A 57,671-nucleotide genomic window follows, 5' to 3' on the forward strand; every position below is an offset into this window, starting at 1 on the left:
GGACCGGCTGGCCCTCACCATCCTCGGCTTCGCCCTCGCCCAACTCCTGCTGGCCCGCTGGGCGCGCCACATCGGCTACCGCTTCGGGGAGCGGGCGCTGGCGCACGTGCGGGAGGAGTTCACCGACCGTGCATTGAACGCGCCCGCGTCCGTCGTCGAACGCGCCGGCACCGGGGACCTGACCACCCGCGGCACCACCGACGTCGCCGCCCTCGGCGTCACCTTGCGCGACGCCGCGCCCGACGTGTTCGTCAACGGCGTCCAGGCGCTGTTCATCCTCGGCGCGCTGGCCGTACTCGATCCGCTCCTCGGCCTCTTCGGGCTCCTCGTCGTCCTCGGCTGCTGGCTCGTGACGCGCTGGTACCTGCGGCACGCGCTCGGCGGCTACCTCGCCGAAGGGGAGGCCAACTCCCACCTGGCCGAACAACTCGCCGCCACCGCCACCGGCGCCCGCACCGTGGAGGCGCTCCGCCTCCAGCGCCAGCGGATCGACGGCGCCCAGGACGCCGTCGACACCTGCGTGCGCACCCGGCTGCGGACGCTCTTCCTGCGCTCGGTGCTCTATCCGGGCGTGGACGTCGCGCAGGTCGTCCCGCTCGCCGGGGTGCTCCTGGTGGGCGCCGTCCTGGTCGACCGCGGCACGGTCACCCTGGGCGCCGTGGTGGCTGCCGCGCTCTATCTGCGCCAACTCGCCCACCCCCTGGAAGCCGTCCTGGACCGGGTCGAACAGCTCCAGAGCAGCGGTGCCTCCTTCGCCCGCGTCGAAGGGCTCGCACTCGTCCCCCGCACGGACGCCACCGCCTCGCCGACCCCCGAAGGCGACCGCATCGAGGTCATCGGCGCCCGGTTCGCGTACGAGGGCGGCGAGGACGTGCTGCGCGGGGTCGACCTCACCGTCCGACCGGGCGAACACCTGGCCGTCGTCGGCCCGTCCGGTGCCGGCAAGTCCACCCTCGGCCGGCTGCTGGCCGGTCTGGACGCCCCGCACGGCGGCACGGTGAGCGTCGGCGGAGTGCCCGTGGCCGACCTCGACCCCGCACAGCTACGGCGGCACGTCGTCCTCGTCACCCAGGAGCACCACGTCTTCATCGGCACGGTCCGGGACAACGTGCGGATCGCCGCGCCCGACGCGACCGACGACGAGCTGACGGCGGCCCTCGTCGCCGTCGGCGCGCAGTGGGCCGTGGAACTGCCCGGCGGCCTCGACGCCGAACTCGGCGCGGGCGGTCACCACACCGACGGGGCCCAGGCGCAACAGCTCGCGCTGGCGCGCGTGGTGCTGGCGAACCCGCACACCCTCGTGCTCGACGAGGCGACCGCGCTGCTGGACCCGAGGAGCGCCCGGCACGCGGAACGCGCCCTCGCCGCCGTCCTCAAGGGCCGTACGGTCATCGCCGTCGCCCACCGCCTGACGACCGCGCACGACGCCGACCGGGTCGCGGTGATGGAGGACGGCCGCCTCACCGAACTCGGCACCCACGACGAACTGGTCGCGGCGGGCGGCGCGTACGCGGCGCTCTGGGACTCCTGGCACGGCAGCACACCGCGTTGAGCCCGCCCGAAAGAGTCAGGGCCGCCCCGCGCGCTGTCGGCGGGGCGGCCCGGTCGCGTCGGGAGGACCTCGGGGAGTTACGCCGGTTCTTCCTGCGCGGTCGGGGTACGGTCGCCCCCGTCGCGAGCCCGGGCGTCGTCCTTGGCGGGCTCGTCCAGCTCGTCCAGCTCGTCCAGAGTGTCGGGCTTGTCGAGCTGAACCGGTTGCTCGGCGCCTTCGGGGCGCTCGCTGCTCGCCTCGTCGGCCGCGTGCTGCGGCTTGCGCGCCTCGTACAACCGCGCCAAACACGGCTCGGCCCAGCGCGCCGCCAGCGGGCCGAGGATCACCAGGATCAGGACGTACGCCGTGGCGATCGGACCGATCCGCGGCTCCGACGCCACCGCGAGCCCCGCGATCACGATGGAGAACTCACCGCGCGCCACCAGCGCACCGCCCGCACGCAGCCGACCGCGCGGACCGATGCCGGCGCGGCCCGCCGCGTACCAACCCGTCGCGATCTTCGTGGCGGTGGTGACCAGCGCGAGCAGCAGCGCCGGCAGCAGCACCGGCGGGATGTCGGACGGATTCGTCGACAGTCCGAAGAAGACGAAGAACACCGCGGCGAACAGGTCCCGCAGCGGCGTCAGCAGCTTGCGCGCGCCCTCCGCGACCTCCCCTGACAGCGCGATGCCCACCAGGAAGGCGCCGACCGCCGCCGACACCTGAAGCTCCTGTGCGATGCCCGCGACCAGCAACGTCAGCCCGAGCACCACCAGGAGCAGCATCTCCGGGTTGTCCGAGGAGACCGCCCGGCTGATGAGCCGGCCGTGCCGCAGCGCCAGATAGAGCACGATGCCCACGGTGCCCAGCGCGATCATCAGCGTGATGCTGCCGCCGGCGAGCCCGACGCCCGCCAACAGGGCGGTGAGCAGCGGCAGGTACACCGCCATCGCCAGGTCTTCCATCACCAGGATGCCGAGGATCACCGGGGTCTCCCGGTTGCCCAGCCGTCCCAGGTCCGTCAGCACCTTCGCGATCACACCGGACGACGAGATCCAGGTGACGCCGGCCAGGGCGACCGCGGCCACCGGGCCCCAGCCGAGCAGCAGCGCCGCCGCCGCGCCCGGCAGCGCGTTGAGGACGAAGTCCACCGCGCCCGACGGGTACTGCGTCTTGAGGCTGCCGACCAGTTCGGACGCGCTGTACTCCAGACCGAGCAGGAGCAGCAGCAGGATGACGCCGATCTCCGCGCCGACGGCGATGAAGTCCTCGCTGGCGCTGAGCGGCAGCAGTCCGCCCGCTCCGAACGCCAGGCCCACCAGCAGGTAGAGCGGGATGGGGGAGAGCCCGATGCGGCCCGCGAAGCGGCCTATCAGCCCCAGCCCGAGGATGATCGCCCCGAGCTCGATGAGGAGGGTGGTGGTCTCGTGCACTGATCAGCCTTCCGCAACGATCTCGGCGAGCGCGTCCACGCCCTCACGGGTACCGACGGCGACGAGCGTGTCCCCGAGGGCGAAGCGGAAGTCCGGCCCCGGCGACGGGTGCGCACCGGTGCGCCGCAGCACGGCGACGATGGAGGCGCCGGTCCGGCTGCGCGCCTGGGTGTCACCGAGCAGCCGCCCCGCGTACGGGGACCGGTTCCCGATCTGGATGTGCTCCGTGACGAGGTCGATGCCGTCCGTCCGTACGGCGTCGATCGGCGCCGGGTCGATCAGGTGCGCCAGCGCGGTGGCCTCCTCGGACGACAACGGCACCTCCAACTGGCAGGCGTCGGGGTCGTCCGATTTGTAGAAGCCGAGGAAGCGGCGTCCGTCGTGGTGCACCACGACGGAGATGTGCCGTCCCGCCTCGGTCGTGAAGTCGTACTGCGTACCGACTCCCGGCAATGAGGTCCGACGGGTGCCCATGGTCGCCTCCCGGCGCGTGCCTGCCCCGCCCACGACGCGGACGCGAGGTGAGCAGGGCGATATCTGTGTTCGACGAACGCATATAGTACGGGGGCGTTCTGAGCGGGTCGTTGCGTTGCGGTGGCGGGCTCCTGTCGACAGTGGGCCTCGGTGGTCCTCAGCCGTCGTCAGCGGTCGTCGGTGACCGTCACCGCGTTGCCGTTCTCGATGACGACCTCGGCGGACACCCCGCCCTTCTTGGCGACGGACTCCAACTGGGCCTCGGTGCACAGCGTTGCCGACTGGCCCTGCTCGTCGCCGCAGATGTCACCCGCCCCCCAGATCTTGGTGTCGACGGCGATGTAGAACATCTGGCTCTCGTTCTTCGGGCCGCTGACGGCGTACTTGCCCGGTGCGACGAAGGTCACGTTGCCGAACCAGGTGCCGTTCACGCCCCCGCCGGTGTTGCCGCCCCCGCCGTTGCCGCCGTTGCCGCCGTTCGTGCCGGGGGTGCCGCTCGAACCCTTCCCCTTGTCCGTGCCCTTGGTCCCGCCGGTGCTCTTGTCCGTGCCCTTGCTCTGGTTCTGGCCCGGTGGCGTCGCCGCGTCGTCCTCGTCGGGCGCGCCCCCGTCGGGCGCGGCGCGCTCGGTGACCTTCACGGCGATGCCGTCCGCCATCACCACGTCGGCGGTGACGGAGCCCTTCTTGACGGCCTTCTCCAGGTCCTCCACGGTGCACTTGTTCGTCGCCCGTGGGTTGTACGCGCCGCACAGGGTGCCGGCGCCGAGCACCTGGGTGTCGGCGGCGACCAGGAACTGCTGGTCCTTCCCCTTGGCCGTGACGACGTGCTTGCCCGGCGCCAGATAGCTGATCGTCCCGCCGGCGAACGTGCCGCTGACCCCGTCCGCCTTCGCCGCGTCGCCCTCCGCTTGCGCCGTCGAGCCCGACTTGTCCGAACCCTTGGCGTCCGCGCCGTCCTTCGTGTCGGAGCCGCAGGCGGACAACAGCATCGTGCCGGCGAGGAAGGCGCTGGCGACGGCGGCCTTGGTGCGGAGGGCGGAATTCACGGAAAACACGGCAGGCATGGAGGGGTTCCCCGAATCGTGTGTGGGCCGCTCGGTCGGTCGGGCCCGGCTCGTCAGTTCGCGGGAACCACTCTGGTCCGAGGCGGCGGCGCCGCAAAAGGGGTGTCGTCAGGCCCGGACCGGGCCGTTACAGGAAGCAGACATGTCAACGATCGTGCTCGGGCGCGGGACAACGGCCCAGGTGGGGAACGGTTCGGGGTACGGCGGCACCTCCCGGGCACGCCGCGTCAGCCCGAGGGGGCGTCCGTGCAGCGCTCCAGGACCGAGGTGACGCGCTGCCAGGTCTCGACGTCGCGTTCCACCGCGGGCCACTCGGTCGTGCGCCCCGTCTTCGACTGCCAGCGGGTGGCGACGGCCACCGGGTCCTCGCCGGTCGCGGCAGCGGCGGCGAGCGCGGCGGCCCCGAGCGCGGTGAGGTCCGTGGCCTCGGGCACCAGCAGCGGACGGCCCGAGAGCCGACGGACCGTCTCCACCCAGTAACGCCCCCGGGCACCGCCCCCGACCAGACGCAGGGGACGCCCGGCGACGGAGGGGTCCGCCGGGTCGAGGCCGCTGGCGCGCAGCACCTCGTCGAGCGCCCGCAGCACCGACACCGTGGCGCCCTCGTACGCCGCGCCCAGCACCTGCTGACGGCTCGTGGTGTGGCGCAGCCCGGTGAGGAGCCCGGCGGCGTGCGGCAGGTTCGGCGTCCGCTCGCCGTCGAGGTACGGCAGCAGGACCAGCTCCCCGCCCGCCTCCGCGGTGTCCCGGCTCAGCCCGAGCAGGGCGGCGACCTTGTCCACGGCGAGCGTGCAGTTCAGGGTGCAGCCCAACGGGAGGAACGTGCCGTCCGTCGCGGCGAAGGAGTTGATCGCGGGGGAGTCGGGCCGGGTGCGCGTCGCGGTGAAGACCGTGCCCGAGGTGCCGAGGCTGAGCACCGGGTGGTCGAGCACGCCGGCCGCGCCGAGCCCCAGGCCCACCGCCGTGGCCATGTTGTCGCCCGTGCCCGCGGCGACCGCGATGCCCGCAGCCAGCCCCAGGTGCTGCGCCGCCGCTTCGGTGAGCGCCCCGACGCGGCTGCCGCCGCCGGGTGCGACCGCGGGCAACAGGGCCGCTTCGAGCCCGATGAGGTCGAGGACCTCCGCGTCGTACGCACCGGTCGCGGTCGAGTACCAGCAGGTGCCCGACGCGTCGCCGGGGTCGGTGGCGGCGACGCCGGCGAGTCGTTCCGTGAGGAAGTCGTGCGGCAGGCGCACCGCCGCCGTCCGCTCGGCCGCCCGGGGTTCGTGCTCGGACAGCCAGCGCCACTTGGCGGCGGTGACGGCGGCGACCGGGACGGAGCCGGTGCGCGCGGTCCACGCCGCCGGCCCGCCGAGCGCCTGGGCCAGGGCGGCGGCCTGGGGCGCGGAGCGGGTGTCGTTCCACAGCAGCGCCGGGCGCACCGGCCGGCCCGCGGAGTCCATGGCGACCAGGCCGTGCTGCTGCCCGGCGACCGCGATCCCGGTCACCGCGGAGGCAGGAAGCCCGCACTCCTTCAGCCCGGCCCCCACCGCATCCCGCAGCGCCTGCCACCACTCCTCGGGGTCGCTCTCGCGCGCGCCCCGCTCGCCGGTCACCTCGTGCGGGGCGCGGCCGACGGCGAGCGTCCGACCGGTGGCCGCGTCGACGAACGCCGCCTTCGTCGACTGCGTAGAGCTGTCCACGCCGATGACGACAGCCTGAGCCGGCATCGCTCCACCTCTCTGATCCATTTGGACTGGCGGCGAACAAATTACGCCAACCTGTCCTGGAACAACAGATGTTGTAGGTCTTCTGTGAACCGGGTGCCGTGTGCATCATTTATCAGGGCAGAAAACAAAACCCCGATGGACCACGGACGATGGACACGGATGACGAAGGCGGGCAGCGAAGTGGACGTCACCCCCACCCCCGAGGACAAGTTCAGCTTCGGCCTGTGGACGGTCGGCTGGCAGGGCAGGGACCCCTTCGGGGACGCGACCCGGCCGCCCCTCGACCCCGTCGACGCCGTGCACCGCCTCGCCGACCTCGGCGCGTACGGCGTCACCTTCCACGACGACGACCTGATCCCCTTCGGCGCCGACGACGCCGAACGCGCCCGCTGCGTACGGCGGTTCCGTGCCGCGCTGGACGCCACCGGGCTCGTGGTGCCGATGGCCACGACCAACCTCTTCACCCACCCCGTCTTCAAGGACGGCGCCTTCACCGCCAACGACCGGGACGTGCGCCGCTACGCCCTGCGCAAGACGATCCGCAACGTCGACCTCGCGGTGGAGCTGGGCGCCCGGACCTATGTGGCCTGGGGCGGGCGCGAGGGCGCCGAGTCCGGTGCCGCCAAGGACGTCCGCGTCGCGCTCGACCGGATGAAGGAGGCGTTCGACCTGCTCGGCGCGTACGTCACCGAGCAGGGCTACGACCTGCGCTTCGCCATCGAACCCAAGCCCAACGAGCCCCGCGGCGACATTCTGCTGCCCACCGTCGGCCACGCCCTCGCGTTCATCGAACGGCTGGAGCGGCCGGGGCTGTACGGGGTGAACCCGGAGGTGGGCCACGAGCAGATGGCCGGGCTGAACTTCCCGCACGGCATCGCCCAGGCCCTGTGGGCGGACAAGCTCTTCCACATCGACCTCAACGGCCAGAACGGCATCAAGTACGACCAGGACCTGCGATTCGGCGCCGGCGACCTGCGCTCCGCGTTCTGGCTGGTCGACCTCTTGGAGATGGCCGGCTACGCCGGGCCGCGGCACTTCGACTTCAAGCCGCCGCGGACCGAGGACGCCGACGGCGTGTGGGCGTCCGCCGCGGGGTGCATGCGCAACTACCTCGTCCTCAAGGCCCGCGCCGCCGCCTTCCGCGGCGACCCCCGGGTGAAGGAGGCGCTGCGCGCCGCCCGCCTGGACGAGTTGGCCCGGCCCACCGCCGAGGACGGGCTCGCGGGCCTGCTGGCCGACCCCACGGCGTACGAGACCTTCGACCCGGAAGCGGCGGCGGCCCGGGGCATGGGCTTCGAGGAACTGGACCAACTGGCCCTGGACCACCTGCTCGGCACCGCCTGAGCCGGTGCGCTCGACCTGACCCTTCCCGGTGGTCCGGCCCCGCTCCGCCGGGAAGGGTCAGCCCGCCGTGCGGCTGCTGAAGGTGAGCGGATCGGTGAGCACGTCCTGCACGACCAGGGCGGCGGCGCCGCGGGCGGCGTCCGCCGCGGGGGAGGAGGCCCGCAGCCGGGCCGCGCCCGGCGGCCACAGCCCGGACACCACCCGCGAGCCCAACTCCCGTGCGGCGGGCGGGGCGAGCCAGGGCACCAGCGGCCGGTAGATCCCGCCGAGGACGACGGCGTCGGGGTCGAACAGGTTCACCGCGCCGGACAGCACCCGCCCGAGCATCACCCCCGCCCGCGTCAGCGCGGTCAGCGCCCGCTCGTCCCCGGCCCGGGCGCGGTGGACGAGTTCGGCGACGGCGCTCGCCCCGGCGGTCTCGTCGAGCCCCGCGGCGCGCAACAGCGCGGACTGGCCGGCGTACTGCTCAAGACACCCCCGCGAGCCGCAGCGGCACTCGGGGCCGTCGGGGGCGACGACGGCGTGGCCTATCTCCCCGGCGAAGCCGTGCGCGCCCCGCAGCAGTTCGCCGTCGAGCACCAGGGCCCCGCCGACACCTATCTCCCCGGAGAGATAGAGGAACGTACGGGCCTCGCCCAGCCCGCCGAACCACAGCTCCGCGAGGGCGGCCAGGTTGGCCTCGTTCTCGGAGCGCACCGGCAGCGCGGGCAGCTTCGCGCGGTGCCCGGCGAGCGCGTCGGCGAACAGGTCCTCCGCGGGCACGCGGCTCCAACCGAGGTTGGGGGCGGCCCGGACCGTGCCCGAGGACACCAGTCCCGGCAGGGCGAGCGCGGCCCCCACCGGGCGGAGGTCCTGCTCCTCGGCCGAGCCGAGCGCGCGGGTCGCGATGCGGGCGGCGCGCGCCAGTACCCGGGCCGGCGCGGCCCCGCGGTTGTCGAGGTGTTCCACCAACCGGACCCGGTCGGTGCCCGCGAGGTCGACGACGCAGACGCAGACGTAATCGACGTTGATCTCCACGCCGAGGCCGGCGACGCCGGTGCGGGAGACCTTGAGGACCGTGCCGGGGCGACCGGCCTGGCCGCTGAAGCTCTTCCCCGACTCGGACAGGAAACCGCTCTCCAGGAGCTGTTCCACGAGGGAGGAGACCGCAGCCCGGGTCAGGCCCACCCGGGCCGACACCCCCGCCCGGGTGATCTCGCCGGCGTCCCGCACCGCCCGCAGCACCAGACTGAGGTTGTGCCGGCGCACGGTGTCCCGACCGGCCTTCGACTCCGAGGGGGCGCGGCTCCCGGTCGTCCCGGCGACGGGCGGTGCGGCGGTGCGGCCCGCCCGCGCCGTGCGCGTGGCTCTGTGCATGCGGGTCAGCCCTGGGGTCCGCGATATCCCAGGGACGCCTCGATGCGTCCGGCGAGGCCGTCGCGGCAGCGCGGCCCGCGCGCGGAGGAACCCGCCAGCCAGGAGCGGCACTTGCTGCCGAGCAGCAGGCCGAAGCTCTCCGCCTCGTTCTCCTCGGACTGGTCGAACCGGGTCCGGGCGGCGACCTTGAGGACGGTGTCCTGGAGGTCGGCCTCGTCGCTCAGCAGCCGGGCTGCGACGGCGGCGCCCTCGATGTGATGGCTGCAGTGACCGGCCTTCATGTGCCACAACTCATGGCCGAGAATGACGAGTTGGTGGTCGGGCGCGGTGCGCTCCTCGATGACGACGAGGTCCTGGTCGGTCATGTCGAGCCAGAGCCCGCTCGCGGTGCCCGGCGGGAAGACGGCCGTGCGGTAGCGCACCGGCCGGCCGCGGTGGCGGCTCATGCCGCTGCACAGGGCCGTGTAGAGATCGGCGGGGTCCGCGGGCGCGGGCAGGTCGATCCCCGCGACCAACTCGCCGCAGAGCCGACGCATCTCCTTGCCAATGCTCACCGTTCTCCTCTCCCCGTCAGCTTCCGCGGCCGTCGACCGTGTCCGGAAATCCTGTCGCGGACAGGCGCCCTTTCTGAAGTCAGGTTTCCGTCGGGTTGGCGCTGTCCTCATCCTGGGAATCGGCCGATTCTCGCGGCTCTGTCGGCTTGACGCTCTCCAGGAGCATGTCGAGCCATTCGGTCACCTTGTCGCGGTGCTTGTCGGTCGGGAGCTGCGCGGCGCGCCAGGCGATGCCGCGCACGCCGTGGTCCTGGAGCAGCCGCTCCAGCGGGTCGCCGTCCCCGGCGTAGTCCTGGAGCAGCCGCTGTTCCGTGCGCTGGAGCGCGCCGTGCAGGGCGTCCGTGTCGTCGGCGGTGAGGAATCCGGCGTGGACGCCGAAGAACCGTTGGATCGCGTCACAGTGTTCCATGGTGGGGCGGCGGTCGCCGTTGATCAGGGCGCCGGCCTGCTGCCGGGACATCCCGGCGCCGTCGGCGATCTCCTGCTGGGTGTAGCGGCGGCCGTTCCCCTTCAGCCGTGTGCGGCGCAGCATGTCGAGGCGTTGCAGGAAGCGCGCCTGGAGGTCGGGCTCGCCCGCGGAGCGCCCGTCGAGCAGTGCGGTGACCACCGGGGCGGGCACGCCGGACGCCTCAGAGAGTTGCTCCACGCCGAAGACCTCGTCGCGACTCAGACCGAGTCGGTCCGCGAGTTCGGCGACGCGGGCCACGGATGCCGTCAGAATGTCCGCGGCTGCCGGACCCGGAACCGAGAAGCCGTCTGTCACCAGTAGGTCTCCTAGATCACGCGAGAGGGCTCCGCACACAGTTGGCTCCGGGGAGATTAACCGTTTCGGGCTTCTGGAGCCACGTTTTGCCACAGCTGTGGCGGGATATAGGCCAACCCTGGCGGGGAATGCCACGATAGTTGACATGTGCTTGAGAAGAGGCGCAGGATCACCAAGGGCGGAGTAAAGATCGAATGACGCCGCCGCGGCAGGACTTCGGGAAGGGTGGCGTTCTCGATGACACATGAGGCGGAGATCAACCGTCCTGGTGTCCACGGGCGCAGGGGGTGCGCGGGTACAGGCCGCGGCACCCTCAGGACGAGGAGGTTCGCCGACCTTGTGCGGGGCCGGCGGGAAGAGCTCGGGCTGACCCCGGACGACATGGCGGCCCGTTTGGAGATCAGCGCCGGCACGTACGACGTGTGGGAGCGCACCCCCGCCCACGAGTGGACCGAGGACAGACTCGCCGCGCTCGTCAAGGCGTTGGAGATGACCGACCAGCAGGGCGGCTGGCTGTTCCGGCTCGCGGTCGACCGCGAGATGCCGCCGTCGCCGGTGTCCCCGGCGTCCACGACCGTCCCGCTGGGGCCCGCCCGTCCGTCCGGACCCGCGTTTCCGTACCGCACCCCGGTCGGACCGCTGTTCCCCTTCCCTTCGGTGGCCGCGCCGTCCGACTCGATCGACGACGCCCCCTCCCTGGACGCCGCCACCCGCGCGTACTTGAGCGACTACGCCACGATGATGGACGCGGTGCCGCTGCCGTCGGTGCTCTTCGACCGGCGCTGGGACGTGGCCCATGTGAACCCGGCGTTCCAGGCGCTGTTCCGGGGCATCGGCCCCCACCCCACCGCCATGCCGGACCAGAACTTCCTGCGGTTCGTGCTCTTCCACCCGGAAGCGGGCTCGGTGCTCGGCGACCGCGAGACGAGTTGGTGCCTGCCGCTGCTGGCCCAGCTCGAATCCGCCCTCGAACGGTGGGCGGACGACGGAGTGCTTCAGGCCATTCGCAAGGACATCGAGGACGACCCGATCATGGACGCCGCCTACCGCTTCGGGCTGCCGCACTGGGTCCGGGCGACCGGTGCGGCAGCCGTCCACCACGACGGCGCGGTCCGGACCGTGTACCACCCCGACCCGGGCTGGGGCCACGCCGAGTGCCGCATCGTGGACGAGACCCCGGGCACGCTCCAGGACGACGGGTACACCCGGATGACGTTGGTGCTCCGCGAGCCCCGGCACGCGGGCACGCCCGACGTCCGCCGCGGCAAGTCCCATCTGAGGGCCGTCTCCGGCACCTGACGCGGAACTGGACGTTCCACCCGGCTCGACCCTTGTCATGACCGGGCCGGACCAGGAACATGACTGCATGTCACAGCAGACCCCTGGACCAGCGGGCGGCTCCACCACGACGTCGCCGCACGGCGTCAGGCGTGTGACGCCCCCGCCGGGCAGGCTCCCCGGCCCATCCGGGCACCTTCGAAGGGTGATGTGCCCTTCGGCGTGCGGACGCTGAACCGCGCAGCCCCGTGGCGCTCGCCCCGCGCGCCGGCGGTGAGCCCGCGCCCGTCTTTCCTCGACCGTTCGATGCCCCCGCCCGCCGTCCGTCGGCCAGTTGCCCGCGGACCCGCTGAAAGACGCGCCGCATGGTTCCGTACCGACGAGGTCCAGGCCCCCGCCTTCCCCGTGCCGGGGCCTGGACCTCTCCCCCTTCCCCCATTCCCCCGTGGACCGTGGTTCCCCGTGGTACCACGGCCGCTCGTGGCTGCTCAGCGCAGCGACGCCACGGCCCACTCCGCGACGAGCACCAGAGCGACCCCGGCGCCGAGGACCGCGGTGGCCACGCGTGTGCGTCCCGCCTTGCTGAGCACCAGCGCGCTGCCCGAGAGGATCAGCGCGACGCCGTAGAAGCCCATCGTCAGTACCGAGTGCGTGCTGCCGAGCCGGAGGGTGAGGACCGCACCGACCGCGATCATGATCATCGCGGAGAGGGCGATCCGCACCCGGCGGGCCTGGCGTGGTGTGAGCCCCTGCCGTTCAGGGGCGGAGTTGGCTTCCGACATGCGCAAAAGCCTATCCGTCCCCGCCTCGCCCGGGTGCCCGGACGTCGGATCGACGGCCACGGCTGCGTCGTTGGTCACGACGGTCATGGCGGCCTAGGCCCGGCCGCCGACGCCGACCCGCCACAGGGGTGCGGTGCCGGTGAGTTGGCAGGCCATCAGATAGAGCGGGATGGGCGGGGTGTAGGGGCTGTCGTCGTCGGGCCAGTGGATGAGTCGCGGTCGGTCGGCCGGTACGTACGCCCCCTCGGCGTAGTGGGCGGGCAGCGGCCAGGTCAGCTCCTGGTCGGAGCCGGCGGGGACGATCCACCACCACCAGTCGGCGTCGGCGAACACGCAGCCGTTGCGCGGGAGCCGCGCCAGCAGGCGGAAGCCGTAGCGGGCGGGCACGCCCACCGCGTCACAGCCGAGGGTGGGCACGATCGTCGCCGGCAGGGCGAGCCGGACCAGGGGGGCGACGTCCCCGGTGCCGGCGGTGAGTCCGGTGCTCAGGGGGGTGCGGTGGCCCCGGGAGGTGCGGGACGCGCGCCCCGTACGGGGCGGGGTCGGGCGGGGCGTCGTGCCGGCCGACCCCCCCGGGTGCGGGCCCCCGGTGCGCAGGAAGGCCGCGAGGTGCCTCAGCACGGCCGCTCCGCCGGCCGCGGGAAGGTGGTTCCGTACGGCACGTGCAGATGGGCGAGGTCCGCCCAGACAGTGCGGCCGGTGCCGTGCTGGGAGGCGTGCGCGCCCCACGCGGCGGACACCGTCTCCACCAGCAGCAGCCCGCGGCCTCTCTCCTCGGCGGCCCGGGAATGGCAAACGTGCGGGCCCATGGGCGCACAGCCCTGGTCCCGCACGCTGATCCGCAGGTGCTTGACGTCGTTCAACAACTCACAGGAGATGAGATGGCTCCCGCTGTGCACGACCGCGTTCGTCACCAGCTCGGACATCACGAGCATCGCGGTGTCGTGGACGTCGCCGGCTATGCCCCAGCAGTCGAGCCGGTGCCGGGTGAGCTTGCGTGCACGTGACACGTACTCGACGCGCGCCGGGAGCTCGAAGCCGTACCGGTGGTGGTCGGCCTCCGAGCACGGGTCCAGGTGTGGGGCGTGGCGCGTGTCGTGGTTCACACGACCACTGTCGCCCTGCAATCGACATTTTGGCAAGGCCCACTGTGAATTTTTCAGAGTGGGCATATTCAGCGACACTGGGTGCGTGGCAGACTGCTCGCATCAGCACGTGGGGAGGTCTTCGAAGTGAGTGAACCGCGGTCCGCCCCCACGGTGGGGCAGGTCGTCCTCGGTAAGCGCCTGCAGGACCTGCGGGAACGCGCCGGACTCAAGCGCGAGGAGGCCGCGAAGGTCCTCCGCGTCGCCGCGGGCACCATTCGCCGCATGGAGACCGCCGAGGTCGCACTGAAGATCCCGTACGTCCAGCTGCTCCTGGACGCCTACGGGATCAGCGAGGAGGAGGCGCGCGGCTTCATCGAGCTGGCGGAGGAGGCGAACAAGCCCGGGTGGTGGCAGCGGTTCCACGACGTCCTGCCCGGCTGGTTCAGCATGTACGTCAGCCTGGAGGGCGCTGCGAGCCTGATCAGGGCGTACGAGCCGCACTTCGTGCCCGGTCTGCTGCAGACCGAGGACTACGCACGGGCGATCATGCTCAGCGGAGCCGTCGGTCAGACCGATCCCGAGGACATCGAGCGGCATGTGGCGCTGCGGATGGAGCGGCAGTCCCTGTTGCTGCAACCCGATGCACCCAGACTGTGGGTGATCATGGACGAGACGGTCTTCCGTAGACCCGTCGGCGGGTCCGGCGTCATGCGGGCGCAGGTCGACCGGCTGCTCGAAGGCGCCGAACTGCCCCATGTCACCCTGCAGATCGCGGAGTTCGCGTCCGGACACCACCCCGGCACCTACGGGCCGTTCGTGTTGTTCCGGTTCGCCGTCCCCGAGCTCCCGGACATGGTCTACAGCGAGTACCTCAGCGGCGCCGTGTACCTCGACGCACGTCCGGAGGTGGCCTCGCACCTGGAGGTCCTGGACCGCATGGCGGCTCAGGCCGCGACTGCACAACGCACGAAGGAGATCCTCAACGATCTCCGCAAGGAGCTGTGAATGGATCACATATACAACGGCATGCCGGCCCACGAGCTGGGCGATGTGGGCTGGCACAAGCCGTGGAGCGGCGGGAACGGCGGAAACTGCTTCGAGACGATGAAGCTGGCCGACGGCCGGGTGGCCGTGCGGCAGTCCGCCGACCCCGACGGTCCCGCGCTGATCTACACCCCGGGTGAGATCGCCGCGTTCATCCAGGGGGCCAAGTCGGGCAAGGCCGACTTCCTGCTGACCTGAGCCCGTTCACGGGCTCTCCCTCCGAGTCGCAGGGTTGTGATTTCCATCGACGCATCCACCGGCACCCGCACCACCACCAGCACCACCGACGGCCCGTTATCCGGCGGGCCCGACGGACACTTATCGCGTCCGTCCTCCCCCTTCCGGGGAAGAGCGCTCCTGGAGCGCAGCGTGAAGAAACGGCGTGCGGGACAGCAACCCGCACGCCGTTCGTCGTTTCCGCCCCGCTGACCTGCTACGTCGTACCGCCACCGGGCGGCACCAGGGTCACCAGGAAGCGCCCCGCCTTCGAGGTGTTGCCCGCCGCGTCCAGGGTTCGGTACTCGATCGTGTGCGTTCCGTAGTCGGGCGTCGCGTCGTCCCACGGGACCACGCGGACGCGGCCGAGCTTGCCGTACACCAGGCCGTCGACGTCCGTGCCGCCCGGAGTGAACAGATACGGAGCGTCGGCGCCGGTCGGCCAGCCGTAGTAGGTCTGCCAGCCGTCGCCGTTCACCCGGAACTGGCTCACGACGTGCCCGTCCCGGTCGTCGCGCGCGGTGAGCCGCATCGTGAAGGGCCTGTCGTAGACGTACTCGGCCGGGCGGCCCGGCCGGGTCGTGCGACGCAGCGGCTCGGACAGCTCGTACCGCGCGGTCGCCGGCGTCGCGTCCACCGTCCACCCGAGCACGGCGTCCGTGCCGGCGATCCGCGCCGTCAGCCGGTGCGTGCCCGGGCGCAGCCGCAGCGCGCCGAGGTCCAGGTCCCGGTCGTTGCCGGGGTTGGCCACCGGACGGCCGTCGAGGCTCCAGCGCACGGCCGGGGTCCGGTCCGAGGGGTGGGTGGTGTCCGCGTACACGATCGCGTCGGCGCCGACGGGGGCGGCGGTGTCCGTGTGCGTGGTGAAGGCGGCGGGGACCTGCTCGTGCGGGGTCCGTACGGCGGTGGTGGTGTCGACAGTCCAGGAGACCGTACGGGTCAGGGCGGCCGAGTTCCGGATCGCCGGGTCCCGGACGAACGGCGTCGGGTCGGTGACCCGGGCCGACACCGTGTGGGCGCCCTCCGCCAGGTCCAGGGCCCGCAGATCGAGGGTGCGGGCGTTCCCGGTGCCGCGCAGCGGCCGGCCGTCCACGCGCCACACCACCGTCAATTCGTCACGGCGGGGGTGCAGCGTGTCCACCCACAGGGTGCGGTCGGCGCCGACCGGTGCCGCGTTCGGCGCGTGCCCCTGGACGAGGTCCACCTTGCCGGCGATCTTCTGCACCAGCACCTCGCGCGAGACCTGGTCGAAGGCGTAGCCGAGGGTCTTCATCCCGGAGTGCCGACTGGGCCGCCAGACGCCCTTGGTGGCGTACAGACCGCCCTCGTACCGGCCGATGACGCCGCCGGACTCGCTCTCCTCGCCCAGCCAGCGCCACCACTTGGCACGCTGCTCACGCATCTCCCGCTCGGTGAGCACGGTGTGGTGCGCGGAGCGGGGCTCGCCGCCCTGGTGGGTGCCGCCGGGGACCGCGCGCTGGTAGTAGTCGTACTCGTCCTGGAGACCGCCGAGGGTGTGGCCGAGTTCATGCGGGGTGATCAGGGGCGAGAGGGCGTTGCTGCCGGACGCGGTGGCGTAGGTGCCGCCCGTGCCGCCGTACGTGGCGCTGTTGGCGAGCGCGAGGACCTGGCGGTTGGCGGCGGTCGCGCCGGGCACCAGGGCGGCGAGGGCGTCGGCGGCCCGCGGGTCGACCTGGAGCGCGCGCTGGGGTGCGTCCGCCCGGCACAGGCCCCAGAAGCCCATCCCGAGCACGGTGTCGCGGCGCGGGGAGTCCAGCCGGGGGTCGCAGTCCACCCCGGACTCCGCGGACGCCGCCTCCACCGCCCACACGTTCACGTACGAGCGGTACGAGGCGAACGGCTCCACCGACCACAGGACGTTCAGGTGACGGTCCACGTCCGCCCGGAAGGCCGGGAGTTCGGCCGCGGTGTAGCCGTCGCCCAGGACGACGAGGTTGAAGCGGTCTTCGGCGGGGCCGGTGACCTGGAGCGGGACGACGGTGGCCGCGGGCGCTGCCGGTGCGGCGACGGCCGGGGGAGCGGCGCCCAGCAGACAGCCGGCCAGCAGCGCACCCGCGGCGACGAGCAACGACGGGACGCGGCGGCGCGGCGCGCGGGCGGTGAACGGCAGGCCGCGGCGGCGACCCGTGCGGGCGGTGGACGACGGGCTGCGGTGGCGACCTGAGCTGGCAGTGAGCGACGGGGTGTGATGGCGACCTGCGCTGGCTGTGCTGGATCGGCCCATGGCGCCGGAGCGTAGGACGGTCCCAAGGGGGCGTAAAGAGCGGGAAGTTGCCATCGGGCCGCCCGGGCGCGCCCAGGTGGCGCCCCCGTGCGCCGTCTCGGCGCGCACCCGACCCGCCGTCACCGCACCGGTGCCGCCCACGGCGCCGTACGCGGGAGCCGTGTCCCCCGTCCCGGTGAACGGGACCCCGTACGGCTGCGGCGGATTGGCTCCGACGAGGACGATCGGCCGCCGTGACAGACGCCCGTGGAGGGCGGAGGACGCCGACCGGCGTGTGACGCACGGTGCGGACGTACCGGACGGGCACCGGACGCCGCCGAAGACCGAGCGGGCCTTCACGGCGGGCGAGGAGTGGGCACATGCGATGGCGGTGGGTACTGACGTGGCTGGTGTGCGTCGTGGTGACCATCGGTCTGGTCGCCCTGTGGGCCAGGGCGGTCCCCGAGGACGCCGCGAGCGCCAGCTCGGTGGTGGCGGCCGTGGTCGGCCTGTTCGGCGTGATGGCGATGTGGGCCTGGCGGCGCAACCCCCGGCACGGCGTCGCCTCCACCCCCGTCCAGGTCACCGACGCCGCCCGGATCCTGGCCCGGCTGGTGCGCCGGCAGTGGCGGAACGAGGCCGCGCTGCGCCAACTCTTCGACCCCGCGCCGCTCCCCGTGGTGTGGGAGGACTGCCCCCTCCTTCGCGTCACCGACCACCGACAGCTCATCGGCGACCCGGTCACCTGCCGGGCCGACCAGGCCGAAGAGCTGGCGGCCACCTTCCGCGCGCTGCCGCGCCGACGGCTGGTCGTCCTGGGCCCGGCGGGATCGGGCAAGACGACCTTCGCCGTGCTGCTGACGCTCGCCCTGCTGCACGACCGGGACGTGGACGAACCCGTACCGGTGCTGCTCTCCCTGGCCTCCTTCGACCCGTCCCAAGAGACCGTCGGGACCTGGCTGCGGCGCCGCATCCTGGCCGACTACCCCCAACTGGCGGACACCGACACCTTCGGCCCCAGCGCCGTCGCCGACCTGCTCGCCGACGGCCTGGTCCTGCCCGTGCTCGACGCCCTCGACGAATGCCCCGAACCCGGCCGTGCTGTGGTCCTGCGGGCGCTCAACGACACCCTCGACCCCCACGCACCGCTGGTGCTGACCTGTCGCACCGACGACTACGCGGCGGCCGTCGCCGACGCCGACGTACTGGCCGGCGCCGCCGTCGTCAGCCCCGCGCCCGTGCGCCCCGACGACGCCATCGCCCTGCTGCGCCTGGCGACCCCGCCCGGCCCGCGGCAAGAACCCTGGGACGCGCTCGTCGACCACCTGGCACAGGAACCCGAGGGCGCGGCGGCCCGGGCGCTGGCGAGCCCGCTCACGGTGGCCCTGGCCAGGGCCGTGTACGCGGACGCCCCCGGCGATCCGACAGAGCTGGGCGACCCCCGTCGCTTCCCCACCGCAGAGGCCATCGAGCACCACCTGCTGGACGCCCTCGTCCCCACCCTCTTCGCCCGCGCCCACCGCACGAGCCCCGCCGGCTGGCACCGCTGGGATCCGCACCGCGCCCGGCGCTACCTCACCTTCCTCGCCCGCGGTCTGGAGGCCCGTGGAACGTACGAGTTGGCCTGGTGGCAGCTCTACGGCTGGGTGACGGCGCTGGCCCGCCCCTGGCGGCGTGCCGCGGTGTGGGGCTGCGTCACGGCCGTCGCCATGCCGTTGTGGCTGGGGAGCTTCTACGTACTGCTGCTCGTGGCCGCCGACGCGCACTGGGCGCCCACCGAGGCGCTGATGTGGCTGCCGACCACCGTGGTCAGCGTCGTGTGCATGCAGTGCGTCGCCTCCTGGATCGCGGAACGACCCAGCGGATCGATCGCCCCGACGCCCGCGCTCGTGCTCATCGGCCTGGGCGGCGCACTGGCGGCCAGCTCGCCGTTCTTCTTCGTGGAACTCAGCCGGGGCAGCGGCGTGTGGGGCGCCCTGGGCACCGCCGCGACCTTCGCCGGGCTGTACGGGTTCCCCGCACTGATGGCCCTGCTCAGCGCGGGGTTGCCGCAGCCCCCCGGACAGCCGCAGCGCGGGGCCCTGGCGCTGCGGCACTGGCGGCAGCGGCTGCCCGCGGCGGCGGTGACGGTCCTCGGCGTCACCCTGCTCGGGGGCGCCAGCCTCGCCGCACTCGCCGGCGGTTCCCTGTTCGCGTCGGACTCCGTCACGGCGTGGGCGCACGGCATGGCCTTCGGCGCGGGCATGGGCGTCGCCCAGGCCGTCCTCGGCTGGGTCAGGAGCACCACGTCCCCGCGCGAGTTCACCACCCCGAAGACCTCGCTCAAGGCGGATCGACTGATCGCGGTCGTCAACGGCGTCACCGGCGTGGTGCTCACGGGCGTCCCCATCGTCGCCCTCAACTCCGGCGCGGGCGTGCAGCCCTACCTCATCTGGCAGATGCTGATCGGGGTCGCGGCGCTCGGGCTCACCGGGGGAGCACTGACGCTGGCGGCGTACGCCTGGCCGTACTACTGCGCGGCGCGGACCGTCCTCGCGGTGCGCGGGCGGCTGCCGTGGCGGTTGCAGACGTTCCTCGCGGACGCCCACCGGCTGGGTGTGCTGCGTCAGGTGGGGCCGGTGTACCAGTTCCGGCACGCCCGGTTGCAGCACCGGCTGGCCGGCGCACGCGTGCCGGCGGCGCGCACGGCGCCGGGGCCGTCCGATGCGCCGGTGCGCGGGCGGGTGTCGTGACGGAGCCTTCGCGGGGCTTGCGGTGGCTGCGGTGAGGGTTCAGGTGAGCTGCCAGCCCGTGGGCGTCCACGAGCCGCGACGTCCGGTCTCCCGGCCGGTCGCCAACCGGACGTAACCCTCGGCGACTTCGGACGCGGGCGTGCCCTGGGAGACGTCCACCGCCAACTCCGCGCGCGCCTCCGGGCCGAGCGCCACCAATGTCTCCCGCACCCAGCCGGGGCTGACCGCGTTCAGCCGGACTCCGCGGGGCAGCTCCACGGCGGCGCGGCGCACGAAGGCGTTCAGTCCCGCATTGGTGAGCGCGCCGAAGGACGCGCCGGCCGTCGCCTCGGGGATGGCGCCGGAGGTGAGGGTGATCGACCCACCGTCGCGTACGGACGCCAGGGCCCCGCGCACCAGCCGTACTTGGCCCAACAGCTTGCCGTGCAGGCCGGTGAACAGCTCGTCCTCCGTCGAATCCAGCAGCGGTACCAGCGCGCCGCTGCCGGCGGTGACGATCACGGCGTCCACCGGGCCCACCGCCGCGAACAGGGCGTCGACGGAGTCCGGTTGCTCCAGGTCCACCCGTAGCGCGCCGCGGCGCGAGGCGCCCAGGACCTCGTGGCACGAGCCTTCCAGGGCGCTGACGACGGCGCCGCCGATGATCCCGGTCGAACCGATGACGACTGCCTTCATGACGAACTCCCGACGGTGTGTGCGATCCACCCCCAGGTGGGTCGATCCATGTCGACAGCCTGTGCGTCCGGCGGGTGGGGCGTCCAATACCCGTGCTGATAACCCGAGGGCATGGACGTCGTCGTGCATGGGCCGCGGTGCTGGGCAGCGCGGTTCGGTGGGCGGTGGGCGGTGGGCGGTGAGGGGAGTTATCCACAGGCTCGCGAGCGTTGTCGCGGGAGCGCGTACGGTGGTGATCAACGTCGTTGTCGATCGTTGAGGTGGGGCGGTGCAGATGGTGGAGACCGGGGCACAGGAGGGCGGTTTCGTACGGGACGGGGTGTGGCACTCCGTTCCGCGCAAGGGGGCGTCGAGCCTCCCGGCGCAGGCGCTGATCGTGGTCGATGCGCAGACGGCGTTCCTGTCGGGCCCGGAGGCCGTTCCCGACGCCGATCGGGTCGTCGACCGGCTCGGTCTGCTGCTGGAGCGGGCCCGGCAGGCGGGTGCGGTCGTGGTCCATCTGCGCAATGACGGCGAGGCGGGCGCCGTGGACGAGCGGGGGAAGCCGGGCTGGGAGCTGTATCTGCCGGTGCGGGAGTCGGCACGGGAGGTCGTGGTCCGCAAGGTGAGCGACGACGGCTTCGAGGGCACGGAGCTGGGCGCGCTGCTGGACGGGCACGGGGTGCGGGCGGTGGTCATCGCGGGCGTGCTCTCCGAGATGTGCGTGAGCGCCACGGCCTTCGGGGCGGTGGAGCACGGACTGCACGTCATAGTGCCGCACGACGCGCATGCGACGTACGGCCTGGACGACATCCCGCCGTCCGTCGTGTCGCGGGTCGCGGAGCACGCGCTCGGTTCGGACCCGGAGTTCGTGGCGACGGCGGAGGCGGTGACCTTCGAGGCGGCCGTGCCGCCGGCGGCAGGCGCCTGAGCAAGGGGACCCGTGCGGAAGGCGGCACCGGCGGTGCAGCTTGAGCACATCGTGCGTCTGAACCGTGCCCCGGGAGCCGAGACCCGGCACGGGTTCGTGCGGGCCCGCTGCCAGCTGCGTGGGATACGGCCGTCTTGCGGCTGTGCCCGCCCCTGACAGCTCCTGACCTGCGCCCGATCGAAAGCCGGTCCGTGTCCGGTGGGTCCGTGGTACACCGGACGCGGACGACAAGTCGACCAGGGGCTACGGGGGTTCGGTGCGAGGGCGACGACAGATCAGCTACCGGGACGCGGTCGCGATCCTGACGGGGGACAGCGCGGCGCTTGCCGCCGCGGACCGGGCGCTCGGGGGCGTCCTGTCCGTGGCGACGGGCGGCGTCAGCGACGCGGTGCTGAACATGCTCGACGCCCAGGGGCGGGTGCTGCGGCTGGGCCGAGACCTCACCGCGAACCTGCGCGGGTCCCTCAGCGACGCGGACCGCGTGACGCGTACGGACCGGATCCACGCGGCCCACTCCGTCCTGGTGATCTCGGCCTGGTTCGAGGCGCTGGGGGAGGTGGAGCTGCCGTTCGGGCTGGAGGAGCTGGAGCTGACGGGGCGGGACCAGGTGGCGATCGCGAGCGGGACCGCGCCGGGCGTGGACCTGGTCGAGTCGCTGGTCGACCTGCGGGTGGACCCGCCCGCGCCGCACCGCCCCTTCGAGGACCACATGGGCGCCGTCCGCAGTAACTACCGCAGCTTCCAGTCCCACTTCATCCGCTTCGCCAGCGGCCTCGCCGTCTACGACCGGCTCGATCCGCACACCCGCGACGACGAACTGACCACGGCCGGCCGTGCGGTCACCCATTGCGCCTGCGACCGCTACCAGCAGCTGTACGGGGAACTCGCCGTCGAAGTACCCGAATTCGGGTTCTGGTCCGGACAGGTCGACCACCAGGCCACCCGCACCCTCGTCCGCCGCTCGCTCACCGGCGTCGAGGCCGCCCTCGCCGGACTCAGCACCGTCCAGCCGCACCGGCACGCCGCCGCGGCCCTCACCACCGGCTACCGCGCCGCGCTCGCCAAGCCCATCCTCTCCGAGGGCCACGCCCCGGCCGGAGTGCGCCTGCCCACACTGGAGGAGGGGTACGTCGACCCCGACTTCCGGCTGCGGGCCGTCGCCGGCACGTCGCGCGGACCCGCCGACGAGGAGTTCTGGTCCGAGGTCGAGCCGCGGTCCGACCTCATCGAGTGCCTGTCCGGCCTGCTCACCGCGCCCGCGACCACCCGCGCCCCGCTGATGGTCCTCGGCCAGCCCGGAGCCGGCAAGTCGGTCCTGACCAGGATCCTCGCGGCCCGGCTGCCGTCCGCCGGCTATCTGCCGGTGCGGATCCTGCTGCGCGAGGTCCCCTCCGACCTGGACGTGCAGGACCAGATCGAGTGGGCCGTGCGCGCCGCGACCGGCGAACGCGTCCCCTGGCCCGAACTGGTCCGCGCGGCCGGTGACTCCGTGCCCGTCCTCCTCTTCGACGGCTACGACGAACTGCTCCAGGCCACCGGCATCAGCCAGTCCGACTTCCTCCTGCGGGTCGCCCGCTTCCAGGAGCGCGAGGCCGACCAGGACCGCCCGGTGTACGCGATCGTCACCAGCCGCACCGCCGTCGCCGACCGGCCGCGCTACCCGGAGGGGGCCGTCGCGCTGCGCCTGGAGCCCTTCAGTGCCGAGCAGGTCACCCGCTGGCTGGAGCTGTGGAACCGGCTGAACAGCTCGTACCTCGCCGGCCGTGGACTGGTCCCGCTGCCGGCCCCCGTCGCCCTCCGCCACGGGGAACTCGCCTCGCAACCACTGCTGTTGCTGATGCTCGCGCTCTACGACGGCACCGCCAACGCCCTCCAACAGGAAACGGTCGGCGACACCCCCTTCGACGCGTCGCACCTCTACGAGGAGCTGTTGACCTCCTTCGCGTCCCGGGAAGTCGCGAAGTCGAGCGACTTCCTCACCGGCCACCGGCTCGCCGAGCGCGCCGAACAGGAACTCCAGCGGCTCTCCCTGATCTCCTTCGGCATGCTCAACCGCCGCCGCCAGTGGATCACCTCACAGGAAGCCGAAGACGACCTCACCGCACTGCTCGGCCGGGCGGAGTCGGTCGGCGACGGCCGCCGGGCGCCGCTCGGCCAGGGGGACATCGCACTGGGCCGGTTCTTCTTCGTCCAGCGCTCCCAGGCGCTGCGGGACGCCCAGCGGCTCGCGACCTACGAGTTCCTGCACGCCACCTTCGGCGAGTACCTGGTCGCCCGGCTCTCCGTGCAGCTCCTCGAAGGGCTGCTCGCCCAGCGGCCGGCGCTCGCGGTGGGTCGCGCGCGGATCAACGACGACCTGCCGTACGTCCTGCTGTCGTACGCCACCCTCGCCTCCCGCCAGATACTCCGCTTCGCGACCGCCCGCATCGAACTCCTGCCCGCGCAGGAGCGCGAACGCCTCGTCGAGCTGCTGCTGACTGTGCTGGCCGACCACCGCAACCGCACCGAACACGCCTACGCCGACTACCGTCCCGAGGTCCGGGCCACCTCCTCCCGGCACGGCCTGTACTCGGCGAACGTCATCCTGCTCGCCGTCCTCGTCTCCCCGGAGCCGCTGCGGGCCAGCCGGCTCTTCCCCGGTGCCGACAAGCCCGCCGCGCTCTGGCACCGGCGCGCGCTGCTGTGGCGCTCGGCGTTCCGCGAGTCGGAGTGGACGGAGTTCGCCCTGGCACTGGACCTGCGGCAGTGCTGGACCGGCGAGCAGCAGGACCTCAGCGTCATGGCCGCGGCACGGACGACGGGCGAGCCGGAGCCGGTGGACGCCCACTGGCTGTACGGGCGACGGCTCGGCGACGAGGAAGGTCCGGTGAGCTGGGCCCGCTCCCAGCCGGACGAGGTCCACCACAAGATGATGGTCTCGGGCGGCACCAACGACCTCCTCGTGCTGCACGCCCTCGACCCCTACTTCGCCGTGCTGCCGCGCGCCGTCACCGCCGTCGAGAGTTCGTCCACGGGCCCGTCCACCTCCGTGGCCCGCATGCTGACGGCCCTCTGGTTGACGAGCGGGCTGCACGCGGCGCCCGACGAACTGGCCAGCAGGTACTACGACTGCGCCAGGGTCATGACGTGGAACTCCAGCATCGACGAGGACACCAGGTACGAGGTGCGCCGGTTGGTACTGCGGCAACTCGTCCTCGATGCCCACCGGTTGCCCCTGGACGTGGTCCTGTTCGTCATCTCGGGCTGCACGGACGATCAGGGCAGAAACGACCACCTGGACCTCACCTCCACCGTGCTGCTCAGCTTGCTGACCGAGTCCCCGCGGCAGGAACTGCGGGAGGAGGTCCAGATGTACCTGGAGCTGCTGGGGGCCGAATCCGTCCAACGCCTCCTCGCGCTGTGCGCCCTGCCCCACAACCCCGCCGCCCGGTCCGTGCTGCACGACGTGGTCGCCCCCCTGCTCGCCCGGGCCACCGACGACGGAGTCCCCGGCGTCCCGGCGGAGGTCCTGGCCGGGGCCCGTGCCTTCGTCGCCGACCACCGCTGCGGACGGCCGCCCCGGGGCGCCGCCCCCTGACCCCTGCGGGAGAATGGAGCCATGTCCCCACGCTCCGCCCGCCCCCGCCGCGCCCTCGACCCCGCCGCACTGACCGCCGCCACGCCCTGCCCCTGTGGGCTGCCCGCGGCGTACGGCGAGTGCTGCGGGCGATTCCACTCGGGGGAGGCGGCGGCCCCGTCCGCAGAGCTGCTGATGCGCTCCCGCTACAGCGCGTTCGTCGCCCTTGACACGGCGTACCTGCTGCGGACCTGGCACCCCGACACCCGACCGGCGCAGCTGGACCTGGACCCCGGCATGGCGTGGGAGGGGCTGGAGGTCACCGAGGTGACGAACGGCGGCCCGTTCCACTCCGCCGGCACGGTCACCTTCCGGGCCCGCTACCGCCACCACGGCAAGCGCGGCGAGCTGCGCGAGCGCAGCACCTTCGAGCGGTTCGCCGGCGCCTGGGTCTACGTGGACGGGACGTTCATCGAGTAACCCACCGCAAGGGTCAGTCGCGCAGGACCATCAGACGCGGGTTGTGGGCCGCCAGCACCTTGTTCGCCCGCGCCAGCACCGCCAGCGTCCGCTCCCGCTCCGCGTACCCGGCCGCGTCCAGCGGGCCGCGGAAGCAGTGCAGCAGCCGGGCCGCCCGGTCCGCCTCGATCTCGGCGCACAGCACGTGCTCCGGCATGCAGGAGCCGATCAGCACGGCCACACGGTCGGGGATGGGTACGGGAACGAGCGGCGACGCGGTCACGGTGCCCGTCCTTCTCTGTGCGGTGGCCCTTCCCGGCCGCCCCATTGATTTCTTCTTACGCGCGAGTAAGTTGCCCTTCGACGCGTCACCCCCCGTGGCGCCGTGTCCCGGCAACCCCCCGCCCGCACCGCGCGAACAAGGAGCCGACCATGGGCGTACGCAAGGACCTGAAGAGGGCGAAACGGCGCGGTGGCCTCGCCGACCGTGCCGCGGTGGAGATCGTCCGGAGAGACGGCGTCGTACGGGAGGTGCGCACCGCACGGCTGGCCCCGACCTCTGCCACCGGCAGCACTGGCGACATACCTTACGACAATGTGCAGCACGCACCCGAATCGATCATCCTACGGCGCAGGGGCGACGACGGCGCCTGGCGGTCCGTCACGGCCGCGACCTTCGCCGACGAGGTCACCGGGGTTGCAAAAGGGCTGATCGCGGCGGGTGTACCGGCCGGCGGCCGGGTCGCGATCATGTCCCGCACCCGGTACGAGTGGACCGTCCTCGACTTCGCGATCTGGGCGGCCGGGGGACAGTCCGTACCTGTGTACGCCACTTCGTCGGCGGAGCAGGTCGCCTGGATCCTCAGCGACGCGGCCGTGAGCCATGTGATCGTCGAGGACGGCGACTTGGCGGCCGTCGTCGCCGCAGCCGCCCGCGGCCTGCCGCACCCGCCCGCCGTCTGGCGCATCGACTCCGGCGCCCTGGCGGAGTTGACCGCGCTCGGCGCCGCCCTGTGCGACGCGCAGGTGACCGAGCGGCGGGTCGCGGTCACCGCCGACTCCGTCGCCACCATCTGCTACACCTCCGGCACCGCGGGCCGGCCCAAGGGCTGCGTCCTGACCCACGGCAACCTGCTCGCCGAGGCCGCGAACACGGTCGAACTGCTGCACCCCGTCTTCCAGGAGGTCACCCGGCAGACCGCGTCGACGCTCCTCTTCCTGCCGCTCGCGCACGTCCTGGGGCGCACCATCCAGATCGCCTGTCTGCTGGCCCGGATCGAGATCGGCCACTGCCCCAGCATCAAGCCGGAGGACCTGCGCCCCCAACTGCGCGAGTTCCGCCCCACGTTCGTCGTCGGGGTGCCGTACCTCTTCGAGAAGATCCACGACACGGGGCGGACGATCGCCGAACGGATGGGCCGGGGCGCCTCCTTCGCCCGCGCGGACGCGATCGCCGTCCGGTACGGCGCCGCGCACCTCGCCCGGCACCTCGGCACCGGCAGGGGCCCCGGGCTCGCCCTCACCGCCGCCCACGCGCTGTACGACCTGCTGGTGTACCGCCGCATCCGCAGCCAACTCGGTGGCCGGCTGCGGTACGCCATCAGCGGCGGATCGCCGTTGGACCGCCGGCTGATGCTCTTCTTCTACGCGGCCGGGGTGGTGGTGTACGAGGGGTACGGGCTCACCGAGACCACCGCAGCGGCCACCATCTCGCCGCCGCTCGCGCCGCGGCCCGGCACGGTCGGGCTGCCCGTGCCCGGCACCGCCGTGCGGATCGCGGCCGACGGCGAGGTGCTGATCAGGGGCGACATCGTGTTCGACGCGTACTGGAACGACCCCGCCGCGAGCCGGAAGTCCCGCACCGACGGCTGGTTCGCGACCGGTGACCTCGGCGGTCTGGACGACGACGGATACCTGACGATCACCGGGCGGAAGAAGGACCTCATCGTCACCTCCGGGGGCAAGAACGTGTCGCCGGCCGTCTTGGAGGACCGGCTGCGCAGCCGAGCGCCCGTCGGCCAGTGCGTCGTGGTCGGCGACCGCCGCCCCTACGTCGTCGCGCTGGTCACCCTGGACGTGGAGGCGGTGGAGCACTGGCTCGCGGTCCGTCGCCGCCCGAAGGACACCCCGCCGGCCGCGCTCTGCGACGACCCCGAGCTGATCGCGGACGTCCAGCGGGCCGTGGACCACGCGAACGAGGCCGTCTCCCGCGCGGAGTCGATCCGTGGCTTCCGCATCCTGCCGGGGTCGTTCACCGAGGAGAACGGGCAGCTCACCCCGTCGTTGAAGGTCAAGCGCGCGAAGGTGACGGAGGCGTACGCGGACGAGATCGACGCGCTGTACGCCGGGGTGTGACCGGCCGGGGCGGGCGGGTGCCCGAAGGGGCACGGCAGGGACCCTCGAACCGGCCCCGACGTCCCTGCCCCGCGCGGGCCCGATGGCTTAGGAAGACGTGATCCCACCCGTCGCGTCCAGGTCCTTTGCGAGGTACGTCGTGCACTCTGCCGCACATGAGCGGGCTCACAACGACGGGCGACCGCCGGCGGTCGCCAGGTCCGGCGCGCCCGCCGTCGGCGTGACGGCGAGTTGGCTGAGCCATCTGCAACGCGTGGCGGCCGACCCGGACCGGGAGGGCACGGCTCCGGCCGTGGTCCAGCGCACCGGGGGACCCTCGGCCGAGCAGACGGGCGGCGACGGGCGGAACGTGAAGGGCGCGGAGGCCATCGAAGAGCTGAGCCGCTTGATCGCCGGCGAAACCCTCTTGAAGAAGGGCAAGAAGAACATCTTCGCCCCGGGCACCTGGTGGCCCGAGGAGTGGATGGTCGAGGGGCCCGCACGGCTGCGGAAGACGCTGGACCGACGGGTGATGGAAGGCGAGGTCTTCAGCGAGCAGGAACTGAAGTACATCGAGCAGCTCTCCCGAGAGAACCCGGAGTGGCTCAAGGACGTGGGCATCGGCACCTACGCGCAGGCCCGGGAGTACTCCGCCAAGGGTCAGTTCGGCGACTGGCTGAAGCTCCCCGCGGGCAGGCGCGTGCTCACCGCGACCCTTGCGCTCAAGGCCAACCACCCGTCCACGCGCCGACCGGGCGAGGACACCCCGATCACCCCCGACTACACCCTCGGCCGGTTCCTGCGCACCCAAGGGCCCATCGGCACGGCCAAGGAGCGGGCCGACCTGGTGGCGGACCGTAACCGGCAGATCCGGGACACGGCCGTCGACACCCTGCACCCGGCCGGGGTCGCCCCCCACCGCAAGCACTCCGGCGACGCCTCGAAGGCCGGTCAGGGGACGGCGAAGGACCTGACCTCGGCCCATCGGGCGAAGGACGAGCGGGCCCGCGAGATCCTCACCAAGGTGCTGCTCGTCCTGCAGAACGGACTGAAGCTCTACGACGCCGGGGCGAAGGCGCACGTGGTCGACTACGAGGTCGACGTGGTGCGCGCCCTCGCGCACGGTGGCCGGGTCAACGTCCGCATCCCCGCTCTCCAGAGCGAGGACGAGCCCGCCTACGCACTTCCGGCGTTCCTCGGCCTCACCAAGGGAGCGGCGAAGGCCGACCGTGAGGAGGACGTCGACAAACGGGGCTACGCCACGCACCGCACCTCCATCGGGGACAACAAGGAGGACGGGGAGCCCGGCAGGTTCCAGGAGAAGGGCGGCTTCTTCAGGGCGGGCGTCGCCAACAGGGTGACGTCCGGTGCGGCCCACCCCAAGCTGTGGGGGCAGGACATCTCCGGCGGCGGTCTCGGCTCCAAGGACTGGAACGGGAACGTCGTGCTGCCGAACGGGTCGTACGGACACATGCTGTTCGTCTTCCACCGGCCCACCACCAAGAGGGACGGCTCGCTCCAGATCGGCATCGAGACCGTCGCTCCCGGTGCCCCCAGCCCCGTCGGGTACGTGCACGACATCCGCTCCTCAGAGGCCACCGCCAACCCGGAATCAGTCCTGCACGGCCACAAGGCCGACAAGGTCGGCACCGGGAAGCAGGGGGACAACGGCCGCCTGGTGGACCTGCGGGAGATGGGCGCGTCCCACGCCAGCGGGGACTGGCGCACCTATCTGGACGAGATCAAGACGGAATGGGACGAGGAGCTGGAGAAGACCAAGGACGGCTCGCAGAAGCGACGGGCCCGGTACGAGTCCCTGGTGGGGCCGCGCACCAGGAAGCCGTGAGACGGGTGCACGGATGGGCCGGTGAGCCGCGGTGCGAGCCGGCCCGCGCGCCGGGGGAGCCGGCACCCGTGCTCGGGGGCGAGCCGGTGGAGGACGAGTGGCGGCGCGGTCGTTCGACGGCGTCGCACCGGATCCGACTCGCCGCACCGGACCCCGCCGTGGTGGTGCGGCTGGCGTACCTCCAGAGCGCCGCGGGGAACACCGCGGTCGTCCGGCACCTCCGCTGAGGGACCGGCCCCTCAGGGGCCGTCCGGGGCGCCGCGCGGCCTGAGGTCACGGGCGCGCAGCACCACCTCGATGGCGAAGCGGCGTTCGGCGTCCACGAGCCGGTCGCCGATGATCGACTCCAGGTTGCGCAACCGGTAGCGCACCGTCTGCGGGTGGACGGCGAGCAGCTCGCCCATCTGCGCCGCCGTGCCGCGGGTGTCCAGCCAGGTCCGCAGGGTGTCCACGAGGCGGTCGCGGCGCGAGGGCGTGAGGGCGGCGAGGGGTGCGAGTTCGCGCGCGGCGAGGTGGTCCAGCAGCCCCGGGTCCGACAGCAGCCAGAGTCGTACGAGGTGGTCCTCGGCGAGGACCAGCGGGGCGTCGGGGACGATGCCGGCGTCGACCAGCTCCAAAGTGCGGCGGGCCCAGCGGATCGAGTGGTGCGCTTCGGCGGCCGGCACGGTCAGCCCCACCGCGGCCCGGTTGCCGAACAGCGCCGCGTCCAGCATCCGTCTTCGGTCCGCATCGACGGGACCGGGGATCAGCAGGTGCGGCTGGGGGTCGCTGAGGTCGGCCAGGACATCGTTGTCCATGTTGTCGATGTCCATGCGCTCCAGCACGGCCGGGGAGCGCAGGGCGACCAGGGTGACCCGCTCGGGCAGGAGCCACGCCGTCTGTTCCGACAGCTCGGCGATCGCGGTCCGCGGGACCGGCGGCCCCGCCAGCAGCAGGTGCAGCAGCCGGCGGCGGAGGATCTCGTGCTGCTCCCCGGAGCGGGACAGCGCCGCCAGATAGCCCTCGCGGGACAGCGCCTCCAACTCGTCCACGTAGGCGAAGAGCGCGTCCGCGAAGGAGAGCATCATCGTGGGGGAGAGGTTGTAGCTGCGGCCCACCTTCTTCGCCCGGCGCAGCGCGATGCGCGCCCCGAGCCGGTAGGCGCCCTGGAGCGACTCCAGCGTGCGGCCCTCGTACGCCTCGTAGCGGCCGAAGCGCCGGCACATCTCGTCCCGCAGGGGGGAGGGTGCGGAGGGCTCGGCGACCTGGTCGACGAAGACCGAGATCGACTGCTCCACGCCCACCCGGATGCCCTGGCCGTACGGCCCGTTCAGCAGCCGTGCGTACTCCGGATACGCACGGGTGACCTCGATTCCGATCTCTTTGATCAGGCTGGGGAGTTCGGGCCTGATGATCGCGGCGAACTCTTGCGGAAGCGGCCCCAGCGATTCCCCACTGTCCGGCAGGTTCACCGTACCCGGCATCGAGTCTCCCTTCGGCACGCTGCAAGATAGACCAACGGTGCTGCGGTGAACACCACTTGGGAACCGGGTCGACACAAGGGCAAGAAAACGCTCTCTGTCGGAGGAATCCACTCGTCGCGAATTGTGGCGGATTGACAAAACCCCGGCCTTTTCGGCCTGTCTGGCAGGGTGTCACGGGGAAGGGTTCCAGCCACTCGTTACTCGTGGGTTCCCTGGTGTGATCGTCCGGAAGATGGCATTCCACGGCATTCCGGGGAGTGGGTTCCCTCGCCGGGAGCGCGCGCGGACACCCCTGGGGCGGGGGTCGGGCGGGCCGGTCGCGGGGCGGTGGTGGGGCGGTCGGCACTGTCGAGGCGTGACAGGCGGCGTGCGGGGCGAACTGCGGGGGAGCCCCGGCCGGCCAGGGAATTGCGCATGAATTGACAAGGTCGAGCGGCTAATTGCTTACCGGGTGACGAGGAAAAACTCCCGTACGGAGAATCATGAACAGCGGGATTGTGCGCGATGTTTCCCGCAAGTAACGTCTCGCAGCGTCACGGATCGGGCGTGGCCGAATCCCGTCAACCCCTCGCGACCGGGATTCTCCGTCGTGCTCAATGCGCCGCACCGGCCATCGCGCTTCCCCCACGGGCGTGGAGCACGACCGCCGAGCAAGACGTCTTGCTGACGAACCGAAAGGATCCTCACGTGAGAAACCCGCTCAGAAAGGCCGCGGTGGTCGTCACCGGGGCAGCCGCCGCCGTCGCCCTCGCCGCCGGCCCGGCGCTGGCCCAGCCCACGAACTGGACGGTGGGCCCGTCCTCCCCGCTCACCTTCTCGGCCGTCTCGACGAACACGGTCCTGGACCTCAACGGGATCCCGCTGAGCTGCCCCGTCGCCCATGCGGGCGGCACGCTGTTCAGCGCCACCGGCAACCCCGCCCACATCGGCAACATCGCACCGGTCACTTTCGGCAACGCCGCCAATCCGTGTACCAGCCCGCTGGGGCCGGTGGAGCCGGTGACCGACACCAACCCGCCGTGGAAGCTGATGGCGCAGAACCACAGCGGCGGAGTCACCACCGGCTACATCACCGGCGTCCAGGCCCGGCTCGGTGTGCTCACCTGCGAGTTCGACGTCGTCGGCGAGGTCAGCGTCAGCTACTCCAACGCGACCGGCGTCCTCAGCGTCTCCAACAGCGGGCGGCTGCTGACCGTGGCCAACGCCAGCCCCGGCTGCGCCGGCATCGCCCAGAACGGCGACCACCCCACCTTCAACGGTGACTTCGCCGTCACCGGCGCCGGCGGGGTGCGGCCGACCGTGGTCGGCACTCCCTAACCACCCGGCCCGCCGGGTGGGGCCCCGCCGGCGCGGGAGGGGCCCGGGGGGTGTTCGAGGATCGCGCGGCGGCCTCTGGTGAGCCGGTCGCCGCGCGATCCGCCGTCATCGTGCAGGCAGCAGGCAGCAGGCAGCAGGCAGCAGGCAGCAGAGCGCAGGCCGTAGCGTGGAGGGAGCCGTGAGGTCGTGAGGACGCCGCACCACCGGGCCGGGCCCCGAGCCGGGTCGGCCCGCTTCCGCACCCGTCTGCGCTCCCGTACGGCGGTGCGCGCCGCCGTCGCCGCTGCCGTCCTGGTCGCCGTGGTGATGCCCGGTGCCCGCGCCGTCGACGAGGAGCGCCGTATCGCCGTCGACCTCGCCTACACCTGCGCCTTCCCCGCCGGGAAGCGGGGCGTGGACGTGACCGTCACCGCGCAGCTGCCCGCCACCGGAGCGCCGGGCCGGCCGCTCGCCGTCGAGGACGTCACCACCGAGGTCACCCTCTCCCCGGAGGCCGGCGCGGAACTTGCCGCGCTCTCCGCCGCGGAGGTCGCCGCCACCACCCGGCTCACCGTCGCCCTCGCCCAGCGGCAGCACCGGGCCGACGTCACCTGGGAGGGCGCCACCGCAGGGGCCGTGCCCGTCCCCGCACCGAGCGCCGAAAACTCCAAGAACTCCAAGAACTCCAAAGCCTCTGCCGGCTCTGAAGACGGAGCCCGGGTACGGCTGATCGCGTCCGGGCCCGTGCCCGTGGTGACCCCCGGTGACACCGGCCCCCTCACCTTCACCGCCCGCACCCTGGCTGTCGACCTTGCCCTGAGCACCGCGGACGGCACCCCCACCGAGCCGTCGACGCTCGCGCTCAGCTGCACCCCCGACCTCGGCCGGGCCGGCCGGCTGGCCAGCGTCGACGTACGGGACGGGGCGACGGCCGCACCGCCCGCGCCGTCCACCTCCGCCCCCGTGCCCGCCACCAGCGCCCCGGGCCGGCCGCAGGGCGACGGCGGCACCGACACGGACACCGGACCCGACCGCGGCCTGCGGGCCGAGCCGTCCGCAACCCCCGGCCCACCGGGCGACACCGCACCCCCGTGCGTCGGCGACCGGACCAATCCCCTCGCCCTCGTGGCGTACGTCACCGGCTACGCCAACGCCACCAAGCAGAAGGCCGCCGCGCTGAACCGGCTCTCCTGCAACAGGATCGTCGACGAGTGGAAGAAGATCGTCCCCAAGCCCGACGGGCTCCACCTCATCCAGCACGCCACCGGCGATCTGGACTGGCAGGGCAAGCGGATGATGAAGCCCTCACCGGCGACGTTCCTGACGTACGGCTTCATGCCCACCACCGCGACCATGGAGCTGGTCCAGACGAAGACCATGACCATCGACTCGGACATCCTGCTGGCCAAGTCGACCGGGGTGACCCACGTACGGGTCCCGCTGGTGCTGCGGCTGACCGACGTCGAGGTCAACGGGGTCCCGCTGGACGTCGGCCCCGACTGCCGCACCGTCGGATCGCTGTACTCCAAGGACCCCGACCCCGCCCAGGACACCAAGGACCACGTGGTCCTCACCGGCATCCTCAAGGGCCGCGGCGACGGCTACCAACTCATCACCGGGGGCGTACTGACCTCCACGGTGACGATTCCGCCGTTCAGCGGCTGCGGGGTGGGCGAGGACCTGGACGCGGTCTTCACCTCCGCGGTGTCGGGCCCGGGCAACTACATCAAACAGGTCCAGGGCGCGCCCTGCGCCTCCGGCGTGGCCCGCCCCGACGCCCGTTACTGCACTTCCGAGTTGGAACCGAAGGACGTACCCAAGCCGCAGCGCTGACGCACCGGCACCCAGGCACCGCGCACCACTCCCACCACTCCCCACCACCGGAAAGGACCGAGGGAGAGATGAGACGTGTCCCCGAACCACAGCGACGCACCGGACCGAGGCGCGCCACCGGCGTCGGCGTGCTCGCCGCGCTGCTGTGGGCGATCCCCCTGGGCGCGGCGCCCGCCGCCGCGTCACAAACCCCGGCAGCACCAGCAGCCCCGTCCGCCACGACGGCATCGGCCGCCGTCACCGCATCGGCCGCCGACGTACGGCTGAACGGCCACTGGAGCCCCTTCACCCGCTGCCCCGTCGACGCCCCGTCCATGCTCGCCGCCGACGGCCAGGCGACCGTCGCCACCTGCGTCTCGTCCACGTCGCCCGGCGGCTCGATCAAGCTCGGCAAGGTCACCGCCACCACCGGCGCCAACGACCTCCAGTTCGGCGTCGTCCAGGACACCAAGGCCGGCACCTTCACCGTCGTGCCGCCCGCCGGCGGCGCGATCGCGGGCGCCCCGACGGAGATCCCCGGCGGGCTTCTCGGCCTCATGTGCCCCGGCGACATCCCCGTCGTCACCGACATCTGCAAGCTGCTCACGGACAACGCCCTCAACCGGGTCACCGCCACCGTGGAGTCCGCCGGCGCCCCCACCGAGTTCCACCTCACCGCCGGGCTCACCAGCGGAAAGCCGATCGTCAGACTGCCCGTACGGATCCGGCTCCAGAACCCCTTCCTCGGCTCGCAGTGCTACGTCGGCTCCGCGGCCGACCCGATCGTGCTGCGCCCGCAGAACACCACCGCCCCCACCCTCGCCGTCCAGCGCTTCGACGGCGACGGCACTCCGAACACCGCCGGTTCGATGCTGCGGTTCGCCCTCACCGGCAACAGTCAGGGCGACGCGGCCTTCGCCGTCCCCAAGGCCACCGGCTGCGGACTGCTCGGAGTCCTCAACGGCGCCATCGACCTGAAGACCGGACTGCCCTCGCCGGCCGGGAACAACAACCTGACCCTGAACGGCGCCGCCACCCACAGCGGCGGGCTCGCCGCCCCCGGCCTCGTCCGTCCCGACGCGGGAAAGGTCCTGTCCCGCAACTGGCACTCGGCCGTCCTGCCGTAACCCCCGCTTCCCGCATTCTTCTTGCGCGGAAAACGCACAAGCCGCCGCGGGACGTTGTCACCCGATGACAAATACCGCGGCGGCCCCGGGAATCGGCTGCCGAATGATCCGCACGGCACTTGTCCCGGCCCGGTCCGTGAACTTAACGTGCGCCCTCGGCGCACACCTTCGTCACTTCGTGAGTACGGAAATCGGCACGCGGTCGCGAGTACCCGCAGGAGGTGGGATGGGCATCGAAGTGGTCGTCGACGGACTGACACAGTCCTTCGGAAAGCAGAACATCTGGCAGGACGTCACCCTCACCCTGCCCGCCGGAGAGGTCAGCGTCATGCTGGGGCCTTCCGGGACGGGGAAGACGGTGTTCCTCAAGTCGCTCATCGGGCTGCTCAAGCCTGAGCGCGGCCGGGTCCTCATCGACGGCGTCGACATGGTCAACAGCCCGGAGCGCGACGTCTACGAAACCCGCAAGCTCTTCGGCCTGATGTTCCAGGACGGCGCCCTCTTCGGCTCGATGTCCCTCTTCGACAACATCGCCTTCCCCTTGCGCGAACACACCAGGAAGAAGGAGTCCGAGATCCGGCGCACCGTCATGGAACGCATGGAGATGGTCGGACTCGTCGGCGCCGAAGGGAAACTCCCCGGAGAGATCTCCGGCGGAATGCGCAAACGCGCGGGACTCGCCCGCGCCCTCGTCCTCGACCCGCAGATCATCCTCTGCGACGAACCCGACTCCGGACTCGACCCGGTGCGCACCGCCTACCTCTCCCAACTCCTGATCGACCTCAACGCCCAGATCGACGCGACGATGCTGATCGTCACCCACAACCTCGACATCGCCGCCACCGTCCCGGACAACATGGGCATGCTCTTCCGGCGCGAACTCGTCGCCTTCGGCCCCCGTGAACTCCTCCTCACCAGCGAGGAACCGGTCGTCGCCCAGTTCCTCAGCGGACGCCGCGAAGGCCCCATCGGCATGTCGGAGGAGAAGGACGCCGCGACCCTCGCCCGGGAGCAACTCGGGCGGAGCGCCCCGCACGGCCCGCGGCCCATCGCCCCCCAACTCGAACCCTCGCCCGGCATGCCCGAGCGCCGTGCCGTCGGCCGACGCAGGGAGCGGGTGCGCGCCCTGATGGACACCCTGCCCGAAGCCGCTCGCGCCGCCGTCCAGCAGAGCTTCGCCCCGGCCGCGGGCGAGGTGGCGCCCCGATGAGCACCGACCGGATGCCGATCCGGAGCGACGGGCCGGACCCGGATCCGGATCCCGGCCGTACGGCCGACGTCCCGAAGCCCCCGCCCGCACCTCCAGCGCCGCTCCCGCTGCTCGCCCCCCTGCGCGAGGCGGGAAAGCTGTTCGCCCTCGCCGCCACCGTCAGCCGGGCGGTGTTCCGCCGGCCCTTCCAAGTGCGCGAGTTCATCGAACAGTTCTGGTTCGTCGCCAGCGTCACCATCCTGCCGGCCGCCCTCGTCTCCATCCCCTTCGGCGCGGTGATCGCCCTCCAGGTCGGTTCCCTCACCCAGCAGCTCGGCGCCCAGTCCTTCACCGGCGGCGCCAGCGTCCTCGCCGTCATCCAGCAGGCCAGCCCGCTGATCGTGGCCCTGCTGATCGCCGGCGCCGGCGGCTCCGCGATCTGCGCCGACCTCGGCTCCCGCAAGATCCGCGAAGAGCTGGACGCCATGGAGGTCATGGGGGTCTCGCCGATCCAGCGCCTGGTGGTGCCGAGGGTGCTGGCGACCATGCTGGTGGCCGTCCTCCTCAACGGCATGGTCTCCGTCGTCGGCACCCTCGGCGGCTACTTCTTCAACGTCGTCATGCAGAACGGCACCCCCGGCGCCTACCTCGCCAGCTTCTCCGCCCTCGCCCAACTGCCCGACCTCTACATCAGCGAACTCAAGGCGCTGATCTTCGGCTTCATCGCCGGGATCGTCGCCGCCCACCGCGGACTCAACCCCCGCGGCGGCCCGAAGGGGGTGGGCGACGCGGTCAACCAGTCCGTCGTCATCACCTTCCTCCTCCTCTTCTTCGTGAACACGGTCCTCACCGCGATCTACCTCCAGATCGTCCCGCCGAAGGGGGGCTGAGCCGATGGCCCCCGTCGCCCCGCTGCGCTGGCTGGACCGCTCCGGCGACCAACTCGCCTTCTACCTGCGCGCCCTGATCTGGATCCCGCGGACCCTGCGCCGCTATCTGCGCGAGGTGCAGCGCCTGCTCGCCGAGGTCGCCTTCGGCAGCGGCGGCCTCGGCGTCATCGGCGGCACCGTCGGCGTGATGATCGCGATGACCCTGTTCACCGGCACCGTCGTCGGCCTCCAGGGGTACGCGGCCCTGAACCAGATCGGCACCTCCGCCTTCACCGGCTTCGTCTCCGCCTACTTCAACACCCGGGAGATCGCCCCGCTGGTCGCCGGGCTCGCGCTCTCCGCCACCGTCGGCGCCGGCTTCACCGCCCAACTCGGCGCCATGCGCATCAACGAGGAGGTCGACGCGCTCGAAGCGATGGGGGTGCGCCCACTGCCGTACCTGGTCACCACCCGGATCATCGCCGGCGTCGTCGCCATCGTCCCGCTGTACGCGATCGGACTGCTCAGCTCCTACCTCGCGTCGCGCTGGACCACGGTCGTCTTCAACGGCCAGTCGGCCGGCACCTACGACCACTACTTCGAACTGTTCCTCTCCCCGGCCGACGTCCTGCTCTCCATCCTCAAGGTGCTCGTCTTCAGCGTGCTGGTGATCCTCGCCCACTGCTACCACGGCTTCCGTGCCAGCGGCGGCCCGGCCGGCGTCGGCGTCGCCGTCGGCCGCTCGGTGCGCAACGCGATCGTGCTGATCAGCATCACCGACTTCTTCCTCTCCCTGGCGATCTGGGGAGCGACCACGACGGTGAAGGTGGCGGGATGACCGGGCGCCCCACCGCACTGACGACGCTGCGCACCCGCCTCGCGGGCCTGGTCTTCCTGCTGGTGCCCGTGCTGCTGGTGTGGCTGTCGGTGTCCGTGTACCAGAAGGACTTCTCCGACGACGCCACGGTCACCCTGCTGACCTCGTCCGCCGGCAACGAGATGCACACCAACGCGGAGGTCAAGCTGCGCGGGGTGGTCGTCGGCGAGGTCCGCGACGTACGGGCCGACGGCAAGGGGGCCCGGCTCACCCTCGCCATCGACCGCGATCGGCTCCACCACGTCCCGGCCGACGTGACCGCCCAGATGCTGCCGACGACCCTCTTCGGCGAACGGTTCGTCGCCCTCGTCCCGCCGCCCCCCGGCGCCGCGGCCAGCACCGGACGGACCCTCGCCGCCGGCGACACCATCCCGCAGGACCGTTCCAGCAACGCCATCGAGCTGGAGGAGGTGCTGGACGACGTGCTGCCACTGCTCACCGCCGTGCAGCCGGCGAAGCTGTCCGCCACCCTGACCGCCGCCTCCCAGGCACTCCAGGGCCGCGGTGACCGACTCGGCCGCACCCTCGTCACCCTCGAAGCACACCTGAAGGCGCTCAACCCGCACCTGCCGCAGCTCAACCGGGACATCACCCGGCTCGTCGAGGTCAGCCAGCTGTACGCGGACGTCGCCCCCGACGTCCTCGACGCCGTCGTCGACCTCACCACCACCAGCGGCACCCTCGTCGACCAGCAGGAGCAGCTCGCCGAGCTGTACGGCGCGACCACCGGGGCCGCCCGCGAACTCACCGACTTCCTCCGCGCCAACCGGCACAACCTGATCCGGCTGGCCGCTACCGGCCGACCCACCCTGGAGCTGCTGGCCCGCCGCTCGCCGTCGTTCCCCTGCACCCTGCGCACCCTCGCCGGCTTCGTCCCCGCCATGGACAAGGCCCTCGGCAAGGGCACCGACCGGCCCGGACTCCAGGTGCAGGTCACCACCGTCCCGTCCCGGGGCGCCTACCGACCGGGCAAGGACACCCCGAGGTACGACGCGGCGGGCGGCCCGCACTGCTACGCCGTGCCGTACACCGCCCGCCCCGCGCCCGCCGCGACCCAGGCACCCCCGCTCGGACTGCCCAACTCCCCGCAGGAGAACCGACTCGTCAACGAACTCGTCGCCCCCGCGCTGGAGAAGACCCCCGAGGACCTGCCCGACTGGAGCACCGTCCTGACCGGTCCCGTCTTCCGGGGAGTGGAGGTGACGCTGAAGTGAGCCGCCGCAGCACCGTCGCACCCCTGGCCAAGTCACTCGTCTTCGTCGCCGTCACCGCGCTGGCGACCGCGGTCCTCGCGGTCAGCATCGCCGGCCCCGGCGTCGGCGACACCACCGCCTACAAGGCGCGCTTCACCGACGCCACCGGGCTGATCGCCGGCGACAGCGTCCGGATCGCCGGCGTGGAGGTCGGCCGGGTGGAGTCCGTGGAGGTCGCCGACCGGCGCCTGGCCGAGGTCTCCTTCACCGTCCAGAAGGGACGCGCCCTGCCCGCTTCGGTGACCGCCGCCATCAAGTACCGCAACATGGTCGGCCAGCGGTACGTCGACCTCGACCAGGGCGCCGGACGCGTCGGCGGGAGCTTCGCGGCGGGCGCCACCATCCCCGTGGAGCGCACCAGTCCGGCCCTCGACCTCACCCAGCTCTTCAACGGCTTCCAACCGCTCTTCGAAGGGCTGTCCCCCAAGGAGGTCAACGAACTCGCCGCCTCCGTGGTCAAGGTCCTCCAGGACGACGGCGGCACCGTGGACAGCCTGATCCGCCACGTCGGCTCCCTGACCACCACCGTCGCCGGCAAGGACCGGGTCATCGGCGAGGTGATCGCCAACCTCAACACCGTCCTGACGACCGTGAACGACCGGGAGGAGGGGTTCGACGACCTCGTCGACACCCTCCAGCAGCTGGTCAGCGGTTTCGCGGGGGACCGCAAGCCCCTCGGCGACGCCGTCACGGCCCTCGGCGACCTCACCACCGTCACCGCCGGGCTCCTCAAGGACGGCCGGGCGCCGCTGAAGGAGGACATCCACCAACTGGGCCGGCTGTCGCACGAACTCGACCGCGGCGCCCCCGCGATCGAGAACTTCCTGAAGAAGACGCCGGAGAAGATGCGGACCCTGACCCGCACCGCCTCCTACGGCTCCTGGTTCAACCTCTACCTGTGCGAGGCGAAGGTCACCGGAGTCACCACCTCCACCGGCGCACCGCCGCCGACCGGCATCTCCACCCCGACGAGGAGGTGCCGGTCATGAAGCGCCGGACGACCCCCCTGTTCACACCGGTCCGGGAGCGCAACCCCGTCGCCGTCGGCGCCGTCGGGCTGCTGCTGATCGCCCTGCTCGGCGTCGTCGCCTACCGGGCCGACTCCCTCACCCCCGGCACCACCTACACGGCCGACTTCACCGAGGCCGCCGGCCTCGACGAGGGCGACGAGGTCCGCATCGCCGGCGTGAAGGTCGGCAAGGTCACCGGCGTCGAACTGGACGGCGCCAAGGTCGCCGTCTCCTTCCGGGTCGAGGACGCCTGGATCGGCGACGCCAGCACCGCCGCCATCGCCATCAAGACCCTCCTCGGGGAGAAGTACCTCGCCGTCGACCCGCTCGGCAGCCGAGGGCAGGACCCGGGCAGCCGCATCCCCAGCAGCCGCACCACCTCGCCCTTCGACGTCACCCAGGCGTTCAACGGGCTCGGCGAGACCGTCCAGGAGATCGACACCGCCCAGCTCGCCAAGAGCTTCGAGACCATCTCCGCCACCTTCGCCACGTCCCCGCCGCATGTGAAGAGCGCCGCCACCGGACTCTCCGCGCTCTCCAAAGCGGTCTCCGAACGCGACGCCCAACTCGCCGCGCTGCTGAAGAACAGCAAGCAGCTCACCAAGACCCTGGCGGGCAAGAACAGCAGCTTCGAGACCCTGCTGACCGACGGCAACCTGCTGCTCGGCGAGATCAAGTCCCGGCGCGACGCCATCCACCGCCTGCTCACCGGCACCACCAAGCTGGGCGAGCAGCTCAGCGGAGTCGTCAAGGACAACGAGGAGCAACTGGAGCCCACCCTGACCGCCCTGTCCAAGGTCACCGCGGTGCTGGTGAAGAACCGCGCCGACCTCGACCGCACGCTCGCGCTCGCCGGGCCGTACTACCGCATCGTGGGCAACACCCTCGGCAACGGCCGCTGGCTCGACTCGTACGTCTGCGGCCTCTTCCCCCGCGACTACCTGCCGCCCGGCACCTCGCCCGAAGGCGACTGCATGCCGCCCAAACCCAGACTCAAGGCCGGTGCCTCGTGAACCGCGGACGAGCCGTCGGGATCGCCACGGGCCTCGCGGTCCTCGCCGCCGTCGCCGTCCCCGGCGCCCTCGCCCTCAGAGACGGCGAAACCACCAGGATCACCGCCTACTTCACCCGGACCACCGGGGTGTACGAAGGCTCCGACCTGCGCGTCCTCGGTGTGAAGGTGGGCACGGTCGACGCGGTGGAACCCGTCGGCGACCGGGTCGAGGTCACCCTGCTCGTCGACGCCGACGTGCCCGTGCCGAAGGGCGCCCACGCCGTCGTCGTCGCCCCCAGCGTCGTAGCCGACCGCTACGTCCAACTCGACCCGGCGTACACCGGCGGCGAGCGGCTGGAGGACGGGGCGGTGCTGCCCGCCGAGAAGAACGCCATGCCCCTGGAGGTCGACCAGCTCTACGAGTCCGTCACCGAACTCGCCGACGCACTCGGCCCCGACGGCGCCAACGCCGACGGCGCCCTCGCCGGCCTGCTGGACACCGGCGCCGCCAACCTCAAGGGCAACGGCAAGGCGATCGGCGACTCCATCGAACAGTTCGGCAAGGCCACCAGGACCCTGGACAAGAGCAGCGGCGACCTCTTCGCCACCCTCGCGCACCTCCAGTCCTTCACTGCCATGCTCCGCAAGAACGACGGCGAGGTGGCCAAGGCCGAGCAGCAGCTCGCCACCGTCACCGGCTTCCTCGCCGACGACAAGGAGAACCTGTCCGCCGCCCTCAAGGAGCTGGGCAAGGCCCTGAAGCTGGTGAAGACCTTCATCGCGGACAACCGGGGCAAGCTGAAGGAGAACGTCGACGCCCTCGTCCCGCTCACCCGGGCCCTCGTCGACCAACGGGCCTCCCTCGCGGAAGCGCTCGACGTCGCACCGCTCGCGGTGGGCAACGTCCTCAACGCGTACGACCCGGTGCACCGCACCCTCAACGGCCGGGCCAACCTCAACGAACTCACCTACGGACCCGACCCGGCCCACCCCGACCGCGCCGGCTCCCTCGCCGGCCTCGCACCCGTACCGGACGAGCGGCGCGGCGCCCTGCCCCGGCTGCCGCTGCCGCCCGTCGGCACCGTGTACGGCAGCGCCCCCGGATCGAAGGGGGCGCCATGAGAACCGCCCGCCCGGCCCTCGCCGCCACCGCCCTGGCCGTCGCACTGACGCTCACCGGCTGCTCGTCCGGCCTGCCGCAGCTCGCCGGCATCGAGGACCTGCCGCTGCCCGGCGGAGCCGACCTCGGCAGCAACCCGTACCGGATCACCGCCGAGTTCGACGACGTGCTCAGCCTCGTCCCGCAGTCCGCGGTGAAGGTCAACGACGTCGCCGTCGGCCGCGTCACCGACATCAGCCTCAAGCCCGGCGCCTGGTCGGCCCGGGTCACCATGCGCGTCAACGGCGGCGTCAAGCTCCCCGCGGACGCCGTCGCCCACATCGAGCAGTCCAGTCTCCTCGGCGAGAAGTACGTACAACTCGCCCCGCCGCCCGCCCGCAAGGACGCACCGGCGACGGCAGCCGCACTCGTGGACGGCGCCACCATCCCCGTCGACCGCACCAACCGCAACCCCGAGGTCGAAGAGGTGCTGGGCGCCCTCTCCCTCCTCCTCAACGGCGGCGGCATCGCCCAGATCAAGAACATCGCCACCGAACTGAACAAGGCCCTGGGAGGCCGCGAACCCCAGATCGCGTCCCTCCTCACCCGCATGGACACCCTCGTGACCAGCCTCGACGGCAACAAGCAGAACATCACCGCCGCACTCGACGGCCTCAACCGACTCTCCACCACCCTCGCCACCCGCAAGCGGGACGTCGGCCGCCTCCTCACCGACCTGAGCCCCGGCCTGAAGGTCCTGGAACAGCAGCGCGGCGCACTGCTGACCATGCTGCGCTCCCTGGACACCCTCTCCGCGGTCGCCGTCGACACCATCGAGAAGGGCAAGGACGACACCATCGCCGACCTCAAGGCGCTCGCCCCCACGCTCAAGGCGCTCGCCGACTCCGGCCGGGCCCTGCCCGACTCCCTCCAGGTCCTGCTGACCTACCCCTTCACGGACGAGGTGCTGCGCGGCGTCAAGGGCGACTACCTCAACGTGTACCTGGACGTGACGGCCGTTCCGGGGACGCAGATCATCCCCGAACTGGTCCCCCCGCAGGGACGGGCCGTCACCGGGGCGGCGGGCGGCGGTGCACCCCTCCCTCTGCCGCTGCCCGCCGTCCGCCCCGGCATGCCGCAGGGAGGGAAGGGCTGATGCTCACGCTCGGCACCCATCTGAAGAACCTCGCCTTCCTCGTCATCGCGGTCGTCGTGCTCGCCTTCGTCGGCATCCGCTACGCCGACCTCGGCCGCTACGCCGGCATCCGCGACCACTACACCGTGCGCGTCGAACTCCCGCGCACCGGAGGTCTGTTCACCCACTCCAACGTCACCTACCGGGGCGTGTCGGTGGGACGGGTCGGCCCCATCGACCTCACGGACGACGGCGTCGAGGCCGAACTGCGGATCAAGAAGTCAGCCCCCGAGATCCCCGCCGACCTCGAAGCCGTCGTCGCCAGCCTCTCCGCCGTCGGCGAGCAGTACATCGACCTGCGACCGCGCACCGACCGTGGCCCCCACCTCGCCGAAGGATCGGTGATCGCCCAACGGGACACCCGGGTCCCCGCCCCCGTCACCCAGGTGCTCACCAGCGTCGACGCCCTCGCCTCCTCGGTCGACCTCACGTCGCTGCGCACCGTCGTCGACGAGTTCGGCACCGCGCTCCAGGGCCGCGGCGACGACCTCCAGGTGCTGCTGGACAGCGGCGACGACTTCGTCCGCGCCGCCGACCGGGCGCTGCCCGTCACCATCCGGCTGATCGACGACGGGGAACGGGTGCTGCGCACCCAGGTGGAACAGGGCGCCGCGCTGCGGTCCTTCGCCTCGGGCACGAAGGAACTCGCCGCCCAGCTCAAGGGCTCCGACGCCGACCTGCGCCGGCTCGTCGCCGCCGCCCCCGAAGCGGCCGGCCAGCTCACCGGGCTGCTCAAGGACCTCGACCCCTCCCTCGGCGTCGTCGTCGCCAACCTGCTGACCACCTCGGAGGTCGCCGTCACCCGACAGCGCGGCATCGCGGAACTGCTGGTGAAGATGCCGGCCGTGGCCGCGGCCGGCTCGACCGCGATCACCGCGCAGGGCGTACGGCTCGGGATGTCCGTGACGTTCTTCAACCCGCTGCCCTGCACCGCCGGTTACGGAGGCACCCGCTACCGCGTCGGCACCGACACGGCCCCCACGGACGAGGTCAACACCCGCGCCCGCTGCGCCTCGCCCGCCAGCAGCGGGGTGAACGTGCGCGGCAGCGCGAACGCCCCCCGCGGCGGACCCCTGCCCGCCCCCGCCGTCCCCGGGGGCGCTCCCCGGCGCGGTGCCGTCGGCGCGCCGCCCGGGCTCGGCGCCCTGCTCGGACTGGAGGTCGGACGATGAGCCGTACGACGGACCACACCCCCGCGCCAGAACGCCGCCGGCCCTCCCGCACCTTCGGGGCCTGGGCCGCCGTCGCCCTCGCCGTGCTGCTGTGCGGATACGCCGGCTGGTCGTACGCCACGACGCGCGGCGACGACTCCCGCACGTACGCCGAGACCCGGGACCGGGTGCTCGCCGACGGCACCCGGCACCTGGCCCGGCTCACCGGCTTCGACGCCCACGACCCGGGCGCCACCCAGCGCGCGTGGCTCGACGCGTCCACCGGCCTCCTGCGCGAGCAGGTGACGAAGTCCCCGGCCACGGAGCGCGGGACGAAGGGGAACGGCGGGAAGACGGAGCCCTCCACGGCCCGGGCGATCGTCACCGACGCGGCCCTGACCGCCCTGGACACCCGCGCCGGAACGGCCGAACTCATCGCGACCGTGACCGTCGCGAACGGGCCCGCCGCGGCCTCCGCGAAGAAGACCACCACCACCGAACGCCAGCGGCTCCAGGCCGCACTCGTCCGCACCGACGCCGGCTGGAAGGTCGAGTCCCTCACCGCCGTCCCGGTCGGTGGGGCATGACGCCACGTCCGACGCCACCACGACTCACCCATCCTCAGGGGCGACGATGAGCACCAGTGAGGACGTCCGGCCGCTGATACCGGCCCCCCGGACGTCGCCCGAGAACGACCCGCCCCGCGCTCCCGTGCGCCGGCCCCGGCTCCTCCCCGCCCTGCTGGTCGTGGCCCTCGCGCTGGCGATCGCCGCGGCCGGACTCCTCGTCCGCGCCCACCAGTTGGGAGACACACCGGCGACGGACAACCGGGCCCTGGTCGACACCGCGGCCACCGCCCAGGTGGCTGGCGACGTCAGCAGCGCGGTGACCCGGATCTTCTCCTACGCGCCCGACAGCACGGCCGCCACCCGCGAGGCCGCGCGCGGACTGCTCGCCGGCAGGGCGGCCCGCCAGTACGCCGAGCTGTTCGGTCAGGTCGAGAAGCGGGCCGCGGAGCAGCAGCTGACGCTCACCACCCACGTCGTACGGGTGGCGGTGTCCCGGCTGACCGACACCAGCGCCCGGGTGCTGCTCTTCCTCGACCAGGTGGCCGAGCGCCGCGGGAAGCCGCCGACCACCGCCGCGGCGCAGCTCACCGTGGCGGCCGAACGGCGCGCGGACCGCTGGCAGATCGTCGACATCACGTCCCGCTAGGGGAGGCCCGATGGCTCAGGAGCAGAAGCAGCAGAGGGACAAGGGGACGGTGCGGCGCGCGGTCGACGGCGTCGTGGGCAGACCGCTGGTGGCCGTGGCGCTCGTGCTCGCCCTCACCGCCGCGGTGCTCGCCGCCGTCACCGGCCGGTCCTGGTACGCAGCGGCCCACGACGACTCCGCCGCGTACGCCAAGGAGCGCGACCGGGCGCTCGCCGCGGGCCGGCAGGCGGTGCTCAACCTCAACACCCTCGACCACCGGGACATGGCGCGCGGCCTCGACACCTGGCAGGACTCCACCACCGGTGACCTGCTGAAACAGCTCACCGACGGACGCAGCGAGTTCGAGCGGCAGATCCGGGAGGCGAAGACCGTCACCACCGCGAAGGTGCTCTCCGGGGCCGTGACCGAACTCGACGACCGCGCCGGCAGGGCGAGCGTCATGGTCGCCCTGCGCATCACGGTGACCGCGGCGAAGGGGAAACCGACGCCGAAGGACAGCCGGATGCTGGCCGAACTCACCCGCACCCCGAAGGGCTGGAAGCTCAGCGCCCTCGGTCAGGCGCCCGTCGGCGCCTCCTGACAGCGGGGTCGCCCCGGGGCGCCCCATCGAAGAGCCGCCGCCGCACCACGCTGGGAGAGGACCCGCACATGTCGACCACCCGTCATCTGCTCAACCGGCAGCGGAGGTTGGCCGCGGCGGCGACGTCCCGCGGCCCCGCCGCCCCCGCCCCCGTCACCGACCGCCCGCCGACGGGCGAGGGCCCCGACCGGGGGGACCGCGAGACCGCTCCGCCGCCCGACGGCCATGCGGCCGGATCCGTCGCGCGGGCCCGGCTGCCCGTGCTGCTGTGCGTGCTCGCCGTGCTGCTCGCCGGCTTCGCGGGCTACGCCGCCCATCGCGGCTCCACCCTGCGGGACGACCCCGCCACCCGTAACGCCGCCCTCGCCGACGTCGCCCGCACCAGCGAACTGAAGGGCCAGGTCACCCGGGCCGTGGAGGCCCTGTTCTCGTACAACTTCGCCGAACCCGGCGCACTCGACCGGGCGGCGGAGGCCCATCTGTCGGGCGCCGCGGTCCGCCAGCACGCCGACCTGCTTGCGGCCGTCCGCAAGGAAGGGCCGCAGCAGAAGCTGGTGCTCACCACGACGGTGACCCGGAGCGGTGTGGAACGCATCGACGGGGACCGCTCCCGCGTCCTGGTCTTCGCCGACCAGAGCAACACCCGTACCGCGACGAAGGGCGAGACGAGCTACGGAGCCGCCATGCTCGCCGTCGAGGCCCGCCGCACCGACGACACCTGGACCGTCACCGGCATCGACACCCTGGGGGCCGGATCGTGAGGAAGCGCACCCGCAGGGGAGCCCTCGCCACCGCCGCGGCGGTCGCCGCGATGGCCGCCCTCACCGCGTCCCAGGCGCCGCTGGACGGCGGCCCCCGGCCCGTAGCTGCGGGGGAGCGTCAGTCGGCCGATCCGTACGCGACCGGGCCCGCACCCCTGGACGACGACGTCTATCACACCGAACTCCCGCCCCTGGCCAGCCCCGTCACCGACGCCGTACGACCCGGCGCGGGCCCGGCCGTCAGCGCCGCGGTGCAGACGGCCCTGGTCCGGACGCAGGCCGGGATCCCCGCGACCGTGCTCGCCGCCTACCGCAGCGCCGAGGCCGCGGTCCGGCGCAGCGACCCCGGCTGCGGGCTGCCGTGGCAACTGCTCGCCGCCATCGGCAAGGTGGAGTCCGGACAGGCCCGCGGCGGCCGGTTGGACTCCCGGGGCACCACTCTCGCGCCGATCCTCGGCCCGGTCCTCGACGGGGTGCGCTTCGCGCACGTCCCGGACACCGACGGCGGGGCGTACGACGGCGACACCCGCTACGACCGGGCCGTGGGACCGATGCAGTTCATCCCCTCGACCTGGGGCCGCTGGGGACAGGACGCCAACGGCGACGGCCGCCGGGACCCCCACAACGTGCACGACGCGGCCCTCGCCGCCGGGCGCTACCTGTGCGCGGGGGAGCGGGACCTGACGGTCGCCGCCGACCTGGACCGGGCGATCCTGTCGTACAACCGCTCGCGCGCCTATGTGCGCACCGTGCTGGCGTGGCTGGTGTTCTACCGGTCCGGCGTGCACCCCGTACCCGACGGCACGGGCGTCCTGCCGGTCACGCCCGGCGCGGGCGGCGCGGCGCCCGCGCGTCCGGTGGGCCAGCCGCCGAAGGAGGGCGGCGGGGGCATCGTCGTCGGACCGCGCCCCACCTCGAAGCCGCGTCCGCCGTCGATCCCGCCGCGCCCCGGCGAGTCACCGAGGCCGTCCCCGTCCGGGCCCGTCACGAGCCCCGGGCCCTCGCCGTCGAGCCCCGGCCCGTCCCCGTCCCAGCCGGGCCCCTCGCCCAGCAGTCCGGCGCCCTCGCCGTCGGAGCCCGGGCCCTCGCCCTCCGACTCCGGCCCCGGTGCCAGCCCGAGTCCCGGCCCGTCGGAGTCGCCCTCCTCACCCGCCGCCGGCACCCTCTGACAGCACCTCGGCGAGGTCGTAGCCCACCGGCTCCTCCAGCTGTGCGTACGTACAGCCGGCGGGGGTCCGGTCGGGGCGCCAGCGCCGGAACTGCGCGGTGTGCCGGAAGCGGGTGCCCTCCATGTGGTCGTACGCCACCTCCGCCACCCGCTCCGGGCGCAGCGCCAGCCACGACAGGTCCTTCTTCCCGGTCCACCGGCTGACCGCGCCCGGCAGCCGGGACGACTCGTGGGCGCTCTCGTCCGCCCAGGCGGCCCACGGGTGGTCGTCCGCCGGGTCCATCCGCAGCGGCTCCAACTCCTCCACCAACTCGGCGCGCCGCTTCATCGAGAAGGCGGCGCACACGCCGACGTGCTGGAGGACGCCCTCGTCGTCGTAGAGGCCGAGCAGCAGCGAGCCGACGACGGGGCCGCTCTTGTGGAAGCGGTAGCCGGCGACCACGACGTCCGCCGTCCGCTCGTGCTTGATCTTGTACATCAGTCGGGTGTCGGGGCGGTAGCGCAGGTGCAGCGGCTTGGCGACGACGCCGTCCAGCCCGGCGCCCTCGTACCGGTCGAACCAGCTGCGGGCCAGCTCCAGGTCCAGGGTCGCGGGCGCCAGGTGGACCGGCGGGCGGGCGCCGGCCAGCGCCTCCTCCAGCAGGGCCCGGCGCTCGGTCAGGGGGGTGTCGAGGTGGGCGGCGTCCCCGAGGGCGAGCAGGTCGAAGGCGACGAAGCTGGCGGGGGTCCGCTCGGCCAGCATCCGCACCCGGGAGTCGGCCGGGTGGATGCGCTCGGTGAGCCGGTCGAAGTCCAGGTGGCCGTCGTGCACGATCACGATCTCGCCGTCCACGACGCAGCGCGGCGGCAGGTTCGCGGCGAGCGCGGTCACCAACTCGGGGAAGTAGCGGGTCAGCGGCTTCCCGGTGCGCGAACCGATCACCACCTCGTCCCCGTCGCGGTGCACGATCGCCCGGAAGCCGTCCCACTTGGCCTCGTACTGCATGCCGGGCGGAATCTCCTTCACCGACTTGGCGAGCATCGGCTTCACGGGCGGCATCACCGGGAGGTCCATAGCTGGATTGTCCGGTATGCGAGGCATGTCGGCGCACTCTACCCTGGCGCACATGGCCGGCCGAGCGATGGAACTACAGGTGGGGGAGCGGACGGTCCGCGTCTCCAACCCCGACAAGATCTACTTCCCCGAGCGCGGATACACCAAGCTGGACATGGTCCGCTACTACCTGGCGGTGGGCGACGGCATCACCCGCGCCCTGCGCGACCGCCCCACCACCCTGGAGCGCTACCCCGATGGGGTGAACGGCGAGTCCTTCTTCCAAAAGCGCGCCCCCAAGTACCTCCCCGACTGGATCCCCACCGCCCACATCACCTTCCCCAGCGGACGGTCCGCGGACGAGATGTGCCCCACCGAACCCGCGGCCGTCGTCTGGGCGGCCAACCTCGGCGCGGTCACCTTCCACCCCTGGCCCGTGCGCCGGGCGGACACCGACCACCCCGACGAACTGCGCATCGACCTCGACCCCCAGCCCGGCACGGACTACCTCGACGCGGTGCGCGCCGCCCACGAACTGCGCGACGTGCTCGACGGCGTGGGGCTGCGCGGCTGGCCCAAGACGTCCGGCGGACGCGGCCTGCACGTCTTCGTCCCCATCACCCCGGACTGGACGTTCGTGCAGGTCAGGAGGGCCGCCATCGCCTGCGGTCGGCTCCTTGAACGACGGCTGCCGGACCATGTGACGATCAAGTGGTGGAAGGAGGAGCGCGGCGAGCGCATCTTCGTCGACTACAACCAGACCGCGCGCGACCGCACCATCGCCTCCGCCTACTCCGTCCGCCCGCGGCCCCACGCACCGGTCTCCGCGCCGCTGCGCTGGGAGGAGGTCGACGACGCCCGCCCGGAGGACTTCGACATCCAGACGATGCCGGAGCGGTACGCGCAGGTGGGCGACGTCCACGCCGACATGGACGACACGCGCTTCAGCCTGGAGGCGCTGCTGGAGGCGGCCCGCAAGGACGAGGCGGACCACGGGCTCGGGGATCTGCCGTATCCGCCGGAGTACCCGAAGATGCCGGGGGAGCCCAAGCGGGTCCAGCCCAGCCGGGCCAGGAAGGAGCCGTCCGACGGCTGACGCGGACCGGACGCGCGAAGGCGAGGGCCCCTTCCCGGGGAAGGGGAAGGGGCCCGTACACCTACCTTCTGGTGCGTCACAGCTCCTGGATGCGGATGTTGCGGTACGAGACCACGTCCGTGGTGCCGTGCACCTGGAGGCCGATGTACCCGAGCGCGTAGCGACGGCCGTCCGTGCCGACGTCACCGGCGCGCGGTGGGGTGAAGGACTGGCCCGCCGCGTTCTCGAACTGGTTGATCAGCACGCCGTTGCGGTAGATCGAGTACGTCTGGCCGACCACCCGGACCTCGTAGTCGTTCCAGGTGCCCTTGGGCGTCACCCCGGCACCGGCGAGGCCGACGCGGTCGAAGCCGTAGATCGAACCGGTCTTGTACATGTCGCCGTCCGGCCGGTCCAGCACCTGGACCTCGTGGCCGTACTTGATGGCGACCCACTCCGGCCGCGGCTCCTCCGGGTTCTCGTGGACGAAGGGGAAGCGGACGAAGACGCCGCTGTTGGCGTTGGACGTGCCCGGTGCGTCGTCCCGCCACTGGAGCTTCAGCGAGAAGTCCCCGTACTGCTGCTGCGGGAACCACAGCATCCCGAGGCCGCCCTTGGTGGTGCCGCTGGTCATCGACCCGTCGTCGTTGCGGGCGAACGAGCCGCCGCCCACGTGCTGCCAGCGGTCGAAGGACGCCTGGGTGCCGTCGAAGATGTCCCGGTAGCCGGTGTTCTGGCCGGGCTTGCCGATGCCGGACTGCTTGGCGGCGGCGTACACCTTCTTGTGCTCCCGGGCGTCGATGACGCCGTCCTCCAGCAGCTTGTCCAGCACCTGGTCCACGTGCTTGAGGAACAGCGCGTGCGACGACCAGGACTTCTCGTCCTCGATCAGCTCGTTGACCGTGCACCGGGACCGGGTCATCCGGTTCGGCACGCCGGTGTCGACCGTGCCGACGATCACGGTCAGCCGCTCGTCCCACTCCGGGCAGTTCGGCGCCGGGACGCCGCCGCCCTGGGCGATCGTGAAGGTCGCCCTGAGCGCCGTCGAGGTGTTGCCGGCCTTGTCCGTCGCCCGGTACTGCACGGAGTGGTGGCCGACCCGGTCGACGACCACCGGGGCCGTGTACGCGAGGTAGGGGCCGCCGTCGAGGGAGTACTCGACCTTGTCGACGCCGGAGCCGTCGCCGTCGGTGGCGCTGATCGTCACCTTGGCGTTGTTGATGTACGCGCCGTCGGAGTTGCGCTGCCCCGCCACCTCGGCCCCCGTCACCGGCGGCGTGGTGTCCGGCTTCGGCGGGGTGACGACGGTGAACTCGACCGACTTCGCCGCGGCGGCGTTGCCCGCCTTGTCGGTGGCGCGGTAGCGCACGGTGTGCGTGCCGACCTGGTGCACCATCACCGGCGCGGTGTACGGCTGCCAGGCGCCGTCCGCACCGATCGCGTACTCCACGGTGTTGACGCCCGAGCCGGTGTCCGACGCGGACACGGTCACGGTGGCCATGTCCAGGTAGCGGCCCTCGGCGTCGCGCTCGCCGGTCACCGTCGCGGAGGTCTCCGGCGGCGTCTTGTCGTCCGTGGGCGGCGCGACGACCCGGAAGTCCACGGCCTTCTCGGCCGCCGTGTTGCCGGACTTGTCAGTGGCGCGGTAGCGGACCTTGTGGGTGCCGACCTGGTTCACCACCACCGGTGCGGTGTACGCCTGCCAGGGGCCGTCGGCGCCGACCGCGTACTCGATCCGCTCCACCCCCGAGCCCTCGTCGGTCGCCGACACCGTCACGGTGGCGAGACCCACGTACGCGCCGTCGGAGTTGCGGTCGCCCGCCACCTTGGCGTCGGTGGTCGGCGCCGTGGTGTCCTCGCCGCCCGGGTCGGACACGGTCAGGATGCCCTGCATCTGGCCGTGGCCGGGGATGGTGCAGAAGAAGCGGTAACGGCCGGGCGTCAGCGTCACCTCGGTGGTGTGCTTGCCGCCCTTGTCGTCATTGGGATTGGCCAGGACGTTCAGCGGTACGTCGTTGTTGTACTCCGGGTCCGAGACGTCGAACGTCAGGGTGTGCGGCATCCCGGTGGTGTTGCCCGCCGCACGGCTGTTGTCGAAGACGATCGTGGTGCGGCCCGCCACCGCGGTGGTGGGGAAGGACAGATAGCGGTCGATCGGATCGCCCGCGGTCCAGGTCAGGGTCTGCGCCGCGGCGCTGGCGGGCTGCGCGGCCGGGGTGCCCGTCGCCGTCTTCGCCGCCGTCGACGCCTTCGGGTCCTTCTTCGCCGTCGCCGCCCCGGCCGGTGCGCTCTGCGGCGCGCCGCCCTGCCCGTACGCGACCGCCGACATCAGTCCGACGACCATCGCGAACGAGGCGACGAGGGCCGTCCACAGGCTCATCGCCCTCCTGCTGTCCCCGCCACTGCTGCTGCGTCTGCCTCGGAGGAGTCTCACCGCGCCGCCTTCCGTGCCAGTTGGTCGGCGGAGGGAGTGGGCTCCCCGCCCTTGTACGTGATGCGCCACAGCGCCGAACGCGCGTCGGAGGTGAAGAACCCGCGGCCGTAGTCCAGGACGTAGAGCGAGCCGTCGGGCGCGAACTTCCAGTCCATGAGGTTGCGGATGCCGTTCGCCCCCACCGGGACGATCTTCTTCAGGGACTCGGCGTGCACCGGGATGCCGCCCTTGCCGACGGTCTTCGGGTCGGTGAGCACCGCGTGCCGCGGCTGGTCGCCGTCGTAGAAGTCACCGACGAACCACTTGCCGTCCCAGTACGCCGGCCACTTCACGTTCGACGTGCTCGTGGCGTCGTGCCGGTAGACCGGGCCCGTCATCGTGGCCTGCGCGCCGCCCTTGAGCCACGGCATCAGGAGCTTCTGCTCCTCCAGCTTGTAGCTGGGCACCCCGTTCGCGTCCCGCGGGAAGTCAGGGCCGCCGCCTTGCGGCGAGTACCAGATCGTGTTGGGCGTGACGGGCGGCACGTTGACCAGTCCGTCGTTGTTCGGGGACTCGTTCTTGGGCGCCTTGCAGTCGTACCAGCCCAGCGGCTTGCTCGGGTCCGCCGGCCCGCGGTCCCGGTACGGCTGGTTGTTGCCCATGCAGAACGGCCAGCCGTGGTTGCCGGCCTTGGTGATGGCGGCGAAGGTGTCGTACTTGGCCGGGCCCCAGGTGGTGGACGGCGAACCGGCGTCCGGGCCGACCCAGCCCGCGTAGAGGACGTCGGTCTTCCTGTCGACGAAGATCCGGGACGGGTTGCGCACCCCCATCACGTAGATCTCGCCGCGGGTCTTCCCGCCGCCCTCGTCCATCTCGTCGCCCGTGAACAGATTGCCCTCGGGGATGGTGTAGGTGCCGTTCTTCTGCGGCTTGATCCGCAGGATCTTGCCGTTGAGGTTGTTGGTGTTGCCCGAGGTGCGGCGCGCGTCGGCGAACGAGACGCCCTTGTAGTTCGGCTGCGGGTTGTTGCCCGAGTAGCCGTCGCTGAAGCGGGAGGAGTTGTTGTCACCGGTGGCGATGTAGAGGTTGCCCTGGGAGTCCCAGGCCAGCCCGCCGCCCGAGTGGCAGCAGCTGTGGATCTGCACCGGCCACTTCAACAGCACCTTCTCGCTGGCGAGTTTCAGCTTCCCCGTGGCGAAGTCGTAGGTGAAGCGGGAGACCCGGCGGTCGGCCGTCCGCGTCTCGCGGTTGATCTGCGAGTGCGGGGTGTAGTGCAGGTACACCCAGCCGTTCGTGGTGAACGCGGGGTCCAACTCGATGCCGAGCAAGCCCTCCTCGTTCTTGATGAGTTCGTCGCCGCCGCCCTTGTTGCCGAAGACCGTCAGCGCCCCCGCGAGGGTCACCTTCTTCGTCGCCGGGTCGTAGACGTGGATCTCGCCGTTGCCCTTGCCGATGTCCGGGTCGTTCCAGTCCGTGACCACCGGCTTGCTGCTGTCGGCGCCGCCGCGGCCGATGTAGAAGACCTTGCCGTCCGGGGCCGTGACCAGGCCGTGCGGCTCGCCGATCTGGTCGTTCTGCCCCGGCTGGTTGGGCTGGGTGACGCGCTCGGCGGCGTAGTTGGCGTCGATGGTCGCCTTGCAGTCCGCCCGCGAGGTGCGGTTCGTCCAGGCGAGGGCGCCGCGCAGGTGGTCGCGGAAGTCGGTCTCGGAGAAGCTGTCGACCGTACCGCCCATCCCGGTGTAGAAGGAGCGCCCGCCGTCGTAGTCGCGACACCACGAGACCGGGTGGTCCCAGCCGTTGGGCTTGGCGGCCGGTGTGATGGAGCTCTCCTTGAGCCGGGCGACCGTGTGCACGCTCCCGGACGGGTTCACCGCCCAGTTGAACCACTTGTCGGGCCGCTTCCATTCGAGCGGCAGCGACTTGGTGGCCGGGTGCTGGCGGTCGCCCACCTCGACCACGGCCCGCTGCGCGGAGCTGGGCGCGCCCGTGGGACGGGCCCCGATCAGCCCCGTGAACCAGTCGGAGTACGGCTCGGTGCGCGCGGCGTCGTGGACGCCGAGGAAGCCGCCGCCCGCCTCCATGTACGCCTCAAGGCCGGCCTCCTGCGCCGGGTCGAGCACGTCCCCGCCGCCGGTCAGGAAGACCACGGCGTTGTACTTGCCGAGCCGCGTGGCGTTGGTGAAGACCGAGGCGTCGTCGGTGGCTTCGGTGGCGAACCGGCCGGCGGTCGGACCGGTGAGACCGATGGTCTCGACGGCCTGGATGCCGGCGTTGACGAGCGGGGACTCGGCGGTCGCCGAGCTGTGGAACACGAGGACCTTGACGTTCTTCCCACCCGGCGGCGAGGGGAGGGACAACGTTGTCCCCCTCGACTCCGGGGGAGGTGCGGCGGCGACGGAGTTTCCCCCGCTCAGCAGGGAGACGGCGAGCGCGCCGACCCCCACCGTCGCCGCCAACGCCCTTGCGCGGGCGCTTCTTCGAGATCTTGACCTCTGACGTGGTGCGCGCTGCATGTGGTCACCCACCCCTCCGTGTGGTCCCGACAACAGCCGACAACAGTCAGGGAAAGTAGACCTCTTTTCGCGGTTCGCCAATAGGTATGACCGTGGTAGTACAAACTTTGTCCTGAGTGTGGATAAACCATCGCCCGCCGGCTACCGTATGGCCGTCTCCAGGGGTGACTCGTGCCCCGTCAACCTCCGTAACAGAGTGGGAGAGTTCGGCATGGACAGACGGAGCTTCAACCGACGACTGCTGGCCGGCAGCGCCGTCGCGGCCACCGCAGGCACGGGCCTCTCCCTGGCCGCCGCCCCCACCGCCGCCGGGGCGCCCCAGCAGGCGCCGCTCGCGGTCACGCCGCCGAAGACCGCCCCCGCCGGGGGCAAGGTGCGCCACATGAAGCTCTTCGCCGAGAAGCTGCCCGGCGGACAGATGGGGTACGGCCTGGAGAAGGGCAAGGCGACCGTCCCCGGTCCGCTGATCGAACTCAACGAGGGCGACACCCTCCACGTCGAGTTCGAGAACCTGATGGACGTCCCCGTCAGCCTGCACGTCCACGGCGTCGACTACGACATCAACAACGACGGCACCAAGATGAGCCGCAGCCACGTCGAACCGGGCGCCACCCGCACGTACACCTGGCGCACCCACGCCCCCGGCCGCCGCGCCGACGGCACCTGGCGCGAGGGCAGCGCGGGCTACTGGCACTACCACGACCACGTCGTCGGCACGGACCACGGCACCGGCGGTCTGAGCAAGGGACTGTACGGACCCGTGGTGGTCCGGCGGAAGGGCGACCTCCTGCCGGAGAAGCAGTTCACCATCGTCTTCAACGACATGCTGATCAACAACAAGCCCGCCCACTCCGGTCCCGACTTCCAGGCGACCGTGGGGGACCGGGTGGAGATCATCATGATCACGCACGGCGAGTTCTACCACACCTTCCACCTGCACGGTCACCGCTGGGCCGACAACCGGACCGGCCTGCTGAGCGGCCCGAACGACGTCAGCCGGATCATCGACAACAAGATCACCGGGCCGGCGGACTCCTTCGGCTTCCAGGTCATCGCGGGGGAGGGGGTCGGCGCGGGCGCCTGGATGTACCACTGCCACGTACAGAGCCACTCGGACATGGGCATGGTCGGCCTGTTCCTGGTGGCGAAACCGGATGGCACGATCCCCGGCTACGAGAAGCCGCACCACTAGTTCTGCCGCGCCACGTGTTTCCGGAGCGCCGCGGCGAGCGGGCGGGCCCTGGGGTCCGCCCGCCACGCCGTGCCGCGGTGGCACCCGGATGCGCGCCCCAGGATTCGGTAGCAGACTCGAAAGGGACCCGGCTTCCAAGGAGCGCGCGCCATGCTGAGCACCCGTTTCGTCCCTGGCTCCCCGAACTGGATCGACCTCGGCACCCCCGACGTCGATGCGGCGGCCACCTTCTACGGCGGCGTCTTCGGCTGGACGCACCGGTCGGCCGGCCCCGAAGCCGGCGGCTACGGAATGTTCCACCACGACGGCAAGATGGTCGCCGGCGTCGGCCCGCTCCAGCAGGGCCAGGGCCCCACGGCGTGGAACGTCTACTTCCAGACACCGGACGCCAACGCCACGACGGACGCGGTCCGCGCCGGCGGCGGCACCGTGCTGGCCGACCCGATGGACGTCTTCGACCTCGGTCGGATGGCGGTCCTCGCGGACCCCGCGGGCGCGACGTTCGCGATCTGGCAGCCCGGCAAGCACCAGGGCCTGGAGGCCACGAGCGAGGGCGACACCCTGTGCTGGGCGGAGCTGAACACCCCCGACCCGGCCGCCGGCACCGCGTTCTACACCAAGGTCTTCGGCTGGGGCACCACGTCCATGCCGATGCCCGGCGGCGGTGACTACACGATGATCCACCCCGCGGGCGGCACCCCCGACGACATGTTCGGCGGCATCGCCCCGAGCTCCGGAAACGCGCACTGGCTCCTGTACTTCGACGTCGCCAACTGCGACGCTACGGTGGCGAAGGCGCGCGACCTCGGTGGCGCGGTCACCACGGCCCCGGTCGACCTCGAAGGAGTGGGCCGCATCGCGGTCGTATCCGACCCGGCGGGCGCGACGTTCGCCCTGCTGACCCCGGCGGAACAGGGCTGACCTGCGATTTCCTGGGTCGACTGCCAAGGCCGGGGCGGGTGTTGATGCGTCATTGATCAGGTGTTTATCGCGATCCGCCATGGTTTTCCCATG

Annotated in this window: 50 protein-coding genes (2 of these 50 cut by a window edge); 33 read left to right on the forward strand and 17 right to left on the reverse strand. The window is 72.2% G+C overall.

What is annotated here, in order from left to right; genetic code table 11:
* A protein-coding gene (locus AB0E05_RS03145) for an ABC transporter ATP-binding protein (RefSeq protein ID WP_361957854.1) crosses the window boundary here: on the forward strand, positions 1-1,552 show its 3' portion. It extends 227 nt beyond the left edge of the window; the window shows 1,552 of its 1,779 coding nt (coding positions 228-1,779); its start codon lies beyond the left edge, outside the window; its stop codon occupies positions 1,550-1,552.
* A gap of 77 nt (positions 1,553-1,629) precedes the next feature.
* On the opposite strand, the gene AB0E05_RS03150 is transcribed toward AB0E05_RS03145, so the two are convergent.
* The 4 genes from AB0E05_RS03150 to xylB form a co-directional block, all read right to left on the reverse strand.
* Complete coding sequence (locus tag AB0E05_RS03150) at positions 1,630-2,964, reverse strand: cation:proton antiporter (RefSeq protein ID WP_361957857.1); 1,335 nt, start codon at positions 2,962-2,964, stop codon at positions 1,630-1,632.
* Between the two features lie 3 nt (positions 2,965-2,967).
* Entirely contained in the window at positions 2,968-3,438 is a 471-nt protein-coding gene (locus AB0E05_RS03155) for a TrkA C-terminal domain-containing protein (protein ID WP_361957860.1), read from the reverse strand.
* 167 nt (positions 3,439-3,605) lie between these two features.
* Complete coding sequence (locus AB0E05_RS03160; RefSeq protein WP_361957863.1) at positions 3,606-4,484, reverse strand: hypothetical protein; 879 nt, start codon at positions 4,482-4,484, stop codon at positions 3,606-3,608.
* Positions 4,485-4,729: 245 nt separating this feature from the next.
* Positions 4,730-6,211, reverse strand: a complete 1,482-nt coding sequence (xylB, locus tag AB0E05_RS03165; protein ID WP_361957866.1) for a xylulokinase — start codon at positions 6,209-6,211, stop codon at positions 4,730-4,732.
* Between the two features lie 180 nt (positions 6,212-6,391).
* Between xylB and xylA the strand changes: the two genes are divergently transcribed.
* Positions 6,392-7,555, forward strand: coding sequence for a xylose isomerase (gene xylA, locus AB0E05_RS03170; RefSeq protein WP_361958148.1), 1,164 nt, complete (start codon positions 6,392-6,394; stop codon positions 7,553-7,555).
* Between the two features lie 57 nt (positions 7,556-7,612).
* On the opposite strand, the gene AB0E05_RS03175 is transcribed toward xylA, so the two are convergent.
* The 3 genes from AB0E05_RS03175 to AB0E05_RS03185 form a co-directional block, all read right to left on the reverse strand.
* Positions 7,613-8,911 carry an ROK family protein gene (locus AB0E05_RS03175; RefSeq protein ID WP_361957869.1) on the reverse strand — a complete coding sequence of 433 codons (1,299 nt, stop codon included), beginning with the start codon at positions 8,909-8,911 and terminating at the stop codon, positions 7,613-7,615.
* Between the two features lie 5 nt (positions 8,912-8,916).
* Positions 8,917-9,447: a toxin-antitoxin system, toxin component gene (locus AB0E05_RS03180; RefSeq protein WP_361958151.1), complete on the reverse strand. Its 531-nt coding sequence runs from the start codon at positions 9,445-9,447 to the stop codon at positions 8,917-8,919.
* Between the two features lie 97 nt (positions 9,448-9,544).
* Positions 9,545-10,228 carry a helix-turn-helix transcriptional regulator gene (locus AB0E05_RS03185; protein WP_361957872.1) on the reverse strand — a complete coding sequence of 228 codons (684 nt, stop codon included), beginning with the start codon at positions 10,226-10,228 and terminating at the stop codon, positions 9,545-9,547.
* Positions 10,229-10,609: 381 nt separating this feature from the next.
* Here AB0E05_RS03185 and AB0E05_RS03190 point away from each other — a divergent pair, with 381 nt between their 5' ends.
* Complete coding sequence (locus AB0E05_RS03190) at positions 10,610-11,527, forward strand: transcriptional regulator (protein ID WP_361957875.1); 918 nt, start codon at positions 10,610-10,612, stop codon at positions 11,525-11,527.
* Between the two features lie 467 nt (positions 11,528-11,994).
* On the opposite strand, the gene AB0E05_RS03195 is transcribed toward AB0E05_RS03190, so the two are convergent.
* From AB0E05_RS03195 to AB0E05_RS03205, 3 genes are all read right to left on the reverse strand, one after another.
* Positions 11,995-12,288 (reverse strand): hypothetical protein, encoded by a 294-nt coding sequence (locus tag AB0E05_RS03195; RefSeq protein WP_361957878.1) that lies wholly within the window; start codon positions 12,286-12,288, stop codon positions 11,995-11,997.
* 93 nt (positions 12,289-12,381) lie between these two features.
* Entirely contained in the window at positions 12,382-12,735 is a 354-nt protein-coding gene (locus AB0E05_RS03200) for a hypothetical protein (RefSeq protein WP_361958154.1), read from the reverse strand.
* A gap of 167 nt (positions 12,736-12,902) precedes the next feature.
* The gene (locus AB0E05_RS03205) at positions 12,903-13,394 is read right to left on the reverse strand and encodes an ATP-binding protein (protein ID WP_361957881.1); all 492 of its coding nucleotides are present in this window, start codon (positions 13,392-13,394) and stop codon (positions 12,903-12,905) included.
* A gap of 126 nt (positions 13,395-13,520) precedes the next feature.
* Here AB0E05_RS03205 and AB0E05_RS03210 point away from each other — a divergent pair, with 126 nt between their 5' ends.
* Both AB0E05_RS03210 and AB0E05_RS03215 read left to right on the forward strand, forming a co-directional pair.
* Complete coding sequence (locus AB0E05_RS03210; protein ID WP_361957884.1) at positions 13,521-14,381, forward strand: helix-turn-helix transcriptional regulator; 861 nt, start codon at positions 13,521-13,523, stop codon at positions 14,379-14,381.
* On the forward strand, positions 14,382-14,618 hold the full coding sequence (locus AB0E05_RS03215) for a DUF397 domain-containing protein (RefSeq protein ID WP_361533000.1): 237 nt from the start codon (positions 14,382-14,384) through the stop codon (positions 14,616-14,618). It abuts the gene before it with no gap.
* 235 nt (positions 14,619-14,853) lie between these two features.
* On the opposite strand, the gene AB0E05_RS03220 is transcribed toward AB0E05_RS03215, so the two are convergent.
* Positions 14,854-16,881 carry a M64 family metallopeptidase gene (locus tag AB0E05_RS03220; RefSeq protein ID WP_361957888.1) on the reverse strand — a complete coding sequence of 676 codons (2,028 nt, stop codon included), beginning with the start codon at positions 16,879-16,881 and terminating at the stop codon, positions 14,854-14,856.
* 359 nt (positions 16,882-17,240) lie between these two features.
* On the opposite strand from AB0E05_RS03220, the gene AB0E05_RS03225 reads away from it, so the two are divergent.
* Positions 17,241-19,592, forward strand: coding sequence for an NACHT domain-containing protein (locus AB0E05_RS03225; protein ID WP_361957891.1), 2,352 nt, complete (start codon positions 17,241-17,243; stop codon positions 19,590-19,592).
* A gap of 39 nt (positions 19,593-19,631) precedes the next feature.
* Here the strand turns inward: AB0E05_RS03225 and AB0E05_RS03230 are convergent, their stop codons facing one another.
* Positions 19,632-20,267 carry a short chain dehydrogenase gene (locus AB0E05_RS03230; RefSeq protein ID WP_361957894.1) on the reverse strand — a complete coding sequence of 212 codons (636 nt, stop codon included), beginning with the start codon at positions 20,265-20,267 and terminating at the stop codon, positions 19,632-19,634.
* 274 nt (positions 20,268-20,541) lie between these two features.
* Between AB0E05_RS03230 and AB0E05_RS03235 the strand changes: the two genes are divergently transcribed.
* The 3 genes from AB0E05_RS03235 (at position 20,542) to AB0E05_RS03245 (ending at position 25,213) form a co-directional block, all read left to right on the forward strand.
* Entirely contained in the window at positions 20,542-21,177 is a 636-nt protein-coding gene (locus AB0E05_RS03235; protein ID WP_361958157.1) for an isochorismatase family protein, read from the forward strand.
* A gap of 256 nt (positions 21,178-21,433) precedes the next feature.
* Positions 21,434-24,754: a hypothetical protein gene (locus AB0E05_RS03240; RefSeq protein WP_361957897.1), complete on the forward strand. Its 3,321-nt coding sequence runs from the start codon at positions 21,434-21,436 to the stop codon at positions 24,752-24,754.
* Between the two features lie 21 nt (positions 24,755-24,775).
* Entirely contained in the window at positions 24,776-25,213 is a 438-nt protein-coding gene (locus AB0E05_RS03245; RefSeq protein ID WP_361957900.1) for a YchJ family protein, read from the forward strand.
* Between the two features lie 13 nt (positions 25,214-25,226).
* On the opposite strand, the gene AB0E05_RS03250 is transcribed toward AB0E05_RS03245, so the two are convergent.
* Positions 25,227-25,475 (reverse strand): hypothetical protein, encoded by a 249-nt coding sequence (locus tag AB0E05_RS03250; RefSeq protein ID WP_361957903.1) that lies wholly within the window; start codon positions 25,473-25,475, stop codon positions 25,227-25,229.
* A 149-nt stretch (positions 25,476-25,624) separates the two neighbouring features.
* Between AB0E05_RS03250 and AB0E05_RS03255 the strand changes: the two genes are divergently transcribed.
* The 3 genes from AB0E05_RS03255 to AB0E05_RS03265 all read left to right on the forward strand — a co-directional run bounded on the left by AB0E05_RS03255 (position 25,625) and on the right by AB0E05_RS03265 (position 29,599).
* Entirely contained in the window at positions 25,625-27,547 is a 1,923-nt protein-coding gene (locus AB0E05_RS03255) for an AMP-dependent synthetase/ligase (protein WP_361957906.1), read from the forward strand.
* 139 nt (positions 27,548-27,686) lie between these two features.
* Positions 27,687-29,372 carry a PE-PGRS family protein gene (locus AB0E05_RS03260; protein ID WP_361957909.1) on the forward strand — a complete coding sequence of 562 codons (1,686 nt, stop codon included), beginning with the start codon at positions 27,687-27,689 and terminating at the stop codon, positions 29,370-29,372.
* Positions 29,373-29,440: 68 nt separating this feature from the next.
* On the forward strand, positions 29,441-29,599 hold the full coding sequence (locus tag AB0E05_RS03265; protein ID WP_361957912.1) for a hypothetical protein: 159 nt from the start codon (positions 29,441-29,443) through the stop codon (positions 29,597-29,599).
* Between the two features lie 12 nt (positions 29,600-29,611).
* Here AB0E05_RS03265 and AB0E05_RS03270 read toward each other — a convergent pair whose 3' ends face one another.
* The gene (locus AB0E05_RS03270) at positions 29,612-30,835 is read right to left on the reverse strand and encodes a helix-turn-helix domain-containing protein (RefSeq protein WP_361957915.1); all 1,224 of its coding nucleotides are present in this window, start codon (positions 30,833-30,835) and stop codon (positions 29,612-29,614) included.
* A 687-nt stretch (positions 30,836-31,522) separates the two neighbouring features.
* Here AB0E05_RS03270 and AB0E05_RS03275 point away from each other — a divergent pair.
* The 17 genes from AB0E05_RS03275 (at position 31,523) to AB0E05_RS03355 (ending at position 48,432) form a co-directional block, all read left to right on the forward strand.
* The gene (locus AB0E05_RS03275; RefSeq protein ID WP_361957918.1) at positions 31,523-32,152 is read left to right on the forward strand and encodes a hypothetical protein; all 630 of its coding nucleotides are present in this window, start codon (positions 31,523-31,525) and stop codon (positions 32,150-32,152) included.
* Positions 32,153-32,338: 186 nt separating this feature from the next.
* Positions 32,339-33,964 (forward strand): DUF6801 domain-containing protein, encoded by a 1,626-nt coding sequence (locus AB0E05_RS03280; protein ID WP_361957921.1) that lies wholly within the window; start codon positions 32,339-32,341, stop codon positions 33,962-33,964.
* A 68-nt stretch (positions 33,965-34,032) separates the two neighbouring features.
* On the forward strand, positions 34,033-35,070 hold the full coding sequence (locus tag AB0E05_RS03285; protein WP_361957924.1) for a hypothetical protein: 1,038 nt from the start codon (positions 34,033-34,035) through the stop codon (positions 35,068-35,070).
* Between the two features lie 226 nt (positions 35,071-35,296).
* Positions 35,297-36,280: an ATP-binding cassette domain-containing protein gene (locus AB0E05_RS03290; RefSeq protein ID WP_361957927.1), complete on the forward strand. Its 984-nt coding sequence runs from the start codon at positions 35,297-35,299 to the stop codon at positions 36,278-36,280.
* Positions 36,277-37,149: an ABC transporter permease gene (locus tag AB0E05_RS03295; protein WP_361957930.1), complete on the forward strand. Its 873-nt coding sequence runs from the start codon at positions 36,277-36,279 to the stop codon at positions 37,147-37,149. Before AB0E05_RS03290 ends, AB0E05_RS03295 begins: the two co-directional genes overlap by 4 nt.
* A 4-nt stretch (positions 37,150-37,153) precedes the next feature.
* Positions 37,154-37,966 carry an ABC transporter permease gene (locus AB0E05_RS03300; protein ID WP_361957933.1) on the forward strand — a complete coding sequence of 271 codons (813 nt, stop codon included), beginning with the start codon at positions 37,154-37,156 and terminating at the stop codon, positions 37,964-37,966.
* On the forward strand, positions 37,963-39,219 hold the full coding sequence (locus tag AB0E05_RS03305; protein WP_361957936.1) for an MCE family protein: 1,257 nt from the start codon (positions 37,963-37,965) through the stop codon (positions 39,217-39,219). Before AB0E05_RS03300 ends, AB0E05_RS03305 begins: the two co-directional genes overlap by 4 nt.
* On the forward strand, positions 39,216-40,247 hold the full coding sequence (locus AB0E05_RS03310) for an MCE family protein (protein ID WP_361957939.1): 1,032 nt from the start codon (positions 39,216-39,218) through the stop codon (positions 40,245-40,247). The genes AB0E05_RS03305 and AB0E05_RS03310 overlap by 4 nt, the downstream gene beginning before the upstream one ends.
* Positions 40,244-41,281, forward strand: a complete 1,038-nt coding sequence (locus AB0E05_RS03315; protein WP_361957942.1) for an MCE family protein — start codon at positions 40,244-40,246, stop codon at positions 41,279-41,281. The genes AB0E05_RS03310 and AB0E05_RS03315 overlap by 4 nt, the downstream gene beginning before the upstream one ends.
* The gene (locus AB0E05_RS03320; RefSeq protein WP_361957945.1) at positions 41,278-42,384 is read left to right on the forward strand and encodes an MCE family protein; all 1,107 of its coding nucleotides are present in this window, start codon (positions 41,278-41,280) and stop codon (positions 42,382-42,384) included. The genes AB0E05_RS03315 and AB0E05_RS03320 overlap by 4 nt, the downstream gene beginning before the upstream one ends.
* Positions 42,381-43,517, forward strand: coding sequence for an MCE family protein (locus AB0E05_RS03325; RefSeq protein WP_361957948.1), 1,137 nt, complete (start codon positions 42,381-42,383; stop codon positions 43,515-43,517). The genes AB0E05_RS03320 and AB0E05_RS03325 overlap by 4 nt, the downstream gene beginning before the upstream one ends.
* Positions 43,517-44,728, forward strand: coding sequence for an MlaD family protein (locus tag AB0E05_RS03330; RefSeq protein ID WP_361957951.1), 1,212 nt, complete (start codon positions 43,517-43,519; stop codon positions 44,726-44,728). Before AB0E05_RS03325 ends, AB0E05_RS03330 begins: the two co-directional genes overlap by 1 nt.
* Positions 44,725-45,294, forward strand: a complete 570-nt coding sequence (locus tag AB0E05_RS03335; RefSeq protein ID WP_361957954.1) for a hypothetical protein — start codon at positions 44,725-44,727, stop codon at positions 45,292-45,294. The genes AB0E05_RS03330 and AB0E05_RS03335 overlap by 4 nt, the downstream gene beginning before the upstream one ends.
* Positions 45,295-45,340: 46 nt before the next feature.
* Positions 45,341-45,922 (forward strand): hypothetical protein, encoded by a 582-nt coding sequence (locus AB0E05_RS03340; RefSeq protein ID WP_361957957.1) that lies wholly within the window; start codon positions 45,341-45,343, stop codon positions 45,920-45,922.
* A 10-nt stretch (positions 45,923-45,932) separates the two neighbouring features.
* Entirely contained in the window at positions 45,933-46,502 is a 570-nt protein-coding gene (locus tag AB0E05_RS03345; RefSeq protein WP_361957960.1) for a hypothetical protein, read from the forward strand.
* Between the two features lie 68 nt (positions 46,503-46,570).
* Complete coding sequence (locus AB0E05_RS03350; protein WP_361957963.1) at positions 46,571-47,263, forward strand: hypothetical protein; 693 nt, start codon at positions 46,571-46,573, stop codon at positions 47,261-47,263.
* 50 nt (positions 47,264-47,313) lie between these two features.
* Positions 47,314-48,432, forward strand: a complete 1,119-nt coding sequence (locus AB0E05_RS03355) for a lytic transglycosylase domain-containing protein (RefSeq protein ID WP_361958161.1) — start codon at positions 47,314-47,316, stop codon at positions 48,430-48,432.
* Here the strand turns inward: AB0E05_RS03355 and AB0E05_RS03360 are convergent.
* Entirely contained in the window at positions 48,409-49,485 is a 1,077-nt protein-coding gene (locus tag AB0E05_RS03360; RefSeq protein ID WP_361957966.1) for an ATP-dependent DNA ligase, read from the reverse strand. The genes AB0E05_RS03355 and AB0E05_RS03360 overlap by 24 nt on opposite strands.
* 52 nt (positions 49,486-49,537) lie before the next feature.
* Between AB0E05_RS03360 and ligD the strand changes: the two genes are divergently transcribed.
* A complete protein-coding gene (ligD, locus tag AB0E05_RS03365) occupies positions 49,538-50,560 on the forward strand; it encodes a non-homologous end-joining DNA ligase (RefSeq protein WP_361957969.1) in 1,023 nt (340 codons plus the stop codon).
* A 76-nt stretch (positions 50,561-50,636) separates the two neighbouring features.
* On the opposite strand, the gene AB0E05_RS03370 is transcribed toward ligD, so the two are convergent.
* Together AB0E05_RS03370 and AB0E05_RS03375 are read right to left on the reverse strand one after the other, a co-directional pair.
* A complete protein-coding gene (locus AB0E05_RS03370) occupies positions 50,637-52,919 on the reverse strand; it encodes a family 16 glycoside hydrolase (RefSeq protein ID WP_361957972.1) in 2,283 nt (760 codons plus the stop codon).
* Positions 52,920-52,969: 50 nt separating this feature from the next.
* Positions 52,970-55,465, reverse strand: a complete 2,496-nt coding sequence (locus AB0E05_RS03375) for a ThuA domain-containing protein (protein WP_361957975.1) — start codon at positions 55,463-55,465, stop codon at positions 52,970-52,972.
* Positions 55,466-55,676: 211 nt separating this feature from the next.
* Between AB0E05_RS03375 and AB0E05_RS03380 the strand changes: the two genes are divergently transcribed.
* The 3 genes from AB0E05_RS03380 to AB0E05_RS03390 all read left to right on the forward strand — a co-directional run.
* The gene (locus AB0E05_RS03380) at positions 55,677-56,657 is read left to right on the forward strand and encodes a multicopper oxidase domain-containing protein (RefSeq protein WP_361957978.1); all 981 of its coding nucleotides are present in this window, start codon (positions 55,677-55,679) and stop codon (positions 56,655-56,657) included.
* A gap of 150 nt (positions 56,658-56,807) precedes the next feature.
* Positions 56,808-57,578: a VOC family protein gene (locus AB0E05_RS03385; RefSeq protein WP_361957981.1), complete on the forward strand. Its 771-nt coding sequence runs from the start codon at positions 56,808-56,810 to the stop codon at positions 57,576-57,578.
* Between the two features lie 90 nt (positions 57,579-57,668).
* Positions 57,669-57,671 carry the 5' end (the start) of a WhiB family transcriptional regulator gene (locus tag AB0E05_RS03390; protein WP_361957984.1) on the forward strand. The gene runs 243 nt beyond the window's last position, so 3 of the gene's 246 nt are visible here — the first part of the coding sequence; the start codon lies at positions 57,669-57,671; its stop codon lies off the right edge, out of view.

It is taken from the genome of Streptomyces sp. NPDC048057 (assembly GCF_040653095.1).
In the GTDB taxonomy this organism is placed as follows: domain Bacteria; phylum Actinomycetota; class Actinomycetes; order Streptomycetales; family Streptomycetaceae; genus Streptomyces.

Coding starts and splice junctions, on each gene's coding strand:
- AB0E05_RS03305 (WP_361957936.1), top strand. CDS start 37,963: ATGACCGGGCGCCCCACCGCACTGACGACGCTGCGCACCCGCCTCGCG.
- AB0E05_RS03225 (WP_361957891.1), top strand. CDS start 17,241: ATGCGATGGCGGTGGGTACTGACGTGGCTGGTGTGCGTCGTGGTGACC.
- ligD (WP_361957969.1), top strand. CDS start 49,538: ATGGCCGGCCGAGCGATGGAACTACAGGTGGGGGAGCGGACGGTCCGC.
- AB0E05_RS03245 (WP_361957900.1), top strand. CDS start 24,776: ATGTCCCCACGCTCCGCCCGCCCCCGCCGCGCCCTCGACCCCGCCGCA.
- AB0E05_RS03290 (WP_361957927.1), top strand. CDS start 35,297: ATGGGCATCGAAGTGGTCGTCGACGGACTGACACAGTCCTTCGGAAAG.
- AB0E05_RS03345 (WP_361957960.1), top strand. CDS start 45,933: ATGGCTCAGGAGCAGAAGCAGCAGAGGGACAAGGGGACGGTGCGGCGC.
- AB0E05_RS03235 (WP_361958157.1), top strand. CDS start 20,542: ATGGTGGAGACCGGGGCACAGGAGGGCGGTTTCGTACGGGACGGGGTG.
- AB0E05_RS03340 (WP_361957957.1), top strand. CDS start 45,341: ATGAGCACCAGTGAGGACGTCCGGCCGCTGATACCGGCCCCCCGGACG.
- AB0E05_RS03285 (WP_361957924.1), top strand. CDS start 34,033: ATGAGACGTGTCCCCGAACCACAGCGACGCACCGGACCGAGGCGCGCC.
- AB0E05_RS03375 (WP_361957975.1), bottom strand. CDS start 55,465: ATGCAGCGCGCACCACGTCAGAGGTCAAGATCTCGAAGAAGCGCCCGC.
- AB0E05_RS03350 (WP_361957963.1), top strand. CDS start 46,571: ATGTCGACCACCCGTCATCTGCTCAACCGGCAGCGGAGGTTGGCCGCG.
- AB0E05_RS03355 (WP_361958161.1), top strand. CDS start 47,314: ATGGCCGCCCTCACCGCGTCCCAGGCGCCGCTGGACGGCGGCCCCCGG.
- AB0E05_RS03385 (WP_361957981.1), top strand. CDS start 56,808: ATGCTGAGCACCCGTTTCGTCCCTGGCTCCCCGAACTGGATCGACCTC.
- AB0E05_RS03220 (WP_361957888.1), bottom strand. CDS start 16,881: ATGGGCCGATCCAGCACAGCCAGCGCAGGTCGCCATCACACCCCGTCG.
- AB0E05_RS03370 (WP_361957972.1), bottom strand. CDS start 52,919: ATGAGCCTGTGGACGGCCCTCGTCGCCTCGTTCGCGATGGTCGTCGGA.
- AB0E05_RS03300 (WP_361957933.1), top strand. CDS start 37,154: ATGGCCCCCGTCGCCCCGCTGCGCTGGCTGGACCGCTCCGGCGACCAA.
- xylB (WP_361957866.1), bottom strand. CDS start 6,211: ATGCCGGCTCAGGCTGTCGTCATCGGCGTGGACAGCTCTACGCAGTCG.
- AB0E05_RS03315 (WP_361957942.1), top strand. CDS start 40,244: ATGAAGCGCCGGACGACCCCCCTGTTCACACCGGTCCGGGAGCGCAAC.
- AB0E05_RS03380 (WP_361957978.1), top strand. CDS start 55,677: ATGGACAGACGGAGCTTCAACCGACGACTGCTGGCCGGCAGCGCCGTC.
- AB0E05_RS03295 (WP_361957930.1), top strand. CDS start 36,277: ATGAGCACCGACCGGATGCCGATCCGGAGCGACGGGCCGGACCCGGAT.
- AB0E05_RS03335 (WP_361957954.1), top strand. CDS start 44,725: ATGAGCCGTACGACGGACCACACCCCCGCGCCAGAACGCCGCCGGCCC.
- AB0E05_RS03155 (WP_361957860.1), bottom strand. CDS start 3,438: ATGGGCACCCGTCGGACCTCATTGCCGGGAGTCGGTACGCAGTACGAC.
- AB0E05_RS03230 (WP_361957894.1), bottom strand. CDS start 20,267: ATGAAGGCAGTCGTCATCGGTTCGACCGGGATCATCGGCGGCGCCGTC.
- AB0E05_RS03255 (WP_361957906.1), top strand. CDS start 25,625: ATGGGCGTACGCAAGGACCTGAAGAGGGCGAAACGGCGCGGTGGCCTC.
- AB0E05_RS03195 (WP_361957878.1), bottom strand. CDS start 12,288: ATGTCGGAAGCCAACTCCGCCCCTGAACGGCAGGGGCTCACACCACGC.
- AB0E05_RS03180 (WP_361958151.1), bottom strand. CDS start 9,447: ATGCGTCGGCTCTGCGGCGAGTTGGTCGCGGGGATCGACCTGCCCGCG.
- AB0E05_RS03190 (WP_361957875.1), top strand. CDS start 10,610: ATGGCGGCCCGTTTGGAGATCAGCGCCGGCACGTACGACGTGTGGGAG.
- AB0E05_RS03330 (WP_361957951.1), top strand. CDS start 43,517: ATGCTCACGCTCGGCACCCATCTGAAGAACCTCGCCTTCCTCGTCATC.
- AB0E05_RS03270 (WP_361957915.1), bottom strand. CDS start 30,835: ATGCCGGGTACGGTGAACCTGCCGGACAGTGGGGAATCGCTGGGGCCG.
- AB0E05_RS03175 (WP_361957869.1), bottom strand. CDS start 8,911: ATGCACAGAGCCACGCGCACGGCGCGGGCGGGCCGCACCGCCGCACCG.
- AB0E05_RS03215 (WP_361533000.1), top strand. CDS start 14,382: ATGGATCACATATACAACGGCATGCCGGCCCACGAGCTGGGCGATGTG.
- AB0E05_RS03360 (WP_361957966.1), bottom strand. CDS start 49,485: ATGGACCTCCCGGTGATGCCGCCCGTGAAGCCGATGCTCGCCAAGTCG.
- AB0E05_RS03325 (WP_361957948.1), top strand. CDS start 42,381: ATGAGAACCGCCCGCCCGGCCCTCGCCGCCACCGCCCTGGCCGTCGCA.